General features: G+C 65.6%; 50 protein-coding genes and 1 tRNA gene (1 of these 51 running past the window's edge). 34 read left to right on the top strand and 17 right to left on the bottom strand.

Features of this window, described 5'->3' with window-relative positions:
• Nucleotides 1-106: 106 nt before the first annotated feature.
• On the top strand, nt 107-1,249 hold the full coding sequence (locus K5L94_RS17755) for a hypothetical protein (RefSeq protein ID WP_053450648.1): 1,143 nt from the start codon (nt 107-109) through the stop codon (nt 1,247-1,249).
• Nucleotides 1,250-1,341: 92 nt separating this feature from the next.
• Here the strand turns inward: K5L94_RS17755 and K5L94_RS17750 are convergent, their stop codons facing one another.
• Together K5L94_RS17750 and cysK are read right to left on the bottom strand one after the other, a co-directional pair.
• Nucleotides 1,342-1,941, bottom strand: coding sequence for an O-acetyl-ADP-ribose deacetylase (locus tag K5L94_RS17750; protein ID WP_053450647.1), 600 nt, complete (start codon nt 1,939-1,941; stop codon nt 1,342-1,344).
• A 211-nt stretch (nt 1,942-2,152) separates the two neighbouring features.
• Complete coding sequence (gene cysK / locus K5L94_RS17745; RefSeq protein ID WP_008266373.1) at nt 2,153-3,112, bottom strand: cysteine synthase A; 960 nt, start codon at nt 3,110-3,112, stop codon at nt 2,153-2,155.
• A gap of 208 nt (nt 3,113-3,320) precedes the next feature.
• Between cysK and K5L94_RS17740 the strand changes: the two genes are divergently transcribed.
• From K5L94_RS17740 to K5L94_RS17695, 10 genes are all read left to right on the top strand, one after another.
• Nucleotides 3,321-4,304, top strand: coding sequence for a LysR family transcriptional regulator (locus K5L94_RS17740; protein WP_006465618.1), 984 nt, complete (start codon nt 3,321-3,323; stop codon nt 4,302-4,304).
• A 674-nt stretch (nt 4,305-4,978) separates the two neighbouring features.
• Nucleotides 4,979-5,410: a DUF2946 domain-containing protein gene (locus tag K5L94_RS17735; protein WP_274511012.1), complete on the top strand. Its 432-nt coding sequence runs from the start codon at nt 4,979-4,981 to the stop codon at nt 5,408-5,410.
• A 72-nt stretch (nt 5,411-5,482) separates the two neighbouring features.
• Nucleotides 5,483-7,546 (top strand): TonB-dependent copper receptor, encoded by a 2,064-nt coding sequence (locus K5L94_RS17730; protein ID WP_274511011.1) that lies wholly within the window; start codon nt 5,483-5,485, stop codon nt 7,544-7,546.
• Nucleotides 7,547-7,761: 215 nt separating this feature from the next.
• A complete protein-coding gene (locus K5L94_RS17725; RefSeq protein ID WP_004154365.1) occupies nt 7,762-8,868 on the top strand; it encodes an efflux RND transporter periplasmic adaptor subunit in 1,107 nt (368 codons plus the stop codon).
• Nucleotides 8,865-11,990 (top strand): efflux RND transporter permease subunit, encoded by a 3,126-nt coding sequence (locus tag K5L94_RS17720; RefSeq protein ID WP_004154366.1) that lies wholly within the window; start codon nt 8,865-8,867, stop codon nt 11,988-11,990. Before K5L94_RS17725 ends, K5L94_RS17720 begins: the two co-directional genes overlap by 4 nt.
• Entirely contained in the window at nt 11,983-12,522 is a 540-nt protein-coding gene (locus K5L94_RS17715) for a GNAT family N-acetyltransferase (RefSeq protein ID WP_164086913.1), read from the top strand. The genes K5L94_RS17720 and K5L94_RS17715 overlap by 8 nt, the downstream gene beginning before the upstream one ends.
• A gap of 110 nt (nt 12,523-12,632) precedes the next feature.
• Nucleotides 12,633-14,144 carry an alanine/glycine:cation symporter family protein gene (locus K5L94_RS17710; protein WP_053450641.1) on the top strand — a complete coding sequence of 504 codons (1,512 nt, stop codon included), beginning with the start codon at nt 12,633-12,635 and terminating at the stop codon, nt 14,142-14,144.
• On the top strand, nt 14,145-14,981 hold the full coding sequence (locus tag K5L94_RS17705) for a TrmH family RNA methyltransferase (protein WP_274511009.1): 837 nt from the start codon (nt 14,145-14,147) through the stop codon (nt 14,979-14,981).
• Nucleotides 14,982-15,220: 239 nt separating this feature from the next.
• Nucleotides 15,221-16,213 (top strand): hypothetical protein, encoded by a 993-nt coding sequence (locus tag K5L94_RS17700; RefSeq protein ID WP_274511007.1) that lies wholly within the window; start codon nt 15,221-15,223, stop codon nt 16,211-16,213.
• A 10-nt stretch (nt 16,214-16,223) separates the two neighbouring features.
• Nucleotides 16,224-17,675 (top strand): alanine/glycine:cation symporter family protein, encoded by a 1,452-nt coding sequence (locus K5L94_RS17695; RefSeq protein WP_274511006.1) that lies wholly within the window; start codon nt 16,224-16,226, stop codon nt 17,673-17,675.
• Nucleotides 17,676-17,799: 124 nt separating this feature from the next.
• Here the strand turns inward: K5L94_RS17695 and K5L94_RS17690 are convergent, their stop codons facing one another.
• From K5L94_RS17690 to K5L94_RS17675, 4 genes are all read right to left on the bottom strand, one after another.
• Nucleotides 17,800-19,221, bottom strand: a complete 1,422-nt coding sequence (locus K5L94_RS17690) for a M28 family peptidase (RefSeq protein WP_004154383.1) — start codon at nt 19,219-19,221, stop codon at nt 17,800-17,802.
• 224 nt (nt 19,222-19,445) lie between these two features.
• Entirely contained in the window at nt 19,446-19,850 is a 405-nt protein-coding gene (gene mscL / locus K5L94_RS17685) for a large-conductance mechanosensitive channel protein MscL (protein WP_004154386.1), read from the bottom strand.
• 54 nt (nt 19,851-19,904) lie between these two features.
• Nucleotides 19,905-20,621, bottom strand: a complete 717-nt coding sequence (locus tag K5L94_RS17680) for a fumarylacetoacetate hydrolase family protein (protein ID WP_053450636.1) — start codon at nt 20,619-20,621, stop codon at nt 19,905-19,907.
• Nucleotides 20,622-20,696: 75 nt separating this feature from the next.
• Nucleotides 20,697-20,978: a hypothetical protein gene (locus tag K5L94_RS17675; RefSeq protein ID WP_049457686.1), complete on the bottom strand. Its 282-nt coding sequence runs from the start codon at nt 20,976-20,978 to the stop codon at nt 20,697-20,699.
• Between the two features lie 178 nt (nt 20,979-21,156).
• Here K5L94_RS17675 and K5L94_RS17670 point away from each other — a divergent pair, with 178 nt between their 5' ends.
• Entirely contained in the window at nt 21,157-21,492 is a 336-nt protein-coding gene (locus K5L94_RS17670) for a Rieske (2Fe-2S) protein (protein ID WP_004154391.1), read from the top strand.
• Between the two features lie 376 nt (nt 21,493-21,868).
• Here K5L94_RS17670 and K5L94_RS17665 read toward each other — a convergent pair whose 3' ends face one another.
• From K5L94_RS17665 to thiS, 4 genes are all read right to left on the bottom strand, one after another.
• Nucleotides 21,869-23,716 (bottom strand): SLC13 family permease, encoded by a 1,848-nt coding sequence (locus K5L94_RS17665; protein WP_053510704.1) that lies wholly within the window; start codon nt 23,714-23,716, stop codon nt 21,869-21,871.
• A 27-nt stretch (nt 23,717-23,743) separates the two neighbouring features.
• The gene (trmB, locus tag K5L94_RS17660; RefSeq protein ID WP_274511005.1) at nt 23,744-24,478 is read right to left on the bottom strand and encodes a tRNA (guanosine(46)-N7)-methyltransferase TrmB; all 735 of its coding nucleotides are present in this window, start codon (nt 24,476-24,478) and stop codon (nt 23,744-23,746) included.
• On the bottom strand, nt 24,478-25,272 hold the full coding sequence (locus K5L94_RS17655) for a thiazole synthase (RefSeq protein WP_053450634.1): 795 nt from the start codon (nt 25,270-25,272) through the stop codon (nt 24,478-24,480). The genes trmB and K5L94_RS17655 overlap by 1 nt, the downstream gene beginning before the upstream one ends.
• Before the next feature lie 132 nt (nt 25,273-25,404).
• The gene (gene thiS, locus K5L94_RS17650; protein WP_008265079.1) at nt 25,405-25,605 is read right to left on the bottom strand and encodes a sulfur carrier protein ThiS; all 201 of its coding nucleotides are present in this window, start codon (nt 25,603-25,605) and stop codon (nt 25,405-25,407) included.
• A 207-nt stretch (nt 25,606-25,812) separates the two neighbouring features.
• Between thiS and K5L94_RS17645 the strand changes: the two genes are divergently transcribed.
• The 3 genes from K5L94_RS17645 (at nt 25,813) to K5L94_RS17635 (ending at nt 28,950) form a co-directional block, all read left to right on the top strand.
• Nucleotides 25,813-27,648, top strand: a complete 1,836-nt coding sequence (locus K5L94_RS17645; protein ID WP_180879233.1) for an autotransporter outer membrane beta-barrel domain-containing protein — start codon at nt 25,813-25,815, stop codon at nt 27,646-27,648.
• 130 nt (nt 27,649-27,778) lie between these two features.
• Nucleotides 27,779-27,852 (top strand) — tRNA-Gly (locus K5L94_RS17640).
• Between the two features lie 147 nt (nt 27,853-27,999).
• Complete coding sequence (locus tag K5L94_RS17635) at nt 28,000-28,950, top strand: hypothetical protein (protein WP_274511004.1); 951 nt, start codon at nt 28,000-28,002, stop codon at nt 28,948-28,950.
• On the opposite strand, the gene K5L94_RS17630 is transcribed toward K5L94_RS17635, so the two are convergent.
• Nucleotides 28,937-29,302 (bottom strand): hypothetical protein, encoded by a 366-nt coding sequence (locus K5L94_RS17630; RefSeq protein WP_239510838.1) that lies wholly within the window; start codon nt 29,300-29,302, stop codon nt 28,937-28,939. The two genes, K5L94_RS17635 and K5L94_RS17630, sit on opposite strands and share 14 nt — an antisense overlap.
• Nucleotides 29,303-29,467: 165 nt before the next feature.
• Here K5L94_RS17630 and rimK point away from each other — a divergent pair, with 165 nt between their 5' ends.
• The 14 genes from rimK to K5L94_RS17560 all read left to right on the top strand — a co-directional run bounded on the left by rimK (nt 29,468) and on the right by K5L94_RS17560 (nt 43,922).
• Nucleotides 29,468-30,346, top strand: coding sequence for a 30S ribosomal protein S6--L-glutamate ligase (gene rimK / locus K5L94_RS17625; RefSeq protein WP_005410807.1), 879 nt, complete (start codon nt 29,468-29,470; stop codon nt 30,344-30,346).
• A gap of 246 nt (nt 30,347-30,592) precedes the next feature.
• Nucleotides 30,593-31,069 carry a hypothetical protein gene (locus tag K5L94_RS17620; protein ID WP_274511001.1) on the top strand — a complete coding sequence of 159 codons (477 nt, stop codon included), beginning with the start codon at nt 30,593-30,595 and terminating at the stop codon, nt 31,067-31,069.
• 89 nt (nt 31,070-31,158) lie between these two features.
• Nucleotides 31,159-31,632, top strand: coding sequence for a hypothetical protein (locus tag K5L94_RS17615; protein ID WP_053450628.1), 474 nt, complete (start codon nt 31,159-31,161; stop codon nt 31,630-31,632).
• A gap of 8 nt (nt 31,633-31,640) precedes the next feature.
• Nucleotides 31,641-32,318 (top strand): response regulator transcription factor, encoded by a 678-nt coding sequence (locus tag K5L94_RS17610; protein WP_005410804.1) that lies wholly within the window; start codon nt 31,641-31,643, stop codon nt 32,316-32,318.
• Nucleotides 32,281-33,651: a sensor histidine kinase gene (locus K5L94_RS17605; protein WP_053450627.1), complete on the top strand. Its 1,371-nt coding sequence runs from the start codon at nt 32,281-32,283 to the stop codon at nt 33,649-33,651. Before K5L94_RS17610 ends, K5L94_RS17605 begins: the two co-directional genes overlap by 38 nt.
• 264 nt (nt 33,652-33,915) lie before the next feature.
• Nucleotides 33,916-34,320: a hypothetical protein gene (locus K5L94_RS17600; protein ID WP_274510992.1), complete on the top strand. Its 405-nt coding sequence runs from the start codon at nt 33,916-33,918 to the stop codon at nt 34,318-34,320.
• Nucleotides 34,321-34,552: 232 nt separating this feature from the next.
• Entirely contained in the window at nt 34,553-37,162 is a 2,610-nt protein-coding gene (locus tag K5L94_RS17595) for a type VI secretion system Vgr family protein (protein WP_274510990.1), read from the top strand.
• A complete protein-coding gene (locus K5L94_RS17590; RefSeq protein ID WP_274510989.1) occupies nt 37,155-37,970 on the top strand; it encodes a DUF4123 domain-containing protein in 816 nt (271 codons plus the stop codon). Before K5L94_RS17595 ends, K5L94_RS17590 begins: the two co-directional genes overlap by 8 nt.
• Nucleotides 37,967-38,557: a DUF3304 domain-containing protein gene (locus tag K5L94_RS17585; protein WP_274510988.1), complete on the top strand. Its 591-nt coding sequence runs from the start codon at nt 37,967-37,969 to the stop codon at nt 38,555-38,557. The genes K5L94_RS17590 and K5L94_RS17585 overlap by 4 nt, the downstream gene beginning before the upstream one ends.
• Nucleotides 38,558-38,724: 167 nt before the next feature.
• Nucleotides 38,725-39,351 carry a DUF3304 domain-containing protein gene (locus K5L94_RS17580; RefSeq protein ID WP_180879221.1) on the top strand — a complete coding sequence of 209 codons (627 nt, stop codon included), beginning with the start codon at nt 38,725-38,727 and terminating at the stop codon, nt 39,349-39,351.
• A gap of 81 nt (nt 39,352-39,432) precedes the next feature.
• Nucleotides 39,433-40,056, top strand: a complete 624-nt coding sequence (locus K5L94_RS17575; RefSeq protein ID WP_274510986.1) for a DUF3304 domain-containing protein — start codon at nt 39,433-39,435, stop codon at nt 40,054-40,056.
• Nucleotides 40,057-40,330: 274 nt separating this feature from the next.
• Complete coding sequence (locus tag K5L94_RS17570) at nt 40,331-40,957, top strand: DUF3304 domain-containing protein (RefSeq protein WP_080374954.1); 627 nt, start codon at nt 40,331-40,333, stop codon at nt 40,955-40,957.
• Between the two features lie 176 nt (nt 40,958-41,133).
• Nucleotides 41,134-43,119 (top strand): T6SS phospholipase effector Tle1-like catalytic domain-containing protein, encoded by a 1,986-nt coding sequence (locus K5L94_RS17565; RefSeq protein WP_274510985.1) that lies wholly within the window; start codon nt 41,134-41,136, stop codon nt 43,117-43,119.
• 416 nt (nt 43,120-43,535) lie between these two features.
• Nucleotides 43,536-43,922 carry a hypothetical protein gene (locus K5L94_RS17560; protein WP_274510983.1) on the top strand — a complete coding sequence of 129 codons (387 nt, stop codon included), beginning with the start codon at nt 43,536-43,538 and terminating at the stop codon, nt 43,920-43,922.
• 195 nt (nt 43,923-44,117) lie between these two features.
• On the opposite strand, the gene K5L94_RS17555 is transcribed toward K5L94_RS17560, so the two are convergent.
• The 4 genes from K5L94_RS17555 to K5L94_RS17540 all read right to left on the bottom strand — a co-directional run bounded on the left by K5L94_RS17555 (nt 44,118) and on the right by K5L94_RS17540 (nt 47,648).
• Complete coding sequence (locus K5L94_RS17555) at nt 44,118-44,576, bottom strand: pentapeptide repeat-containing protein (protein ID WP_274510982.1); 459 nt, start codon at nt 44,574-44,576, stop codon at nt 44,118-44,120.
• 267 nt (nt 44,577-44,843) lie between these two features.
• Nucleotides 44,844-45,506 (bottom strand): dephospho-CoA kinase, encoded by a 663-nt coding sequence (gene coaE / locus K5L94_RS17550; RefSeq protein WP_274510981.1) that lies wholly within the window; start codon nt 45,504-45,506, stop codon nt 44,844-44,846.
• A gap of 11 nt (nt 45,507-45,517) precedes the next feature.
• Nucleotides 45,518-46,381 carry a prepilin peptidase gene (locus tag K5L94_RS17545; RefSeq protein ID WP_274510979.1) on the bottom strand — a complete coding sequence of 288 codons (864 nt, stop codon included), beginning with the start codon at nt 46,379-46,381 and terminating at the stop codon, nt 45,518-45,520.
• A 7-nt stretch (nt 46,382-46,388) separates the two neighbouring features.
• Complete coding sequence (locus tag K5L94_RS17540) at nt 46,389-47,648, bottom strand: type II secretion system F family protein (protein WP_274510978.1); 1,260 nt, start codon at nt 47,646-47,648, stop codon at nt 46,389-46,391.
• A 355-nt stretch (nt 47,649-48,003) separates the two neighbouring features.
• Between K5L94_RS17540 and K5L94_RS17535 the strand changes: the two genes are divergently transcribed.
• From K5L94_RS17535 to pilB, 3 genes are all read left to right on the top strand, one after another.
• Nucleotides 48,004-48,420 (top strand): pilin, encoded by a 417-nt coding sequence (locus tag K5L94_RS17535; RefSeq protein ID WP_053450612.1) that lies wholly within the window; start codon nt 48,004-48,006, stop codon nt 48,418-48,420.
• Nucleotides 48,421-48,521: 101 nt separating this feature from the next.
• Complete coding sequence (locus K5L94_RS17530) at nt 48,522-50,636, top strand: sulfatase-like hydrolase/transferase (protein ID WP_180879205.1); 2,115 nt, start codon at nt 48,522-48,524, stop codon at nt 50,634-50,636.
• Between the two features lie 64 nt (nt 50,637-50,700).
• The gene (gene pilB / locus K5L94_RS17525) at nt 50,701-52,431 is read left to right on the top strand and encodes a type IV-A pilus assembly ATPase PilB (RefSeq protein WP_274510977.1); all 1,731 of its coding nucleotides are present in this window, start codon (nt 50,701-50,703) and stop codon (nt 52,429-52,431) included.
• A 107-nt stretch (nt 52,432-52,538) separates the two neighbouring features.
• Here the strand turns inward: pilB and K5L94_RS17520 are convergent, their stop codons facing one another.
• A complete protein-coding gene (locus K5L94_RS17520; RefSeq protein WP_008265059.1) occupies nt 52,539-53,912 on the bottom strand; it encodes a sigma-54-dependent transcriptional regulator in 1,374 nt (457 codons plus the stop codon).
• A 60-nt stretch (nt 53,913-53,972) separates the two neighbouring features.
• The gene (locus K5L94_RS17515; protein WP_053450609.1) at nt 53,973-55,586 is read right to left on the bottom strand and encodes a sensor histidine kinase; all 1,614 of its coding nucleotides are present in this window, start codon (nt 55,584-55,586) and stop codon (nt 53,973-53,975) included.
• 405 nt (nt 55,587-55,991) lie between these two features.
• On the opposite strand from K5L94_RS17515, the gene sucC reads away from it, so the two are divergent.
• A complete protein-coding gene (sucC, locus tag K5L94_RS17510; protein WP_004154430.1) occupies nt 55,992-57,161 on the top strand; it encodes an ADP-forming succinate--CoA ligase subunit beta in 1,170 nt (389 codons plus the stop codon).
• Nucleotides 57,162-57,182: 21 nt separating this feature from the next.
• Nucleotides 57,183-57,671, top strand: the 5' portion of a protein-coding gene (gene sucD / locus K5L94_RS17505) for a succinate--CoA ligase subunit alpha (RefSeq protein ID WP_005410793.1). The gene runs 387 nt beyond the window's last position; the window shows 489 of its 876 coding nt (coding positions 1-489); its start codon is at nt 57,183-57,185; the stop codon falls past the right edge of the window.

Raw genomic sequence — 57,671 nt, 5'->3', positions numbered from 1 at the left:
AGGCAGCGCCGGCATCACGCCGGCGTTTGCTTTTGCGGGTATCTTTTCCGCCCCCGCGTACCCGGCCGGTACGTGGGAATGACATGGAAGGCCAAGGAGAAACAACATGCGTTTGGCAGCACTTACACTGGCCGTTGCCGCGGTCCTGGTCGCCGGCGGTTGCAACCGCATCGGTGCGGGCATGGATGCGGGCAAGGCCGCGTCGCTCGAATTCGACAAGCCGGTGTCCGGCGAGATCACCACGCGCAGCGGCATCAACTTCAACGACGGCAGCCATCACCAGCTTTACCAGATCAAGCTGGACGACAACGACCTGGTTGGCCTGAAGCTGACCGGCAGGCTCAGCGGTTCGATCGCCGTGTTCAACAACGGCAGCCTGGTATCCACCAGCAATACCGTCTACGAGCGCGAGGGCGACGTCTCGGTGGCATTCCGTGCCAATGGTGGCGGCACCTACCAGGTGGCGGTCAATGCCGATGGCCCGTCCGCCTTCGGTCCGTACCGCCTGCGTGCCGAGAAGCTGAAGCCGTACGACGGCAAGCCACTGGTGGGCGGTGGCGAGATCGTCGACATGCTGGGCGGCGACTCGCAGGACTACATCCTGCAGGTGGAGAAGGAAGGCCTGTACGAGATCCGGCTGGTGTCGGATGCCTTCGATCCGGTGCTGAAGGTGTCCGGCCAGGGCGTGGATGCCGAGAACGACGATAGCAGCGACAGCACCAACTCGCGCCTGAGCCTGTCGCTGAAGCCGGGCAAGTACACCCTGACCGCGCGCGGCCTCGGTGACGGCGTCACTGGCATGTTCACCCTGTCGGCGACCCGCATCGAACTGCCGGGCAATCTGGTCGAGCGCGATGGCACCGCACTGCCGAGCACGGGCAGCGTGTACACGATGCTCGACAACGAAGGTCGCCGCCGCTTCCTGCTGACCCTGGATCGTCCGGCCGACGTGCGCCTGGATGCGATCTCCAGCCAGGTCGACACCGTGCTGCGCGTGGTCGGCGCCAATGTCGAGCTGTCCGACGACGATGGTGGCAATGGCACCAACGCACGCCTGCAGGAAACGTTGCCGGCCGGCCACTACACCGTCGACGTGACCAGCGTGAACAACGGCGCGGGCCTGGTGGAAGTGCGCGTGCAGGTGGATGGGGCCAGCGCCGACGGCGCCGCTGCCTCGGCGGCACGTGCCGCGGCCGACGCAGCAGCCGTTGCCGACGATGACGCTGCGGTGGAAGCGGCGAGCCGTTGAGGCAGATCCACCCCCTGTGTGGATGACATCGACGATGCAACGGAAAAGGCCGGGCAATGCCCGGCCTTTTCTTTTCCGCGGAACAGTGCGGCTCAATGTGCGGCAGCGAAGCCTGTATCGCCCAGTGGCGGCAGCAGCGGGCTGCGCGACTCGCTCTCCATGCTCTGCCCGGCCGCTGCCAGCGCCTGCTGGTAGGCCTTGGCGGTGGCGGTATTGAACGCAACCAGCACGATGCGCATCGGCTGTGCATGGCTGCGCTGCCACGCCAGCGTTTCGGTTACAGCGATCTGCGCGGCCTGGTACAGCGGATAGCCGTACACGCCGCAGCTGATTGCCGGGAACGCGATCGACTGCACGCCCAGGGATTCCGCCAGCTGCAACGACTTCCAGTAGCAGTTGGCCAGCAGCGCCGGTTCGTCACGCTGGCCGTCGTGCCAGACCGGTCCCACCGTGTGCAGCACATGCCGCGCCGGCAATGCGTAGGCGCCGGTGGCGCGCACTTCGCCGGTCGGGCAACGCACGCCCGGGCGAAGCTCCGGCAACTGTTCGCATTCGGCCAGCAGTGCCGGGCCGGCGGCACGATGGATCGCACCGTCGACACCGCCGCCACCGAGCAATGTCTCATTGGCCGCGTTGACGATCGCATCCACCGCCAGGGTCGTGATGTCGCCCTGCCAAACTTCGATCTTCATGCGTCCGTCTCCTGCCTGTGAGGTGATCCGCGCAGCATCTGCGCCGGCTGTTCCCACGGTAGGGGACAGGGCATCGATACTGCGTCATGACCGTCTCACGCGCTGCGATCCGACGGCCTTCACGCACGATGGCGGGCGGCGCCTTCATGCAGGCTGAAGCAGGTGGGGTTTGTGACGGGCGGCAGCGCCGGGCCGTGCCCGGCGTTATGCGTCACGGCAGCCCGGCCAGCCAGTCGTCGTCAGACCCTTCGTTCACATCGGCGAACAGCGGCGTGGAGAAGTAGCGTTCACCGGTGTCTGGCAGCATCGCCAGGATCACCGAGCCCGGTTCGGCACGCGCGGCCACATCCAGCGCGCTGGCCACAGTCGCACCGGCAGAGATACCGACGAAGATGCCTTCCTCGGCGGCCAGGCGGCGCGCGGTGGCGATCGCGCGGTCATCTTCGACCGACACCAGTTCGTCCACCACATCGCGGTTGAGCACGTCGGGCACGAAGTCCGGCGTCCAGCCCTGGATCTTGTGCGGCTTCCAGTCATCGCCCTTGAGCAGTGCGGCGCCGGCCGGCTCGGTGGCAATGATGCGGGTCTGCGGGCGCGCGACCTTCAGTACTTCACCGACGCCGGTAAGCGTACCGCCGGTGCCCCAGCCGCTGACGAAATAGTCCAGCCGCTTGCCGGCGAAGTCGCGCAGGATCTCGGCGGCGGTGGTGTTGCGGTGATACGCCGGGTTGGCCGGATTGGCGAACTGGCTGGCCAGGAACCAGCCATGCTCTTCGGCCAGTTCGCGCGCCCTGCGTACCATGCCGCTGCCACGTTCGGCGGCCGGGGTCAGGATCACCTTGGCGCCATAGGCGCGCATCAGCTTGCGGCGTTCCACCGAGAAGGTCTCGACCATGGTGGCCACGAACTTGTAGCCGCGCGCGGCGGCGACCATCGCCAGCGCCACGCCGGTATTGCCGGAGGTCGCTTCGACGATCGTGTCGCCGGGCTTGAGCAGGCCACGTGCTTCGGCATCGAGGATGATCGCCAGCGCCAGGCGGTCCTTCACCGAGCCGCCCGGGTTGAACGACTCGACCTTGGCGTAGAGGCTGACCTGCGGTGGCGCCAGGCGCTGCAGCTTGACGATGGGGGTGTTGCCGACGGTATCGAGGATGGAGTCGTACAGGGCCATGGAAGCGCTCCGGAAACGGGGCCGCGCCGGGCTTCGGCGGGCGAAGGGGGAGGGCTGGCTGTTCAGGCCAGCGGCTGCCGGCTGACCGTAGCGCCGGCATATGACGCCCGGAAATGACCAGATGCCTTTCTTAAACAACCTTTGGTTATAAGCTGGTGACGGCAATAGACCCTAGAGTGGACCTCCGCCCCTTGCGCCCCCGCCTCCCATGACGCTGACCCAGCTGCGCTATCTGGTTGCCATCGCCGACGCCGAGCTGAACATCACGCTGGCCGCCTCGCGCGTGCACGCCACCCAGCCGGGCCTGTCCAAGCAGCTCAAGCAGCTGGAGGACGAGCTCGGCTTCCTGTTGTTCGTGCGCAAGGGGCGCAGCCTGGAATCGGTCACCCCGGCCGGGACCGAGGTCATCGCCCGCGCCCGCGCGGTGCTGGCCGAGGCCAACAACATCCGCACCTATGCCGCCAACCAGCGCCGCGAGAGCCAGGGCCAGCTGATCCTGACCACCACCCACACCCAGGCGCGCTTCGTGCTGCCGCCGGCGGTGGCGGCGATCAAGCAGGCGTATCCACAGGTCAGCGTGCACCTGCAGCAGGCCGGTGAAGCCGACGCGCTGGACCGCTTGAACCAGGGTGATGCCGATATCGCCATCATCAGCACGGCCGGTGGTGAGCCGACCGATGGCATCGCCGTGCCGTTGTTCCGCTGGCGGCGTCTGGTGGTGGTGCCCAAGGGCCACCCGCTGGATCGTGCCGGCCGCGCGCCGGACCTGGCGGCGCTGGCCCGGCAACCGCTGATCAGCTACGAATCCTCGACTCGGCCGAATTCCTCGCTGCAGCGAGCCTTTGCTGCCCACGGCCTGGTGCCGGACCTGGCGCTGACCGCGCTGGATGCCGACCTGATCAAGACCTACGTGCGTACCGGGCTGGGCGTGGGCCTGTTGGCCGAGATGGCGGTCAGTTCCAACGATGAGGACCTGCGCTCGTGGCCGGCCCCGGCGCCGATCACCGAGTGCATCGCGTGGGCGGTGCTGCCGCGCGACCGCGTGCTGCGCGATTACGCGCTGGAGCTGGTGCATGTGCTGGCCCCGCAGATCGATCCGCGCGACCTGCGGCGGGTGCTGGATGGCAACCAGGCTGCGGCGTGGCCGGTACCCCCGACCTGGGAGTCACTGACCCAGACCATCACGGTCTGAGGGTGGGTCGAGCAGGGCTGCGCCCTGCACCCGCAGAATCAACGGCAACGGCAACGGCAACGGCAACGGCAACAGCTTGCATTCCGTGGGATGGCGGGGCGTTGTCGGAGTGCGGGGACGCCGTAAACCCATCCATGGGGGCTTGGCAGCCGCTTGCTCGTGTGCGCGTTCCTGCGCACACGGCAAGACCGGGGTTGGGCGTCCTGCCCAACCCGCCCGAGGCATGCCTCGGGCCCATGCGGCTGACACCCCGCACTCCGACACCGCCCCACCTCTGACAGATTTCTACGGCTGTCGGTGGGTGTCGACCTTGGTCGACACGGTGGATCCACGCCATGCGTGGATGCTTTTCGATTCCAATTCGAAATATTCGATTCCGATGGAGATTCATCCACGCATGGCGTGGATCTACTGCAGATCGCGGGAAACTGTCGAAGGCGGGGTGGGTCCGGTTGCGGGAGTGTCCGCGGCATGGATGCCGCGGCCAAGCCCCCATGGATGGGTTTACGGCGTCTCCCGCAACCGGACCCACCCCGCCATCCCACGGACTGCCCGCTTTTGACGTTGATGTTGATGTGGATTCGGCGGGTGCAGGGCGCAGCCCTGCCGATAACCCCCCCTCCTGCGACGGTTCGTCGCACGGGCATCCCTGGACCCGGCTCTACACTAGCGGGGTGACCCGCCTGCCCCGCCCGCAGCGCCTCCTGCTCCAGCTCGCCGTCCTGGCGACGCTGCTGATGGTGCTTGCGCCACTGGTCAGCCGCGCGCTGCAGGCACAGCCGATGGATCATGCGGCAAGGGTGGGCATGGACCACGCCGCCATGGGCCATGACATGCACGACATGGCTATGGCCGGGCACGATCAGCACGGCACCGCGCCGGCATCGCCCAACCGTCCGGCCGACCCGCACGCCATGCATGGCGAAGCCTGCGAATACTGCGTGCTGGCCATGCGCCTGCTGCCGTGGCTGGCGGTGCTGGTGCTGCTGTTGCCGCTGCTGTGGCGGCCGCGGCTGGTGTTCCCGTGGTCGCAACGCGTGTTGCCCGCCGCGCGCTGGCCGGCACATGCCGCACGCGGGCCGCCGCGCGCTTCCATCGTCCGCTGATGTCCCTATCGAATCTGCCGCACGACACCTGACCGGGTGCCGTGCGCGCGTGCGTACCCTGGAGCTGTTCCGATGAAAATGACTTCCCGCCCCGCGGGCGCCTGTGCGCGCCTGCCGGTTGCCCTTGGCCTGGCCGTGACCGCGTCACTGGCCCACGCTGCGCCCGCCGACGAGGCGCGCACCCTCGACACGATGGTGGTGACCGCCGCCGCACCGTCTTCACCGCTGCACTGGGTGACCGATCCGCGCCTGCCGCGGCAGCCGGTACCGGCCAGCGACGGTGCCGATTACCTCAAGACCGTTCCCGGCTTCTCGGCCATCCGCAACGGTGGCACCAACGGCGACCCGGTGCTGCGCGGCATGTTCGGTTCGCGCCTGAACATCCTCAGCAACGACGGCAACCTGATCGGTGCCTGCCCGTCACGCATGGATAATCCGCTGTCCTACATCGCGCCGGAGAGCTTCGACCGGCTGACCATCATCAAGGGGCCGCAGAGCGTGCGCTGGGGCGCGGGGGCCTCGGCCGGCACTGTGCGCTTCGAACGCGATACGCCGCGTTTCGAGGAACCGGGCCTGCGCGCCGACGCCAGTGCGCTGGTCGGTTCGCGCAACCGCAACGACCAGGTGCTGGACCTGACCCTGGGCAACCCGACCGGTTACGTGCGCGCCAGCGGCAACCGTTCCGAGGCCGACGACTACAAGGATGGCCACGGTGATGTGGTGCCGTCGAAGTGGCGCAAGTGGAACGGCGACGTGGCCATCGGCTGGACGCCGGATGCAGACACGCTGCTGGAAATCTCCGCTGGTGCCGGTGATGCGATCGCGCGCTACGCCGGGCGTGGCATGGACGGCGCTGCCTTCGAACGCACCAGCTACGCCGCGCGCTTCGAGAAACGCAACCTGCCCGGCGCGTGGGACACGGTGCAGGCCAACGTGTACTACAACGAGGCCGACCACGTGATGGACAACTACACGCTGCGTACGCCGAATCCGCACAGCATGATGCCGATGCCGATGGCCTCCAATGTGGACCGCCGTACCCAGGGCGGCCGGGTCAGTTCCGAATGGCGCTGGCAGGACGTGCAGCTGGTGGCCGGTGTGGATGGCGAAGACAGCCGCCATCGCGGTCGCATGGGCATGGGCCGCAACACCTACCGCCAGGCTGCCTGGGAGACCGATGCCAACTTCCGTCGCTATGGCGCATTTACCGAGATGACCCTGGGCGCCGGCACCGACCAGCGCTGGATCACTGGCCTGCGCATCGATCGCGCCAGCGTGCGTGACGAGCGGCAGTCGATCCGCGGGATGATGGGCAACATGCCCAATCCGACCGCGGGCCAGCGTCGCAAGGAATGGCTGGGCAGCGGTTTCCTGCGCTACGAACAGGACCTGGCCGATGGCCTGACCTGGTACGCCGGCCTCGGCCGCAGTGAGCGCATGCCCGACTACTGGGAGCTGTTCTCGCCCGACCATGGCCCGGCTGGCGCGCTGAACGCGTTTGCAGGCATCCAGCCCGAGCGCACCACCCAGCTCGACGTCGGCCTGCAGTACAAGGGGCCGCGCGTGCAGGCCTGGGTCTCTGCGTATGCCGGGCAGATCCAGGACTACATCCTGTTCACCTACCACGGCAGCGGCATGATGGGCATGAGCCAGGCCAGCAACGTCGACGCGCGCATTGCCGGCGCCGAAGCGGGGCTGGAGGTGAGCGTGGCCGAACAATGGAAACTGGGTGGCACGCTGGCCTACGCCTGGGGCGAGAACCGCGACCAGCAGCGTCCGCTGCCACAGATGCCGCCACTGGAAGCGCGCCTGAGCGCGAACTGGGAAGGCCAGCGTTGGAGTGCCGGTGCGCTGCTGCGCGCGGTGACCCACCAGCACCGTGTCGCAGATGGCCAGGGCAACGTCGTCGCCCAGGACCTCGGACCAAGCGCCGGCTTCGCCACCTTCGCGCTCAATGCCGCCTACCGTTTCAGTTCGCAGCTGCAGCTCAGCGCGGGCGTCGACAATCTGTTCGACCGGGCCTACAGCGAGCACCTGAACCTGGCCGGCAGCGCCGACTTCGGCTTCCCGGCCGACCCGGTGCGCATCAACGAGCCGGGGCGAAGCGTGTGGATGAAGGTGAATTACCGGTATTGATCCCTTCGTGTCACCGGTAGCGCCGGGCAATCCCCGGCGCTGCAGGCGCGACTGGATACACCCCGACACACGCCGACACTGCCCACGGCAGCCTTGCACGGAACGGGTTCAAGGCGCTATCGCGGCCCTGGTTCCACGCCGGTAAACGCTTGGCACATACCGATTTTGCAGGCGCTTGCCTACACTCGGCGGCCGTGGATCAATCAGGACCGTTCATGTTGGCTCGTATCGCTTCGACCCTGGCCCTTGGCCTCAGCCTGGCCGTGCTGGCCGGGTGCGCAGGCAAGCAGGAGGCCGCCGCGCGTCGGCAGGGCGAAGCGGTGCCGGTGACCGCGCAGGTGGTGCAGCCCACGCAGTGGAACGACACCCTGCAGGCACTGGGCACGGCCAAGGCGCGCGAGTCGATCAGCGTCACCGCCAAGGTCAGCGAGATTGTCGAGAAGGTGCACTTCGAAAGCGGCCAGCACATCGCCGCCGGTGCGCCGATCGTGACCCTGCGCGGGCAGGCCCAGGAAGCGGCGCTGGTGCAGGCGCAGGCCACCTTCCATGAGGCCGACCAGCTGTACAAGCGCCAGCGCGAACTGGCCACCCAGCGCCTGGTGTCCAGCGCTACGCTGGATACGCAGAAGTCGATCCGCGATGCCGCCGAAGCGCGCGTGGCGCAGATGCAGTCGGACATCGGTGACCGTCGCGTGCGCGCGCCGTTCGCCGGCGTGCTCGGCATCCGCCAGGTCAGCCCGGGCACGCTGCTGACGCCGACCACGGTGATCGCCACGCTCGATGACATCGAACACATGCACATCGATTTCCAGGTGCCGGAAGTGGAACTGGCCGCACTGGGCGTGGGTGACAAGGTCAGCGCCACCAGCGTGGCCTGGCCGGGCCGTACCTTTGAGGGCGTGGTCAGCACCATCGATGCGCGCATCGACCCGGCCACCCGCGCGGTGACCGTGCGCGCTGATTTCGCCAACGGCGACCACGCACTGCGCCCGGGCATGCTGCTGGACGTGCGCCTGTTCCACCCCGAGCGCGAGGCGCTGGTGGTGCCGGAAATCGCCGTGGTGCAGGTCGGCCGCGATACCTTCGTCTACCGCATCAAGGCCGACGACAGCGTCGAACGCGTGGACGTGGTCACCGGCGCGCGCCGTGCCGGCGTGGTCGAGATCAAGCAGGGCCTGGAGGCCGGGCAGCGCATCGTGGTGGATGGCACCGGCAAGCTGCGCCCGGGCCTGAAGGTCGCCGCCAAGGACGCCGCACCGGCCAGTGGTGCCAAGCCGGCTGACGCGCCGGCGCCGGTCGCCGCCGAGGGCCACGGCGGATGAAGCTGTCCGACATCTCCATCCAGCGGCCGGTGTTCGCCGTGGTGATGAGCCTGTTGCTGCTGGTGCTGGGCGTGATGTCCTTCACTCGCCTGACCCTGCGCGAACTGCCGGCGATCGATCCGCCGATCGTGTCGGTGTCGGTGGACTACACCGGCGCTTCGGCGGCGGTCATCGAAAGCCGCATCACCCAGGTGCTGGAAGATGCGCTGGCCGGCATCGAAGGCATCGATACGATCAACGCGCGCAGCACCAACGGCCGCTCGCAGGTCAGCATCGAATTCACCTCCAACCGCGATATCGAAGCGGCGGCCAACGACGTGCGCGATGCAGTCAGCCGCGTCGCCGACCGCATGCCGGAGGAAGCGCGCCCGCCGGAGATCGCCAAGGTCGAGAGCGATGCCGACCCGATCATCTGGTTCAACATGGTCTCCTCGACCATGGACACGCTGGAACTGAGCGACTACGCCGATCGCTACGTGGTCGATCGCTTCTCCAGCCTGGATGGCGTGGCCCAGGTCCGCATCGGTGGCCGCCAGCGCTACGCGATGCGCATCTGGCTGGACCGCGACCAGCTGGCCGCGCGCGGCCTGACCACCGGTGACGTGGAAACCGCGCTGCGCAACGAGAACGTGGAACTGCCGGCCGGCCGCATCGAATCGACCGACCGTGATTTCACCCTGCGCGTGGAGCGCAACTACATCAAGCCGGAAGACTTCGCGACCATCCCGCTGGGCAAGGGCCGCGACGGTTATGTGGTGCGCATGGGCGACGTGGCGAAGATCGAGCTGGCCTCGGCCGAGCGCCGCGCGTACTACCGCAGCAACGGCGAGCCGGGCATCGGCCTGGGTATCGTCAAGACCTCCACCGCCAACTCGCTGGACGTGGCCCGCGTGGCGCGCGCGGAAGCCGAGCGGGTTGCGTTGACGCTGCCCAAGGGCACGCAGATCTTCGTCGCCTTCGACAACACCACCTTCATCGAAGCCGCAGTGGACCGCGTCTACGCCACGCTGGTCGAGGCGATGATCCTGGTGCTGGCGGTGATCTGGCTGTTCCTCGGCAGCTTCCGCGCCGCACTGATTCCTGCAGTGACGGTGCCGGTCTGCCTGGTGGCCGCGTTCATCGCGTTGTATGCGTTCGATTTCTCGATCAACCTGCTGACCCTGCTTGCCCTGGTGTTGTGCATCGGCCTGGTGGTGGACGATGCGATCGTGGTGGTGGAGAACGTGCAGCGCCGCATCGACCTGGGCGAGCCACCGCTGGTCGCCTCCAAGCGCGGTACCGCGCAGGTCGCCTTCGCGGTGATCGCCACGACCGCCGTGCTGGTGGCGGTGTTCCTGCCGGTGGGCTTCCTGGAAGGCAACACCGGGCGCCTGTTCCGTGAACTGGCGGTGGCGCTGGCGGCGGCGGTGGCGTTGTCCGCCTTCGTCGCGCTGACGCTGACGCCGATGATGGCCTCCAAGCTGCTCAAGCCGCACACCGGGCAGGCGCCGCGCGGCCTGCATGGCTTCGTCAACCGCAACCTGGAGCGCCTGGCCGGCGCCTATGGCCGCGTGCTGGACCACCACGTCGACCGCACCTGGATCTACCTGCTGGTGATGGTGGCCGCGCTGGCCGCCAGCTGGGGCCTGCTCAAGCTGCTGCCTTCGGAGCTGGCCCCGGCCGAAGACCGTGGTTCGTTCCAGATCATGATCGATGGCCCGGAAGGCGCCGGCTACGACTACACCGTGCAGCAGGTGCAGCAGGTGGAAGCGATGCTGGCCCCGCACGTGGGCGCGGACAAGCCGATCGTGCGCGCCAACCCGCGCGTGCCCGGTGGCTGGGGCGCCAGCGAGGAAATGCACACCGGCCGTGTCAGCATCTTCCTGCAGCCGTGGCGGCAGCGCAGTGAAGGCACGCCAGAGGTGGCCAACGAGCTGCAGAAGGAACTGGACACCATCCGCGGCGTGCGCGTGCGCACGCAGGTGGGCGGGGGCCTGGTGCGCAGTGGCGGGCAGCCGTTCCAGATCGTGCTGGGCGGGCCGGAATACGCCGAAATCGCCCAGTGGCGCGATCGCATCCTGCTGCGCATGGCCGACAATCCCGGCCTGGTCGGCCCGGACTCGGACTACAAGGAAACCCGGCCGCAGATGCGGGTGAACATCGACCGCCAGCGTGCGGCCGACCTCGGCGTGCCGGTCACCGCGATCGGTTCGGCGCTGGAAACCATGATGGGCTCGCGCCGCGTCACCACTTTCGTCGACAACGGCGAGGAGTACGACGTGCTGGTGCAGGCCGGCCGCGATGGACGCACCAGCCCGGCCGACCTGGCCGCGATCCGCGTGCGCGCCACCTCCGGCGAACTGGTGCCGCTGTCCAACCTGGTCACGCTGAGTGAAGTGGCCGAGGCCGGCACCCTGAACCGCTTCAACCGCCTGCGCTCGATCACAATCACCGCCGGCCTGGCGCCCGGTTATCCGCTGGGCGAGGCCATCGCCTGGGCGCAGAACGTGGCCCGCGAGGAACTGCCGCAGTACGCGCAGGTGAACTGGAAGGGCGAGTCGCGCGAGTACCAGAGCGCCGGTGGCGCGGTGCTGCTGACCTTCGCCATGGCGCTGCTGGTGGTGTACCTGGTGCTGGCCGCGCAGTTCGAGAGCTTCATCCACCCGCTGACCATCATGCTGACGGTGCCGCTGGGCGTGCTCGGCGCGCTGGTCGGGTTGTGGGTGAGTGGGGGTACGGTGAACCTGTTCAGCCAGATCGGCATCGTCATGCTGGTCGGCCTGGCCGCGAAGAACGGCATCCTCATCGTCGAGTTCGCCAACCAGCTGCGTGACGATGGGCGCACGGTACGCGAGGCGATCATCGAATCGGCGATGGTGCGCCTGCGCCCGATCCTGATGACCTCGATCGCCACCGTGGTCGGCGCGGTCCCGCTGGTGGTGGCCGGTGGCCCGGGTTCGGCCAGCCGTGGCACGATCGGCATCGTGATCATCTTCGGCGTGACCCTCTCGACGTTCCTGTCGCTGTTCGTGGTGCCGGCGTTCTACGCGCGATTGGCGCCCTATACGCGTTCGCCGGAAGCGGTGAAGCGCGAGCTGGAAAAGCAGGAAGCCGCGTCGCCGTCGGTGGGCGGCCATGCCTGACCCGGCGCAGCGCCTGTACGGCGACGGCTTCGTGTTGAGGCCGTGGTGCAGCGACGACCTGGAGTCGCTGCTGCACCACGCCAATGACGCCGAGGTCTCGCGTGGCCTGCGTGATCGCTTCCCGTTCCCGTACACCCGCGAGGATGGCGAGGCGTTCCTCGCCGGCCGGGTACTGGCGCCTGGAACGCTCAACCTGGCCATCGAGATCGACGGCCATGCCTGCGGCAGCATCGGTGCCCAGCAGGGTAGCGCCGAGCGCGCGCATATGGCCGAGCTGGGCTATTGGCTGGGGCAGGCCTACTGGGGCCAAGGGCTGATGACCCGCGTGGTCGGCCTGTTCGCACCGTGGGTGATGGACGAGCTGCGCCTGTTCAGGCTGCAGGCCGGGGTGGTCGATTTCAACCTCGGTTCGGTCCGGGTGCTGGAAAAGAACGGTTTCCAGGAAGAGGGCATTGACCGCTGTGCGGTCTACAAGCGTGGCGTCCTGCACGACCTGCGCCGGTTTGCCCGGGTACGCATGCAGCTGCCCTGAGCGGCGAATTCCTTCTGGCGCTACCGCAGCGGCCTTCGATCAGGGAGAATCGACCGGTCCCCTCCAGCCGACGGGACGTCCTTACAACCCGCCGACTGGAGAGAGCGCGCGTGGAAGCTACCGTACATTTCATCAACAGCATCATCTGGAGCAAGGCACTGATCTTCATGTGCCTGGCCGCCGGCCTGTTCTTCAGCCTGCGCACCCGCTTCATGCAGATCCGTGGTTTCGTCGAGATGTGCCGCCTGACCGTGTCGGGTGAGAAGTCCGACGCCGGCGTGTCCTCGTTCCAGGCGCTGGCCATGTCGATGGCCGGCCGCATGGGCATCGGCAACATCGCCGGCGTGGCCACCGCCATCGCCTTCGGCGGCCCGGGTGCCATCTTCTGGATGTGGGTGATGGGCTTCCTCGGCGCGTCCACCTCGTACGTGGAATGCACCCTGGCGCAGATCTACAAGACCAAGGATGCCGAAGGCCGCTACCGCGGCGGCCCCGCCTACTACATCGAAAAGGCCATGGGCCTGAAGTGGTACGCGCTGGCCTTCGCCATCGCCACGATCATCGCGGCCGGCTTCCTGATGCCGGGCGTGCAGGCCAACGCCATCGCCGACAGCATCATCAACGCCTGCCGTGGCACCGCGCTGTGCGGCCCGCTGGACGGCCAGGCCTTCGGCATGGAATCGGTGCAGGCGCTGAAGCTGGGCATCGGCATCGTGGTGGCACTGCTGCTGGGCGTGGTGATCTTCGGTGGCGTCAAGCGCATCGCCAATTTCGCCGAAGTGGTGGTGCCGTTCATGGCCGCCGGCTTCATCCTGATGGCCATCGTCATCATGATCATCAACTACGATCGCGTGCCGGAGATGTTCGGCATCATCTTCAAGAGTGCCTTCGGCACCCACGCCGCGTTCGGCGCGATGATGGGCCTGGCGGTGGAGTGGGGCATCAAGCGCGGCATCTATGCCAATGAAGCCGGGCAGGGCTCGGGTCCGCACGCGGCAGCCGCTTCGGAAGTCTCGCACCCGGCCAAGCAGGGTTACGTGCAGGCCTTCGCCATCTACTTCGACACCATGATGGTGTGCACCGCCACCGCGTTCCTGATCCTGGCCAGCGGCACCTACAACGTGTACTCGCCGGCAGGTGCCAGCGCCCCGCCGATCTTCCAGGGCCTGGCCGGCATTCCGGAAGGCGCGGGCTATGCGCAGGCCGGCGTGGAAGCGGTGCTGCCGGGCTGGGGCTCGGCGTTCGTGTCGATCGCCATCTTCTTCTTCGCCTTCACCACCATCATGGCGTACTACTACATGGCCGAGACCAACCTCAGCTATGTGAACCACAACAAGAAGCGCCCGCTGACCGTGCTGGTGCTGCGCCTGGGCATCATCGGCATGGTGGTGTTCGGTGCGTTCCACAATGCGACCCTGGCCTGGGCGCTGGGTGACATCGGCGTTGGCCTGATGGCCTGGCTGAACATCATCGCCATCCTCATCATCCAGAAGCCGGCGATGCTGGCCCTGCGTGACTACGAACGACAGAAGAAGCTGGGCCTGGATCCGGTGTTCGACCCTGATGCCCTGGGCATCAAGAACGCCGATTTCTGGCGCCAGCGCAAGCAGGAGAGTGTGTAAGTGAACAACCCTTGGAACAACCGCCGCCCGTCCGCCCGTCCGCCGCGCGCAACGCCGTTGCCGCGCCCGGAGGTGCCGGCCACGGGCGGTGGTGGGCGCGGCGGCAGCGACGAGCTGCGCCTGTACGGCCTGAACGCCGTGCTGGCCGCGTTCGACGCGCGGCCGCAGGCGCTGCGCAAGCTGTACCTGCTGGAGGCGCGCATTCCGCGCCTGCAGCCACTGCTGAAGTGGTGCGTGGCCAACCGCGTGGGCTATCGCGTGGTCGAGGACGGTGATCTGAACAAGCTCGCCGGTACCACCCATCACGAAGGCGTGGTGGCCGATGTGCTTCGCGCACCGGCACTGCCGTTGGCGCAGTGGCTGCAGCAGGTCGGTGACGGCCCGGCGCTGGCGCTGTGGCTGGACGGCGTGGGCAACCCGCACAACCTCGGCGCGATCCTGCGCTCGGCAGCGCACTTCGGCGCCAAGGCGCTGCTGCTGCCCGAAGGCAGCACGCTGGCGCTGTCCGGTGCCGCCGCACGCGTGGCGGAGGGCGGTGCCGAAGCGGTGCCGCTGGTGCAGCTGCCGGCCGCCGCGCAGGCGATGGCGCAGCTGCGGGACGCCGGTTTCGGCCTGGCCGCGACCCTGGTCGAGGGCGGTGACGATGTATTCCGTGCGGCGCTTCCGGCGCGGCTGGTGTATGTGATGGGTGCCGAGGGCGAAGGCATGGACCGTGCGCTGGCCAGCCAGTGCGATCAGCAGGTTTCCATCCCCGGCAGCGGCGCGGTGGAAAGCCTGAACGTGGCCTCGGCCACGGCAGTGTTGCTGGCGCAGTGGGCGAGCCGCCGCGACGGCTGATACTGCCGCGATACCGTCCCATCGATGACCTGGACCCGGCCCCTCTGGCCGGGTTTTCTTTTGCGCGGTGCGGAAACGGGCGTGCCGCGCTGCGCGGCTGGCGGGCCAATCACTTCACCGCGTGTCGCATCAAGCACGCTTGATCGAGGATCAGGTGTTTTTAGTAATTGTCTCATTGTCGAGCCATATCCCGCATCGCACGGTGGATCTCCATCCAACGTCGAACAGGAGTGGTTCCCATGCATCGAGTCAAACACCCCACGATGCGCGCATCCCTGCTGCTGGCCCTGTGTGCGCTCGCCGCACCGGCGGTGCACGCCGATGAGCGAAGCCTGGACGGCATCAACTTCACCGGACCGCTGATCACCCCGAATCCGGCCGGCCTGCCGCAGGGCAACTGGTACATCGAGCCCTATCTGGTGCGGGTCGACAGCCGCGACCACTATGACGACAACGGTGATCGTCGCCGCAGTGCCGAGCGCAGCGGCGCATGGGCAACCGTGGTGCCGATCATCTATGGCTTCAGCGACCGGGTGATGGGCCAGGTCAACCTCAGTGCCACACGTTCGGAATCCGGCAGTGCACGCAGCAGTGGTTTCCGCGCTGGCGACACCACCGCACGGTTGCAGTACCTCCTGCAGGCGCCGAACGCCGATGGCACCCGCCCGGCCATCTCGGTCGCGCTGGTACAGCGCTTCAGCACCGGCAGCCATGACCGCATCACCGGCAATCCGCTCGATGCGCAGGGCGACGGCGTGCAGCGCACCACCGCTGCGCTGGGCGTGCAGCAGGTGGTGTGGCTGGGCAACGACCGCCCGCTGCGGTGGCGGGCCCAGTTCAGCGCCGGCCCCGCTCCCTCGCGTACCGCCATTTCCGGCACCAGCGTCTACGGTACCGACGACAGCTTCCAGGGTCACATCGCGCGTGGCTCGGTGCTGGGGCTGTCGGTGGGCGCCGAGTACAGCTTCAATTCGCGCTGGGTGGGGGTGATGGAAATGTCCGCCAGCCGCGAGACCGGCCAGCGGCTGAGTGGCTTTGCCCGCAACGGCGCGGGGGAAATCGAGCGCATCGACGAACGCCGCCCGGCCAGCCGCAACGTCAGCCTGGCGCCTGCCGTGGAGTATCACTTCAGCCCTTCGCTGGGGCTGATCGTCGGCGTCGAATTCACCGTGGCCGGGCGCAACACCGGGCGTATCGTCAGCCCCCAGGTCGCCCTGGGCATGTTCTTCTGAGGGGCCGCCGATGAACATCGAATCCATCGTCAATGCGATCCTGGGCGTGGTCTGGAGCCCCTACCTGGTGGTGCTGTGCCTGCTCACCGGCCTGTACTTCAGCGTGCGTACCCGCTTCATCCAGCTGCGCGCGCTGCCGGACATGCTGCGCCTGGTGTTCCGCCACGAACGCTCCGAGTCCGGAGTGTCACCGTTCCAGGCACTGTCGATCTCGCTGTCCAGCCGGGTCGGCGTAGGCAACATCGCCGGCGTGGCCATGGCCATCGCCTTCGGCGGCCCGGGGGCGATCTTCTGGATGTGGGTGGTGGCCTTTCTCGGTGCCTCCAGTGCCTTCATCGAATCCACCCTGGCGCAGATCTACAAGGACCGTGATGCCAAGGGCCAGTACCGCGGCGGGCCGGCGTACTACATCGAGAAGGGCCTGGGCCAGCGCTGGTATGCAGTGCTGTTCGCGCTGGTGACCGTGCTCGCCGGCGCCATGCTGGCAGGGACCCAGTCCAATGCCATCACCAGTGCGGTGAACGAAGCCTGGGATGTGCCAGTGATGAGCACCACCGTGGTGCTGCTGGTGGTGCTGGGCATCATCCTGATCGGTGGTGTGCGGCGCATCGCGCGAGTGGCGGAATGGGTGGTGCCGCTGATGGCGGTGGCCTACCTGATGGTTGCCGCAGTGGTAATGGTGCTCAACGCGGAAAAAGTGCCCGGCGTGATCATGCTGGTGCTGAACAGCGCATTCGGCGTGGACGCGGCCTTCGGCGCGATGATCGGCACCGCCATCCAGTGGGGCGTTCGCCGCGGCGTGCTGTCCAACGAGGCCGGCATGGGCAGTGGCGCGCATGCGGCCGCTGCCGCCGAAGTCTCGCATCCGGTCAAGCAGGGACTGGTGCAGTCATTCTCGGTCTACATCGACACGATGGTGGTGTGCAGCGCAACCGCATTCCTGATCCTGTCCACCGGCCTGTACAACATCTACGACCCGGCGGTGAACGGCATTCCCGATGAGGCCCGCCTGCTGCTGGCCAATCTTCCGGGTGTCGAGGCCGGGCCGCGTTTTGTGCAGCACGCCGTGGAATCGGCGCTGCCGGGCTTCGGCCGTTCGTTCGTGGCGCTTGCGATCCTGCCATTCGCATTCACCACCATCCTGGCGCTGTACTACATGGCCGAAACCAACGTCAGTTACTTGTGCCGGGATCGTCCTTCGCGGTGGGCGATGGGGGCATTTCAGCTGCTGTTCCTGGCGGTTGCCGGCTACTCGGCGGTGAACAGCGCAACGGTGGCATGGTCGCTGGGCGACATCGGGGTGGGCCTGATGAGCTGGCTCAACATCATCGCCATCCTGCTGCTGCAGAAGCCGGCGTTGGCGGCATTGCGCGACTACGAACAGCATCGCCATGCCGGTACGGAACCATTGTTCAATCCACAGCGGCTGGGCGTGCGCAACACCCGTGTGTGGGAGGGCTGACAGGATCGGGGTCAGATCCCTCGCCAGGGCGAGGGCTCTGACCCACGCCATCGCCCTGTGGGTGCGAACCTCGGTTCGCACCGCTCTTCCCGCTGCGCTCGCCGGGCATGGCCCGGCGCCAGCGTCATTCGTTCGGCGGCGTGGTCGCCTTGGCCTCGCTGCCGAAACCACCGTCAGCTTCCGCGGCCAGGTACGCGAATACCGTGTAGGCAGCCACGTTCTGCGCCAGTGCCTTCGGGTCGATCTTGTCCAAAGTGTCGTCGGCGGTGTGATGCAGGTGGAAGTAGTCCGAGCCATCCTGCGCCAGCCACGCCCACGCACCGCCCTTGGCCGCCAGCGGACCGACATCCGGCCCCGGGCCGCCCTTGTCGGCCTGGTACTCGATGCCCAGCGGCTTCATCACTTCGGCGATCTGCCGGGTCGCTTCGCGCGAGCCTTCCGGGTTCGGCGAACCGGTGTTGAAGGCATAGATGCGGCCGGCACCGAAGTCGCTCTCGGCTGCCAGCTGATGCAGGGCCACGTCCTTGGCGTGCGCTTCGGCGTAGGCCTTGCCGCCGTACAGGCCCTGTTCCTCGTTGGCGAAGGCGATCACGCGAATGGTCCGCTTCGGCGCCTGCTTGAGCTGGCCGATCAGGTGCCCGGCCGCCATGGTGATGCCCACGCCCGCGCCGTCATCGACCGCGCCGGTGCCCAGGTCCCACGAATCCAGATGGCCGCCGATCACCACCACTTCCTTCGGCAGGCTGCGGCCGGTGATCTCGCCGATCACGTTGTACGAGGTGGCCGTGCCATCCCAGCCGCAATCCAGCGCCACCTTCACCGTGGTGCTGCCACGGGCCAGCAGGCGCGCCAGCTGATCGGCATCGGGCACCGACAGTGCTGCCGACGGCACCGGCGTCAGGCCTTCATCGAAGCGGGTGATACCGGTGTGCGGCACGCGATGCGAGTCGGTACCCGCCGAGCGCATCAGGAAGCCGACCGCGCCCTTGCGGATCGCCTCCGACGGGCCCTTGCTGCGGATCGCGCCGCCACGGCCGTAGTCGCGGCCATCGCGGAACGGCAGCATCTGGTAATCGACGAAAGCGATCTTGCCCTTCAGCGAGCCGGCCGGTGCGGCCTGCAATGCGGCCAGATCGGCAAAGCGCACCACCTCGGCTTCAACGGTGCCGCCCGGGCTGCCGCCCAGCGCGGTGATCTGCAGCGGCTGCGGATTCCTGCCGGTCACGGCGGCATGTTCGCTGCGGCGTTCCCACTTCGGGAACGTCACCGGTTCCTTCCATACCTTGTCGAAACCGAGTGCCTTGAACTTGGCTTCGGCCCAGGCCACGGCGCGGGCGTCGGCCTCGCTGCCGGCGATGCGCGGACCGATCTCGGTGGTGAGCGATTCGACCACCTTCCAGCCGGTGTCGTCAGCCAGTGCCTGGTCGCGCAGCTGTGCGGCGGTGGCCAGCGAGGCCGGGGGCAGGGTGGTGGTGCGCGGCGCCGCGAAGGCCGGGGCGGCCAGCAGGGCGAGGGAGGATGCGATGGCAAGCACACGGCGACGCATGGACAACTCCGGGAAGGGACCTAAGCCTTGGAGCTTAACAGTCGTTCAGGCGTGTGCATGGGCGGGAGGTCATGGCTGGCGCGAACGCTGTTTTCCGCCACGTCCGGCAAAGCGAAAGCCCCGCCGGAGCGGGGCTTTCGGTAGTCGCGGTAGTGCCGGCCGCTGGCCGGCACCCACATGTTCCGATGTTGCCGGCCAGCGGCCGGCACTACCGTTCTGCGACCTTACTTCTTCAGGCTGTCGCGGATCTCGCGCAGCAGCACCACTTCCTCGGCCGGTGCGGCCGGGGCGGCTTCCTGCTTGCGCGACAGGCGGTTGATCGTCTTTACCACCAGGAAGATGGCGAACGCCACGATCACGAACTGGATCAGCGTATTGATGAAGTCGCCATAGCCGATCACCACCGCCGGGATCTCCTTGCCGTCGGCACCGATGCTGGCCGGTGACAACGTCCAGGCCAGCTGCGAGAAGTCCACCTTGCCGATCAGCAGGCCCAGCGGCGGCATGATGATCTTCTCGACCAGCGCGGTCACGATCTTGCCGAAGGCCGCGCCGATCACCACGCCGACGGCGAGGTCGATGACGTTGCCGCGCATCGCGAATTCCTTGAACTCGGTGAGCATTCCCATTGTTGTTTTTCTCCGGGGGGGAAGTGGACAGCGCGCAGGGTAGCGCAGGTGATGTCAGCCGGCGATCACGCCGTGGCGCTCGGCCACGTTTTCCAGGCGGGCACTGAAGCGGTCGCCGGGCTTCAGCGCGGCCACCCCGGACGGGGTGCCCATGAATACCAGGTCGCCGGCGCGCAGCTGCCACAGCTTGGACAGCTCATGCAGGATCTCCGGCACGTTCCAGATCATCTGGTCGAGCAATGCCTGCTGGCGCACTTCGCCGTTGACCTCCAGCGACAGGTTCAGCGCGGCCAGGTCACCAACCTCGGCGGCATGTACGATCTCGCTGATCGGCGCGGAGGCATCGAAGCCCTTGGCGGCATCCCACGGGTGGCCCTTGTCCTTGGCGGCCGCCTGCAGATCGCGGCGGGTCAGGTCCAGGCCGACGGCATAGCCGTAGACCAGTGCATCGGCATCGGCCACGGCCAGCTCGCCGGCCGGCGCGTCACGGCCGATGGCCACCACCAGTTCCACTTCGTGGTGCAGGTTGGCGGTCGCCGGCGGATAGGGAATGGCATCGTCATGGCCGACCACGATCGCATCGGCGGGCTTGCTGAAGAACATCGGGCGGCCGCGGTCATCGGCGGCCGGCACCACCGCGCCCATTTCACGGGCATGGTCGGCGAAGTTGCGGCCCACGCAGTAGATGCGGTGCACGGGGAAACTGCCGCCGCCCACGACCGGCACACGCGGCAGGGCAACGGCAGGGATCACATCGGAGACATCGGACATGCGGGCATCCAGGAAGGGCGTGCCCGCAGTCTAGAACGCATGGCGCCCGCCGTCAGCGGGCGCGGAAGGCATGGATCAACGCGAGGCCGGCAGCACCGGCTTGCGCACCACGCGGTACTCGCCCTCGACCACGGTCGGATCGACCGGACGGGCGGTGCCCGGCTTGCGCGAGGCCAACAGCTTCCACGCCAGCCCGACCAGGATCATCGCCGCACCGACGAACACGCCGATGAACACCATCGCGGCCAGGATCGCCAGGCCGAGCAGGCCCACGGCAACGCGCACCAACGGATGACGCGGCTTGCGCGGCGCGAACAGGGTGCGGAACTGGGTGAAGGCGGATGCGCGATTGAACATGGCGGCTCGATAGGCTGGGATCAGCGAAAACAGAGTATCGGGACGCGCCACTGTCATTGAGTGAAAAACTCGTTAAATATAGCCTGTGCTTATTACGAATCAATGACTTGTGTTCATCTTGCAGCCAGTCACCTGAGCAGGCGTGCGACAATGCCGCTTTACTGTCCGAGCCTTCGCCATGACTGCCGCTGCTGCCCTGATCGCCCTTGATGCCATTGCCGATGGCGCGTTTGCCGAGGTCGAAGCGGTGGTCGATGGCGATGCCGAGTCGGTGCTGCTGTATCGCGACGGCGCGCAGGTGCGTGCCTTCCTGAACATCTGTCCGCATGCCGGCCGCCGCCTGGACTGGGCGCCGGGCCAGTTCCTGAAGAGCCGCGAGGGCCACCTGGTGTGCGCGGCACATGGCGCTTCGTTCGCGCTGGACAGCGGCGACTGCATCGCCGGCCCGTGCAAGGGCGACCGCCTGCGGGCCGTGCCAGTGGATGTGCGCGACGGGCAGGTCTATCTGGCCTGAGGCCAGCCAGGGGGCGGATCCGTTTTCCTCAGGAAAACGGCTCTGACCCCATCAAGCCAGGAGCAGTCGAGCGCGGCTCGACTCTACAAAAGCCGTGTTGACCAAGGTCGACAACTACCAGAGCGAGATCCGTGCCGACCAACGGTCGGCACCCACCACCAGCCGCGTGAAACTGTCGAAGGCGGGGCACTGTGGGTTTGCGGGGTGTGAGCGGCATGGATGCCGCGACCAAGCCCCCATGGATGGGTTTACGGCGTCCCCGCAAACCCACAGTGCCCCGCCATCCCACGGAATGCACGCTGTTGCTGTTGAGGTTGCCGGCCAGCGGCCGGCACTACCGGGGTGCAGGGCGCAGCCCTGCCAACAAACCCAACCCTCAGAACATCAGGTTGATCATCAACACCACCACGCAGGTGTAGATCAGCGACAGCGGGCCGCCGACCCGCCACATCTCGCGCGGGGTGTAGTTGGCCGGACCGGTGATCATCGAGATCACCGGATTGGAGGCCGTCATCAGGTTGTTGGACGCCGACAGCGCCACGATCAGCGCGAATGCGGTCGGGCTGCCGCCGGCCGCCAGCGCCAGGTTCACCGCGATGGGGACCATCACGATGGTCGCACCCACATGGCTGATCACCAGCGAGAACGCGGTGGTCAGCAACGCCAGCGCCACCTCCAGCACCCACAGCGGAATGCCGGTGGGCAGCTTGTCGATGGTATGGCCGGCCACCCACGCCGCCGCGCCACTGGAGTCCATTGCCCAGCCCAGCGGAATCAGCCCGGCCATCATGAACACCGTCTTCCAGTTGATCGAGGCATAGGCCTCGTCCATGCGCAGCACGCCGGTCAGCAGCATGCCGGCCACGCCGGTCATCAGGGTCAGCGCCACCGGTAGCTTGCTGGTCAGCGCGATCAGGATGGTCAGCGCGAAGATCGCCATCGCGATCTTGAACTTGTGCGGGCGCTGCTCGCCGGTCGGGTAATCGGTCACCACCACGAAGTCCCGGCTCCTGGCGGCCTGTGCCAGGTCGGTCCAGATGCTGTGGAAGACCAGCATGTCGCCCGCGCGCAGCTGCACGTCGCGCACGTCTTCGCGGATCACCTGCTTGTCGCGGTTGATCGCCAGCAGGCTGATGCCGCGCTCCTTGCGCAGGCGCAGGTCGGCCGCGCTCTTGCCGATCACGTTCGAGGTCGGCGGCACCACCGCCTCGGAAATACCGGCGCGGCTGGGATTGAACAGGTCGCCCAGGTGCTTCAGGCGCGAGGACATGCGCAGGAACTGGTTCTGCGCGAAGTCGCTGATCTGCTGGCGCGGGCCCATCGCACCCAGCACGCTGCCAACCCAGATGCGCATCTCCGCCGGCGGTGCCAGGCGGGTGTCGTTGCCGGTCTTCAGGGCCAGCAGCAGCGGTGCATCGTGCAGGTTCTCCGCCTCGCCCAGGGTCATGCCCACCAGCGGGCTCTCGGCACTGACCACCAGCTCGAACACATCACCTTCAATGCCGTAGGTCTTGGCGAAGTAGCTTTCGGTGCGCGCCGGGGTGACCCCGTCGTTGACCAGGTTCTCTTCCTCGATCAGCTTGCGGTCTCCGTAATAGCGGAAGTACAGCAGCGAGGCGACCAGCAGCGCCACGCCGATCGGCAGCGGCGCGAACATGCGCAGCGGCTCGATGGTGGCCAGGCCCGAGGGCAGGTTGTTGTTGGCCGAGGCCAGCAGGTCGTTCAGCAGGATCAGTGGCGAGTTGCCGACCATGGTCAGCGCGCCGCCCATCACGATCGCCGCCGAGATCGGCAGCAGCAGGCGCTGCAGGGTCAGCCCGGTGCGCGCGGCCAGCCGCGAGGCGACCGGCAGGTACAACGCCATCACCGACGGGTTCTGCATGAAGGACGAGTTCAGGCCGGCAATGGCCGTGGTCATCATCAGCAGCCGCTGCTCGACGCCGTGGCCGCGCCGCAGCAGCCAGGCGGCCAGTCGGTTCAGTGCCCCGGTGCGGTCCAGGCCCGCACCGAGGATGGTGGTGGCGATGATGCTCATCACCGCGTTACCGGAGAAACCGCCGAAGATCTCCTCCGGCGCGATCAGCCCGGTGACACCAAGCACCACCAGCACCACCAGCGCGACCACGTCGGCGCGGATGCGCTCGAACAGGAACATCGCCATCGTGAAGCCGACCAGCCCAAGCACGAGCTTCATGTCGTTGGTCAGCGTCAGCGCGGTATCCATGTGGGGCGCGGCGTCCTCAGGCGATCGTCAGGTGCGGTCGTACAACAGGTCCCAGACGCCATGGCCGAGCTTCTGGCCACGGGTCTCGAAGTGGGTCTGCGGGCGCCAGTCCGGGCGCGGCACGCTGCCACGCGGGCCGGCACGGTTGACCAGGCCGGCGGTGGCGTCGAGCACATCCCACATCTGCTCGGCGTAGTCCTCCCAGTCGGTCGCGCAGTGCAGGCGGCCACCCGGGCGCAGCTTGCACACCAGCAGGTCGGCGAACGCCGGCTGCAGCAGGCGGCGCTTGTTGTGGCGCTTCTTGTGCCACGGGTCCGGGAAGTAGATGCGCACTTCATCCAGCGCGCCGTCGGCGATCTCGTTCTGCAGCACTTCCACCGCATCGTGGTGGTACAGGCGCACGTGGTCGGCGTTGTCGTCGGCCAGCGCGTTCAGCAGCCGGCCCACGCCGGGCGCATGCACCTCGATGCCGATGTAATCACGCGACGGGTCGTGCTGGGCCGCGAAGCGCAGCGCGGCACCGTTGCCGAAGCCGATTTCCAGCACCTTGTGCGCCGGGCGGCCGAAGGTCGCGTCCAGATCGCGCGGCTGGCCGTTGTAGTCGATGCCGAAACGCGGCCAGCGTTCGTCAAACGCACGCTGCTGGGCGGGGGTGAATCGGCCCTGGCGCAGCACGAAGCTGCGTACTTCACGGCGGCCTTCGCTGACGGTGAAGGGCTTGGGCGGGGCCTTGGAGCCGGCGCTGTCGAAAGGATTGGTCATCAGCCGATCAGCCCATCCACCGGAGAGGAGGCGCTGGCGTAGCGCTTGCGCGGGATGCGCCCGGCCAGGAACGCCTCGCGGCCGGCTTCGACCGCCTTGCGCATCGCGCTGGCCATCAGCACCGGGCTGCGCGCGCCGGCGATGGCGGTGTTCATCAGCACGCCGTCGCAGCCCAGCTCCATCGCGATCGCTGCGTCCGAGGCGGTGCCGACGCCGGCGTCGACGATGATCGGCACCTTGGCGTCTTCGATGATCTGCAGCAGGTTGTACTTGTTCTGGATGCCCAGGCCCGAGCCGATCGGCGCGGCCAGCGGCATCACCGCGGCGCAGCCGATCTCTTCCAGGCGCTTGGCCAGGATCGGGTCGTCGGAGGTGTAGACCATCACCTCGAAGCCATCCTTGACCAGCTGTTCGGCGGCCTTGAGGGTCTGCACCACGTCCGGGTACAGCGACTTCTGGTCGCCCAGCACTTCCAGCTTGGTCAGGTTGTGGCCGTCCAGCAGCTCACGGGCCAGGCGGCAGGTGCGCACGGCGTCCTCGGCGGTGTAGCAGCCGGCGGTGTTGGGCAGGATGGTGTAACGGTCCGGCGGCAGTACGTCCAGCAGGTTCGGCTCGCCCGGGTTCTGGCCGATGTTGGTCCGGCGGATGGCCACGGTGACGATCTGGGCGCCTGCAGCCTCGGTGGCCAGGCGGGTTTCTTCCAGGTCCTTGAACTTGCCGGTGCCGGTCAGCAGCCGCGAGCCATAGGTCTTGCCGGCGATCACCAGCGAATCGGGGGAGACATGAACGTTCATGGCGCGATTATCGCTTATCCGCCTGAAGATGGGGTCACGCAACCAAAGGTAGTGCCGGCCGCTGGCCGGTAGATGTGAGGCGTCAGACAGCGTCGGATGGCCGGCCAGCGGCCGGCACTACCCGGAATGGCCTCAACCGCCGCCCAGCGCGTGCACGATCTCCACCACGTCGCCCTCGGCCAGGACATGCTCGCCATGGCGGCTGCGGCTGACGATCTCGCCGTTGACCTCCACCGCCACCCGGCGCTGCAACAGCTGCTCGGCCTCAAGCAGATCGTGAAGGGTCGCCGAAGCGGGCAGGGTACGGGGTTCGCCATTGAGCTGGATGTTCATCGGCGCATTGTCGCTGATAGCCCGCCGGGATCGGAACCGTTGCAATCTGCGCCAGATGCCACGTCCTGCACAGCACGTTGGCGCAGGGCCGGGCGACAATCCATGCGGCGGCGCAGCGTGAGCAAAAGGCGGCGCGGTGAAACCATTCACCGTGCGCCGGCGTACGTCCGCCGGGTCCTCAACGATTTCCCCACAGGAGTTCTTTACATGCTGCTCAGCAAACGCCCGATCCGCTCCCTGATGGCGGCCGCGATCGCGCTGGCCGCGGTTCCGGCCATGGCAGGCGAATCCCCGTATACCCACGCGGTGTTCTTCGGCGACAGCCTGACCGACGCCGGCTACTTCCGCCCGCTGCTGCCGCCCGGCGTGCAGCCGGTCACCGGCCAGTTCACCACCAACCCGGGCTGGGTGTGGTCGCAGCAGCTGGCCAATTACTACGGCCTCAACGGCGCAGCCAACGGCAACGGCCAGAACGGTGACAACTACGCCGTGGGCGGTGCCCGCGTGTCGGTGGAAGGCAGCGGCGCGCTGGGTCCGATTCCCTCGCTGAAGTCGCAGGCTGCTCGTTACCTCGCCGCAAATGGCGGCAAGGCTGACGCAAATGCCCTGTATACCGTGTGGGGCGGCGCCAACGACCTGTTCGCGGCGGCGGCAGCGCCGGCACAGGCGCAGGCCATCATCGGCGCGGCGGTCACCGACCAGATCGCCCTGGTCGGCGCGCTCAAGCAGGCGGGTGCGCAGTACGTGCTGGTGCCGAACCTGCCCAACGTCGGCCTGACCCCGGCCTTCCGTGGCCCGAACGCCGGTGCCGCCACCGCGCTGTCGGCCGGTTACAACAAGGCCCTGTACGGCGGCCTGAAGCAGGCCGGCATCGAGTTCATTCCGCTCGACACCTTCACCGTGCTGGGCGAAGTGGCCGCCAACCCGGCCATGTACGGCTTCACCAACGTCACCAGCACCGCCTGCAAGATCGATCCGACCAATCCGACGCAGAGCATCCTGACCTGCAACCCGACCAGCTATGTCAGCCCGGATGCGGCCAATACCTATCTGTTTGCCGATGGCGTGCATCCGACCACGGCCGGCCACCAGCTGCTGGGCCAGTACGCGGTCTCGGTGCTGGAAGGGCCGCGCCTGCAGCAGGTGCTGAGCCACTCGGCGCAGACCATCGGCCGCTCGCGCGCCGACCAGGTCAGCATGCACCTGGGTGGGCGTCCGGCCGACGGCCTGTCCTGGTGGGGCGGCGTGCGTGGTGACCTGCAGCGCTACGACCACGCCGACCTGTACGACGGCCTGGCGCCGGCCGGCCTGTTCGGTGTCGACTGGGCACGCGACGGCATGGTGTTCGGCGGCTTCGCCGGCTTCGGCCGCCTCAATGCCGACTTCGGCAACAGCCGCGGTGACTTCACCCAGAAGGACACCACCGCCGGTCTGTTCGCCGGCTGGTACCACGACCGCATCTGGGTCAACGGCCAGGTCAGCTACACCTGGCTGTCCTATGACGTGAACCGCAAGGTCCAGCTGGGCCCGGCCACCCGCGAGCACGGCGGTTCGCCGGACGGCAGCAACCTGACCGCAGCGCTGAACGCCGGTTACGAGTTCGGCACCGAGGGCGGTTTCCGCCACGGCCCGATCGCTTCGGTGATCTGGCAGAAGGTGAAGATCGACGGTTACACCGAAAGCGCCGCGACCGGCACGCTGGCCACCGCGCTGGGCTATGACCGCCAGAACGTCGATTCGACCGTCGGCCGCATCGGCTGGCAGGCCCGCTTCGACGGCGGTGCGGTCAAGCCGTACGCACAGCTGACCTACGACCACGAGTTCGAAGACACCAAGCAGGCCAGCGCCTGGCTGCAGACCCTGCCGGAACTGGGCAGCTATCGCGTGCCGGGCCTGAACTTCGACAAGAACTACGCCACCGTCGTACTGGGTGCCCGTACGGAGATGTTCGGCCTGCAGAGCAACTTCGGCCTGAGTGCTTCGGCCGGGCAGAAGCGTGCCCAGGACGCGACGCTGTTCGCCAACTTCAGCGGCAGCTTCTGATCCACGCGTCATCCCGGGCACCGCACGGTGCCCGGGATGCCTGACAACAGCGCCGGACCGTGTCCGGCGCATGCGGCGCGGCCAACCATTGCGCAACACCGGCCCCAGCGCATAGACTTTCCACCGCAACGCGGGCGTAGCTCAATGGTAGAGCTGTAGCTTCCCAAGCTACTGACGTGGGTTCGATTCCCATCGCCCGCTCCATCGCACCTCCTTCTTTTTGCACCGCAGATTCGGGCGCTCGATGCCCGCTTTCGTGTGCCTGTCGATCCAGCCTTGTGACCGACGTGCAGCATCACTAGAGTGAATGCCCCTTCACGCCGGATGATGACGTTGGGACAAGGAATGAGGATGCGGGCCAGCTCACGATGGAACGCCTTTCTGCTGGCTCCAGTGCTGGCACTGGCAACGACAGCGTGCACGGACAGCACGGCCCCTTCTGAAGCCGGACATGCAGCGCGCACCGCAAGCGCCACGGTCATCCCCGCCACAGGAGTCGCGAACTCCGGCATGGCGGCCACGGGAAATGCGCCCGCCGCCTATCAGAAGTACTACACCGCTCGAAACGTTCAGCCGTTGATGGCGGACCTTGAATTCCTGTCCAGGAGCGGCGACGCGAACGCGAGTTTTGTACTCAGCCGCATCCATGACGACTGTGCCGTCATTCCTGACTGGGGCTCGCTCGCGGGATTGGACATCGCACAGGAAAAGAAGGTCGCACTCCAGCGCAGCACGGCGTGGTTCAAGGCGCGATGCGAAGGAATGCCCGAGGACGTTGTGAGCGGCTTCCGCAATCTGAAGCGCTACCGGGAACTGGCGGTGAATCAGGGAAGCCTTGCTGCACAGATAGAACAGGCGGCGCCTGGCCTCCACCTCGCTGATCAGGATCTTTCGGTGGAGGACCACAAGACGTTTGTCGAAGCCGTGCTCATGCAGGACGACGGTGAAGCCTACATGGCACTTGCGGCAACCATGGGGGAAGCCGCCTCCCACCGCATCGAAGCGTTGAAGCCCTACAAGGCGGGCACAGCCGTCGAGGAAGCTGCATGGATGCTGGCGGGCTGCCGAAAGGGCGTACCGTGCGGCGCCGATTCCCCCATCCTCCAACGCATGTGCCGCGCCGGTGTGTGTGGTTACAACTCGCTTGAGGAGCTGTACAGCCATGGGATGCTTGCGCCCGAGCAGATGCAACAGGCGCGCGCACGCATGGAGGAAATCATCGCACTGTCGAAAGGTGTCTCCGGCGACGATGGCTCCATCGCCGGAGACGTTGCCGCGGGGCGGCCGGTCAGTCGGAATTGAATCCGGGCGCCAGCGGGCCGGGCAACGTGTGTTCCGGCCACGGCATCAACAAGGTGCAGGCGTCATACAGGCCGCAGAAATCCTGCCGCAGGTCGGCCGGTACCCAGCCTCCGTAGCTCACCTCGGTCGAGTCGCCGTTGCAGGCATAGGTGACATCGATCCAGCGGGTGTTGGTATGTGAGGCAGCCCCCTGGTGCTGGGTTCTGCCGGTGCAGTAGCGCAGGCTCTGGCCAATCAGCGTGTTGCTGGCGTCGAAATAGAGCCGGGAGACGGCATGGGTGGGCGCGGCATGCACTTCGGTGGCGCCCCCCACCAGGCCAAACAGCAACAACAGCGGAATTCCCATTCGCATCTGTGGTTCTCCTTGGGTTGTGTAAGCCGGCCGTGTTCCTGTCCTGTGGCCGGCGTGGCCATCTTGGCACAGCCTGTGCGGCGGTGCCGGCGTCATCGGGCGCGGCATCATCCGCCCGCCACACGCGCGCGCTATGCTGCGCGCCTGCCGCCCGATCCCGCCGCGATGAAGCTCGCCATCCTGTCCCGCAACAGCTCCCTGTATTCCACCCGCCGGCTGGTCGAGGCGGCGCGCGCGCGCGGCCACACCGTGCGTATCCTCGACCCGCTGCGCTGCTACATGCGCATCGCCGCCGATGGCTTCTCGATGCACTACAAGGGCCGGCCGATGACCGGCGTGGACATGGTCATCCCGCGCATCGGTGCCTCGATCACCCGCTATGGCACGGCCGTGCTGCGCCAGTTCGAACTGATGGGAGCCCGCACGCCCAACCCGTCCGATGCGATCCTGCGCTCGCGCGACAAGCTGCGCGCGCACCAGCTGCTGGCCGCCAAGGGCATCGACATGCCGGTCACCGTGTTCGGCGACAACCCCGACGACACCGTCGACCTGCTGTCCATGCTCGGCCCGCCGCCGCATGTGGTGAAGCTCAACGAAGGCACCCAGGGCCGCGGTGTGATCCTCACCGAGAAGGCCAGCGCCTCGCGTGGCATCGTCGAGGCGCTGCGCGGGCTGTACGCCAATTTCCTGATGCAGGAGTTCATCGGCGAGGCCAAGGGCGCGGACCTGCGCTGCTTCGTGGTCGGTGACCAGGTGGTGGCCTCGATGCAGCGGCAGGCACCGGAGGGCGACTTCCGCTCCAACCTGCATGCCGGTGGTACGGCGGTGGCGGCCAAGGCCAGCCGGGCCGAACAGCAGGTCGCGGTCCGTTCGGCCAAGGCGCTGGGCCTGTCGGTGTGCGGGGTGGACCTGATCCGTTCCGCGCGCGGCCCGCTGGTGCTGGAGGTCAACTCCACGCCGGGGCTGGAGGGCATCGAAGCGGCGTGCGGGGTGGACGTCGCCACGCGCATCATCGAGCACGTGGAGAAGCTTAAAAAACCCTGATTATTCAGTTGCTTATGAATCTCATGGGTTGATGAGGCGTGGTTTAACATGCCTTTAATCGGCCCGGGCGTAGCCTTCAGCGAACCGCAGCTCTGCCTCTCAGCAGGATCGGTATCGGGATACAACTTCAGACCCAGGCGGGGGCACCGCCTGGGTCTTTTTTATGGGCCAGGCGCGCCGCTTGTGGAGGCGCCGTGACGGCCGTAGAGTGGCCTCCATCGTTCCTGGATGGATCGGAGGCAAGCGATGTATCGCGTCACCATGATCGCGTTGTTGCTGGGGCTGGCAGGCACGGCTGTCGCCAAGCCGGAAAAAACCGTTGTACAGATGGACCGGCAGATGCCGGTGGCCGAACAGGTCCGGAAGGTCGAGAAGGCCCTGGACGACGGCGACTACAGTGAGATTTCCGCGGATGACCGCGCCCAGGTGCGACAGGCACTGGCGCGCATCACCCAGCGGATGGGGGACCGCCAGACGCTGCAGGAACTGCCGCCGCAGGTCCAGAACGACGTCTTCAACGACCAGGAACGGGTCAATACCCTGCTTGCCCGGGCCCATGATGACAGCCGGCAGGTCTGCCAATACACCCGCACCACCGGCAGCAACATGCCCAAAAGCCGCTGCATGACCGTGGCCGAACGGCGGCGCATCGAGGAGAAGGGCAAGGCCCTGCTCCATGACCAGCGCACCTTCACCGACCTCTCGCCTCCCGGCAACCGCTAGGCCGTCCGCCGCCCCTGCGCTTGGCACTTGCTGGCGTGAAGGCGGTGCGAATACAGTCAGCGATCCATTCAAACAAGGATTCGTTTGTCATGAAGTCCCTCCTGATGTCGGCGGTGCTGTTCTCGGGGCTGACCCTGGCCACCGTCGCCTCTGCGTCCAAAGAGTCCAGCGAAGTCTTCCTGCCCGGCAAGCCGCTGCAACAGCAGATCGAGCGCATCGAAATCCAGCTCAACGATGGCGAGACCTACAGCGAACTGAAGCAGAGCGATCGCAGCCGGGTACGTGAGGCGCTGGTGCGCATGCGCACGGCCGTCGAGCAGCATCCGAACCGCGATTCGATGCCTGAACAGGTGCGAACCGATATCTTCAACGACCAGCAGATCGTGAACACGGTTTTGACACAAGCGCGTGAGGATAGTCGTCTAATATGCCAGCGCGAGAAGGTGACGGGTTCGAACCGGTCCACGACGCAGTGCAGCACCGTTGCCGAGCGCGCCCGGCAGAAGGACAGGGCACAGCGTGACATGAGCCAGGCCCAGCGCACCGGCAAATTCGTCAATTAGAGGTGACAGTGAGAATTCTGGTAATCGAAGACAACAGCGACATTGCGGCCAACCTGGGTGATTACCTGGAGGACCGCGGGCACACGGTGGACTTCGCGGCTGACGGGGTCACCGGCCTGCATCTGGCCGTGGTGCACGAGTTCGACGCGATCGTGCTGGATCTCAACCTGCCCGGCATGGACGGTATCGAAGTCTGCCGGAAGCTGCGCAATGAAGCGCGCAAGCAGACCCCGGTGCTGATGCTGACCGCGCGCGATTCACTGGACAACAAGCTGGCCGGCTTCGATTCCGGTGCCGACGACTACCTGATCAAGCCGTTCGCGCTGCAGGAAGTGGAAGTACGTCTGAATGCCCTGTCGCGCCGTGGAAAGGGCGTGCAGACCCGCGTGCTGGAAACCGGCGATCTGGAATACAACCTGGATACGCTGGAAGTGCGTCGCCAGGGCAAGCTGCTGCAGCTCAACCCGACTGCACTGAAGATCCTGCAGGCGCTGATGGAAGCGGCCCCGGCCGTGGTGACCCGCCAGGAGCTGGAAACCCGGGTGTGGGGTGAGGAATTGCCCGACTCCGATTCGCTGCGCGTGCACATCCATGGCCTGCGTGCGGTGGTCGACAAGCCGTTTGAAGTGCCGCTGATCCAGACCCGCCATGGCATCGGATACCGCATCGCTACCCCGGAAGCCTGATTCGGTGGCAGCGAAAGGGGAGCGTCGGCGCACGCCTTATCGGCGGCGCCTGCGCAGCCGCATCATCGTCTCGTTCGTGTTGTTGGGCTTCTGCCTGACAACGCTGTTCGCGTTCGCCACCAACTGGGCCCGCATGCGGGTGGAAAACCAGTTGGTGGAAGACGTGATCAACCACAACATCGAAGAGTACGCGCGTCGCTTCTACGAGCACCCGGGGCGCAACCCGGCCGTGCCGGTGCAGCAGATCCGTGCTTACGCCTACTCGGCGGACAAATTCGACAAGGCGCGCGAGTCCTGGCCGCAATGGGCCGATCTGCAGACCGGCAACTACAACCTGAGCGGCACCGACGAACAGGGGCAGCCGTATGCCTACAAGCTGGCCGTGCGCAAGAGCGATGATGCCTGGTTCTTCCTTGCCTATGACATGACCGACAGCGTGCGCGGTGGCAAACAGCTCAACCGCGCGCTGGTGTTGTCGGTGCTGGTGTTCAGCGTGCTGTCGCTGGTGCTGGGCTGGTGGTCGGCGTCGAAGGTGATGAAGCCGGTCTCGGATCTGGCGGCGCGGCTGCGCGCGTACCGTGGCGGCACCAGTGATCCCGAACCGCTGGCGCCGCGCTTCCCCGACGATGAGGTGGGGCAGCTGGCACAGGCGCTGGATGATTACTCGTCGCGGTTGACCGAGGTGGTGCAGCGCGACCGCGAGTTCAATGCCGACGTCAGCCATGAACTGCGCACGCCGCTGGCGGTGATCCGCGGCGCCACCGAGCTGCTGCTGACCCGCCCCGGCCTGGATGAGAAGGTGCTGCAGCGCCTGCAGCGCATCCAGCGCGCCGAACAGCAGTGCAGCGACCTGATCGGCGCGCTGCTGCTGCTGTCGCGCAACGAGCGCGGGCAGGGCACCAGCAACGTCGCGCGCGTGGCCGAGCAGCTGCTGGATGCGCACCGCGCACAGCTGGGTGGCAAGCCGCTGGAGCTGGCGCTGGAAGGCGAACGCGATCTGGTGATCGACGCGCCGGAAGCCGCCTTGTCGGTGGCCTTGGGCAATCTGATCGGCAATGCCGTGAAGTACTCGCAGGATGGCGAGGTGCGCGTGCACGTGGGTGCCAACGCGGTCTCGGTGACCGACAGCGGCCCGGGCCTGAGTGAAGAAGATGCAGCCAAGCTGTTCCAGCGTGGCTATCGCGGCACCCATGCCGGCCATTCGCAGGGCGGCGGCATCGGCCTGTCGATCGTCAGCCGCCTGTGCGATCTGTACGGCTGGCAGGTGAGCGTGCGCCCGGGCGGCGAGCGCGGCGTAATCGCCACCCTCACGTTCTCGCCGAAGCCGTTGTAAGGGCCGCTGCTTTGGTAGGTGCCGACCTTGGTCGGCACGTGAGCCCCACGCAGGGCGTGAATCCACTGTCGTACGCAGCACGAATACGCCCGTCCGGGGCCGTCCGGTTCGCGATCCCCGCGGGCGTTGTGGCGCTGTTGCGTGTCATGGCTCACGGTTCGGCGATCTGATTGCGCTGTTGGCGCATTTGCCCCCTGACGGACCGACGAGCACAGAGTCAGATGCTTCTGCCGGGATCACCCACCGTCCGCCAGGAGCTGCGCCATGTCATACCGCACCCATTACCCGAACCTGTATCAACTGGTCGGCGAATCGATCAGGCAGCTGTCCGTCGAAATCGCCCAGCGCGTCGAGGACGTACTGTCCGGGCCCGATGGCCTGATGCCGATGCTGAAGGGGCAGATGGACATCGACGGTTCCACGCAGCGCACCGGGCTGAGTGCCCCGGAGGCTGACACGCTGGCGGGCATCCGGCACACCGTCGCAGGAATCACGAGCTTGACCCGGATGATGTATGCCGTGCATGTCGCGCGCACCCGGGGAGGCCCGTCGCAGGTCGTGCCCCCGGATGCGATGAATGGCCTGTTGCTGGCTGCGCGGGAGCTGACCAGCCACGCACAGCGGCAGTTGCGGGCCGAAAGGAATCGGGGTTCAGCGACGCTGCAATAGTCGCCGCGCGCGAGCCACCGCCCCACAGCCGTTGTCGTATTCCGCCTTACTGGTGGCTCGGCAACGGCTGCACGCCCCCGCGATGCATCGTGCAAGCGCTGTAATACCAAGCAGAAATTGATCTTCGACGCTTTTCAGAAACTTTTCGGATTGCGTCCCCGGCATTGATCCGCCAAGGCTTGAAGCATGGAAAGCGCGTTTCTTCGCGTGCTGTGTCTGTCAAGGAACTGCCATGGATCACCGATCATCGTTCGTTGCTGCCCACGAGGCGTCGTCGCGCGTCCATCGCTTCTGCGGCCCTACCGCGTTGCGGTTGATCGTGGAGCGCTGGCACGGCAGCGAATCGTTGTCCGAAGGCCTGCGCTGCCAGATCGATCTGCTGGGCGAGGCGTGCGAGCACAGCCTGGATGATTGGGTAACCCGTCCGGCAAGCATCACCACACGCCTGCCGGACGGTGCAGACGTTGTCCGGGTCGGACTGATCCGCAGTGTCGAGCGCCTGGCCTGCACAGGCCGTCTTGTGCGGTACCGCGTGCACCTGGCCGACTGGACCGCCTGGCTGCATGACAGCCGCCACAGTCGCGTGTTCCAGGATCAGGACGTGGCCAGCATCATCAGCACGGTGCTCTCGGTGCACGCGCCGCTGGCGCATTGGTCCTGGCACGTTGGAAGTACTGCTGCCATCGACCGCCGGTGCCGGGGCTATCGCGTGCAGTACCGCCAATCGGACATGGCGTTCCTGCAGCAGTTGATGGCCGATGAAGGCCTGGGCTGGTGCATCCGCACGCTGCCCGATGTACCGGGCGGGCATACGATGATGATCTTCGGCGACAGTACCCGATGCTCGCTGCTGTCACGGCCCCGACGCCTGCACCAGACCCAGCGCGTGCCCGATGACGCGGGCATCGCGCTGTTGCATGAGACCTGTCGCGTCGTGCCGACCCACATGACCCGGGTGGCGGATCTGGACGATCCGTTGCGTGTGGTTTCGGCCAGCCTGCCTGTGCGCACTGTGGCCAGTGGCCCATTGGAGGACTATTCGCCGGCACGCCACGCGGCGTGGGAGACCTCGCGCGAGGCCTTGGCCGAGGTGATGCGCGACACCGAGGCAGCGTTGTGTGAGCAGCGGCGCTGGACCGGCGAAGGCACCGAGCCGGACTTCCAGCCCGGCTACGCATTCGAGGTGTTGCCAGAGCCCGGCCAGCGAGCGGTACCCGCGTTGCTGCTTACAGCGGTGCAGCACGCAGCGGTCAACACGCTGCCTGAGGTTCTCGAACTGCAGCAGCACCTGCCGCTGCACGCACTGCCCGACACCGTGCCTGCCGACCGCGCGCAGAGGCTGGGCTATGCCAATCGCTTCGAGGCCATGCCGTACGACCGTCGATGGCGACGTTCTCCGGATGGCAGGGCAGGGCGGTCGGCGGCCCCCGGCCCACAACTGGCCACCGTGCTCGGCGGCGATGACGGTGCGCCGCTGTACATGGACAGCAACGGGCGCATCCGTGTGCAGTTCGGCTTTGCCACCGATAGCAGGGCTGACAGCGGCTGGCTGCGCGTCGCCCAGACCTTTGCCGGCCCCGGCGGGGGCAGCCAGCTCCTGCCCCGCGTCGGCCAGGAGGTGGTGGTGGACTTCATCAACGGCGACCTCTGCCGCCCCATCGTGATGGGTGCGCTCTACAACGGCCGGGGCGAGTCACGCGCTGAAGCGCTGGCGTTGTCCAGCGATGCTGGCAGCAGTGCCCAGAACAACCTGGCCGGTGGCAACGCCCCGCGCTGGCATGCCGCAGGCGCGGGCGAATCGGCCCAGCGCAATGCCGGCGCCGTATGGGGCATCAGCTCGCAGAGCTGGGACGGCCATGGCGGCAACAGTCTCGAGTTCGACGACAGCGACGACCAGCTGCAGGTGCGGCTTGGCACAACGCAATGCCACAGCGCGATCAGCTTGGGTCATCTGCATCACCTGCAGCACAACTTCCGCGGCAGCCTGCGCGGAAGTGGATTCGAGCTGCGCAGCGACGCGTGGGGCGCCGTGCGTGCCACGGCAGGCCTGTGGCTGGACAGCATACAGCGCTCTGCGTCCACCCCGGCCGGTCTGCGCGCTGCGCCGGTCGCGCTGTTGCGGCAGACGCTCGTGCTGGCGCACTCCTTTGATGAAGCGGCACGGCAGCAACGTACGGTGCGGCTGCGCGGCCACGCCGCCGAGGGCAACGGTGCCAGCGTGCTGCAGGCCCTGGCCGACAGCGTGGCGGCATCGCAGCGGCTGCAGGGCGCTGACGAAGACATCCCTGCAACCGGGTCTGCGGTGCTTGGCCTGTCCGCACCGGCAGGCATCTGCCAGGTGGCCGGGCAGGCGATCCAGCTGGGCGTGGGGCACAGTACGTTGCTGGCCAGTGGCGGCAGTTCGTCGGTGACCGTTGCCGGCCATGGGCGTTGGCAGTGCCGCCAGGCCATCGGCGTGCTGGCTGGCGCGACACGCACTCCGGGGAGTGCCGGGTTGAGCGTGGTGGCTGGCCAACAGGTGCTTGATATGCAGGCGCAGGCAGACGCCGTGCACCTGCAGGCGCGCGCTGGGCTGGTGGCGGCCAGCCAGCACGGGGAGGTGCAACTGGCGGCAGGCAACACGCTGCACATCGCAACTGCCGGCGGCGCTTCGATCACCCTGGCGGACGGGCACCTGCGGGTGAGCTGTCCAGGCACATTGACCTTCAAGGCCGGCAACCGGCACTTCACCGGTCCGGTGCAGGAGCTGTTTCCGCTGCCGCAGTTCGCACAGACGGTCTGCGTGGAGTGCCTGCTGAAGGCGATGCAGGCCGGCCTGCCATGGTCTGCGAAGAATGGCTGACGCCCCGTGGATTGATCCGTGGCGGCATTCCAGGTTGCCGTGGCAGACCCCTGACGACCAGCGTGTGGACGCGCAGCCCGCCTGTGCACTGCTGGACATGGCATTCGCGCCAGAGGCCTGGGTGCAGCTGCGCGCACTGGCCGCTGACGTGGTGCCGCTGTTTACGCATCGCTATACCGGCAAAGGGTTGGACCGGTTGTCGCCATGCCTGGTGGTCCTGCCGGACGAAGCCAGAGCACGCGAACGCTGCTGGCAGGCGCTGCTGGACCTGAGCAACGGCGCGCCGATGCTGTCGGTGCTACGCAGCACCGCCGACCCGCATGCATTGGCCGAACATCTACGGCGGATTTGGGAGGGCCGTTCCAGCACCGACCAGCCGTGGTTGCTGCGCTGGGCCGATGGGCGTGCCGCCGCCCGCCTGCTGGATGCGCTGGACGATGCACAGCGGACGCGCGTACTGGGCGGTCTACACGACTGGCACCTGCCCACCCGCATCGGAGATTGGATGTGCGTAACCGGCAAGGGGGGAGTGCCGCTCGATGCCGACGCCAGGCCGCTCACGTTCACCGCGGCGCAGGAGGCCACACTACGGAGCGGAAGCCAGGCCGATGCCATCACGCGCTTCATTCTGCAGCGGCCCGTACTGCGCCCGGACGGCATGCTGCCCTCGCAGGTGCATCGCTGCGCGGAACACGTGCTGGGACGTCTGGCACGCCGAGGCATCGACCATCCCGCGCTGGCGCATCGGATGACGATCAAGGTCGTTGCCGCGAGGAATGCGCCCCATGGCGATGATGAGACGCCATGAAGAGGTTTGTGACGAAGGTGATTCTGATCGGGCTGGCGCTGCTTGCTGTGGCAGGCCTGGTGCTGAAGTTCATGGACTTCAGGATTGGACCACTACCGCCCGGTCCTCCGAAGCCACGCATCATCGACTCTGCTTCTGGTCACGACATTACTGATGCACCGCCAGAAATGTCATTGACAATCGGCGTGGCCAACTACTCGGATGATGGATTGGGGACGGTCTTCATCAATGAGGCCTGGGCGGGTGGGATGGAGCCACGAGCCAGTGGGAACGCTGCGACCTGCTGCGTGACGTTGCCTCGTCTTTGGCATCCAGGGTTGAAGGTGACGGTGGTCTACCGCACCAGCAGCATGTTTCTCAAGGATCCCAGTAGCTATGTTGAGAGGGACATCTTTGTCGCGCCATACAGGCCGTTTCTTGATGGTTTCATCTATTTCATGTACTTCCCGGGCGATCAAGTTAGGGTCGTGGCAACGCCGTATTTCCCGGGATATCCAAAGTTTGCCTACGACATTAGTCATGCTGAGCTTGAGCGTGACCCTGAACGAATTTCTAGATTTCTCATTGAGTCGGATGGAGAGGAATAGAGATAATGAGAGTGAGTTCTTTGGCGCCGTTGGACAAGGAATCAATAAGTCTTAGCACGCGTAAGAAGGTTCGATGTGCGGGGTCATTTCCGGTGGATCTGGTGGATGGCGCGAACTGCGAGCAGATCATCTACGACGGCGTGTGCCGTGGCTAAGGGTGCGTTTGAATGAGCAACCCTGAGGGAATAGCTGTTGTAACGAAGGTGCTTGTCAGGGTTGCTCTGATCGGGCTAGCGCTGTTTGCCTTGACTGGCCTAGTGCTGAAGCTCATGGATTTCAGGATTGGTCCACCACCGCCCAGTCCTCCGAAGCCGCGCATTATTGAGCCTGACACTGGCCACGACATCACCGACGCGCCACCGGAAATGCATCTCACGATCGGTATTGCCAACTACTCTGATGACGGGCTGGGCATAGTCGTCATCAACGAAGCATGGGGAGGAGGCATGGAGCCTCGTACCAGCAGTAATGGGCGTGCATGCTGCGTGACGCTGCCTCGCCTCTGGTATCCAGGTTTGAAGGTCACGGTAGCCTACCGCACAAGCTCCATGTTCTTGAAGGATCCGAACAGCTACGTAGAGAAGGACGTTCTCGTGCCGCGCTATCAACCTTTCCTTGATGGATTTGTATTCTTCATGTATTTCCCGAACGATCAGGTAAGGCTGGTTGCCACGCCGTATTTTCCAGGTTATCCAAAGTTTGCTTACGACCTTGGGGCTGCTGGTTACGAGCGTGATGAACTTCGGATCTCGCGATTCCTCGCGGAGACCGCCTTGGATGAGGTGGCGAAATGAGAGTGACTACGTCTCGACCAGTGTCGGATTTGAGTCGGTGTTCGATGGCTACGACGTGAGCTATAACCGAAGGAGCATTGAATGAAACAGCCTGATCGATTGAAGGTTGTGACGAAGCTGCTGACACGATTTGCTCTGCTTGGTCTTGCGATGCTGGCCGTAGCAGGTGTCGTGCTCAAGTTCATGGATTTCAGGGTTGGGCCGCTGCCTCCAAGTCCCCCGAAACCACGCATCATTGAGCCTGATACCGGTCACGACATTACCGACGCTCCGCCGGAAATGCATTTGACAATTGGTATCGCCAATTACTCGGATGAGGGGCTGGGGACTGTCTTCATTAATGATGCTTGGGGGGGGGCGATGCGGGCTCGAGCCAGTAGCAACGGGCGTACATGCTGCGTGACGCTTCCTCGTCTCTGGCATCCAGGTCTGAAGGTCACCGTGGCTTACCGCACCAGCAGCATGTTTCTCAAAGATCCCCAAAGCTATGTTGAGAAGGACGTTCTTGTTGCGCCCTATGAGCCGTTTCTTGATGGGTTCATCTATTTCTTCTACTTTCCTGGTGATCAGGTGCGGATCGTGGCCACTCCCTACTCCCCAGGATATCCGGGCTTCGCTTACGACACTGACTTCGGTGATGGGCGCGGTGATCCAGCAAAGATTAAGAGATTTCTGGAAGCAACAGCGGGCAAGGAGGCGGAATAGTGAGGGTAAGGGTATCTACTCCGACGTCAGAGCAACCAACGCAGCTCAGTTCCAGTGAAGCGGGGCGATATGCGGCCTCATTGTCGGAAATCGGATCCGACTGCGGTGTGGATCTTTCAATGATCTGCTTCGCATTCCCGCCGATGTGCGTTGCTGTGTGCACATGGTGGCCGCGCATGAAGTACGCGGCTCGTTCCCGGTGGACTTGGTGGATGGCGCGAACTGCGAGCAGATCATCTACCCCAACCTGCGTCGTAGACGAGGGTGCGTTTGAATGAAGGGCGTTGAGCGAATGGCCGTGGTGAAAAAGGTGTTTGTCAGGATTGCACTGATCGGGCTTGTGCTGTTTGCCTTGGCGGGTCTGGTGCTGAAGTTCATGGATTTCAGGATGGGTCCACCACCGCCCAGTCCTCCGAAGCCACGCATCATTGACGCTGCGTCTGGCCACGATATCACCGACGCGCCGTCAGAAATGCATCTGATGATTGGAGTTGCGAACTACTCTGATGAGGGATTAGGAAAAGTCTTCATCAATGATGCGTGGGGTGGTGCGATGCGTGCCCGAGCCAGTAGCAATGGCCGAACCTGCTGCGTGACGCTTCCTCGGCTTTGGCATCCGGGCCTGAAAGTAACGGTTGCTTACCGTACGAGTAGCATGTTCCTTAAGGATCCGCATAGCTATATTGAGAAGGAGATTTTTGTGCCGCGCTACAAGCCCTTCTTGGATGGTTTCATCTTCTTTATGTATTTCCCTGGTGATGAGGTGAGGGTCATAGCTACGCCATATTTTCCGGGATTCCCTAAATTTGCTTACGATCTTGATTTTGCCGACAGCGAGCGTGATCCAGAAAAGATCAATGGATTTCTTGAGGTGACGGCAAGGGGCGGGGTGACAGAATGAGAGTAAATGTGGCGCCTCCGGTGTCAGATCCTTCGGCGCAACTCAGTTTGACTGAACTAGGGAGATACTCCTCTTCCCGTATGGGGACTGAAACGGATTGCGGAGTAGACGTGTCAATGGGCTGCTTCTTCGATGGGACTCGTAATCACAGGCTGGCATCGAAGAAGCGTAAGGACATGAGCGAGAGCAATGTGTCTCGACTCTTCGACGTCTATGATCTAGGGCGAGCCAAAGGAATTGGTCGTCGGCCAACCAATTTTGCGAGCTACATCCAAGGCGTCGGCACCGAGGCGCTGAGAGAAATTGGCGACACCGGCACCGGCTGGCATGCCCGTGCCGGCGCGGCGGCGGGCTGGGGCGGCGAGGGTCGGGTGAATTGGATGCTGATGAAGGTCCAGGACCACCTCTTGACCCATTTTGCAGAGACAACCGTCACGACCGCGATGGGCTTCGATTCCACCGTCCCCATCGCGCGCAAGATGAGTGCCGATCTCCGCTTGCACCTGCAGGACGTAGAGCGCTTGGCGCAGGCGGCGCGGATGTCGCTGTCCAACTACCTGGCGGTCAACCAAGGGCAGGAGGAAATCGATCTTCGCAACTCGCTCAGCGGCGGCTTCTGGAACATGGTGGGCGCGTTACAGCGCGTGCGTGGCACTCATCTCGCGCGCGCCGATCACATAGCGCGGCGGGCAGTCTTGCAGGAGCGACGCGCTTTTCTTGCGAAGAAGGTTGCGCCGTTCCAGAAGCAGAATCCCCGTGTAGACCGCATCCGTATATCGGTGTTTGGCTTCTCGCGCGGCGCTACCGAGGCGCGCGTGTTCTGCAACTGGCTCGGCGATGCGTGCGACCCAGGCCCCGGGCCCCTGCGCTTGTGTGGAATTCCGGTGCAGATCGATTTCGTCGGCTTGTTCGATACGGTCGCGTCGGTAGGTGCCGCGCAGAGCTTCTTTGAGTCGATGTTCGATGGCCACGGTGGTTGGGCGTCGGCCGAAGACCTGCGCATTCCAGCCGATGTACGCCGCTGTGTGCATATGGTGGCTGCGCATGAAGTACGCGGTTCGTTCCCGGTGGACCTGGTGGACGGCGCGAACTGCGAGCAGATCATCTACCCCGGGGTGCATTCGGATGTGGGCGGCGGCTACACGCCCGGTGAGCAGGGGCGTTCGCCGAAGGATGCCGACAAGCTTTCGCAGATTCCGCTATGCGACATGTACCGGCATGCGCTGGCAGCAGGGGTGCCGTTGCTGCCGATGGACGAAGCGGATAAGGAAACCGCCGCTCAGTTCGAGGTCTCCCCGAAACTACGCCAGCACTACAACGCGTACCTGCAGGCGATGGCGCCGTTCCTGCCGGCCAGCACCCCCGCCGCCAAGGCCAACCGCACCGCGGTGCTGATGTATGCCCATTATCGCCAGTACCTGCTGTGGCGTCGGCAGCATCTGGATGACTTCGATCGCCTGCCGGGCTACCTGCAGGCGCCTGCGCAGGACCGCGCGGACCTGGGCGGCGGCAATGCCGAGCTGGTGCAGGAGGCGCGGGCGATGCGCTACAACAACGCCACGGCCCGCCTGCGCACCGAAGAACCTTTCGCTGCCCACCACGGCATGGCCACGCCGCCTCGGTTCCAAGGAATTCCCGTGCAGGATTTTGTGCAGTCGAGGTTGCGGGGCAAGAAGGAACAGCAGTGGCTGGATGGCCAGATCCAAGCGATCTGGGACTCGCGGCAGGCCCCGCCGGTGCCCGTGGCAGCGTTTCTGGATGGCTACGTGCACGACTCGCGGGCATGGTTCAAGCCGTTCGGGCTGGACGATGACGAGTGGGTTCACGTGCAGCGGCGCGAGCGTGAGGCGTATCAGCAGCGGATGCGTGAGCTGGATGCGATTGAGCGGTCCCATCGGCAGGAGCGCGAGCGCATGCAACGCTCCGGGCAGATGTTCCAGCCGCGGGTGCCGTTGGGAATGTCGGTGCAGGAGCTGGAAGCGCTGACTGACTGGCGGCAGCGCCCCGACGACTTCGATGAAGCATTGCAGCTGACCGGGCGCGAGTACCACTGGCAGTGGGGCTATCTGCGCTGGCGCACCTGCTATCTCAATCCGCCCGGTGTGACAGTGGCCGAGGCATCTGCGCGCAGGTCGCAGCGTGCGGAGGAGGCGGCCGCCTAGTGCGCGCGCGAAGTGTCGTAACCGGCGTGCTCGGCGCTACTGGTGTGCCTCAGCGCCGAGGTGCATCGCGACACCCGTGTGATGCGTGCCGCGCGTCGGGCGTGCGTCGTTGCACGAATCCTTGCAGTGGCGATTTCCCCTACAGAAATGCGCTTCGTGAGGTGGCGTGATGGCTGGGCCGGGGCGGGTGCCCTGGCCGGGATTGGCGTCCTGAAATCAACTCCAAGATGGAAAGCTTCCGATGCCCTGCACGGCGTCGCGGACAATGCACCGCGTCTGTCTTATGGCGGACGGTGCGTGGGGATTCGTCAGGATCCGCCGGAGTTTTCATCCATCTGGGAGTTGTCCGGTACGCCAACCCGCACCGTCCGCCACCTTGCTTCTGCAGGTGGCTTGCCGTCTGCGAGGAACTCACCATGTCCGCACGCCCCGAATTTCCCCATCTATCCGCCCTGATTGGCGATGCCGTCAACCGGCTGCCTGCCAATGCGGCCGAGCGGCTCGAAGCCCTGCTCGATGACCCCGAAGACCTGTTGCCGGCCCTGCTGGCCCGCATGGATGGCCATGACGGCCCGGATGGCCGGCGGTGTGATGCGCAGGGTCTCAGCCCCGCGCAGGCCGTAACCCGGGCTGGGCTTGGCCGTACGTTGGCGGGCTTGGATGTGCTGGTCCAGGTGCTGCACGCCGCTGCAGCCGCACGCGAGCAGGGCGGTGCCCACCAGCAGCTCAGCCCGGATGTGGTTGATGGTTTGCTGTTGGGCGCCCGAGAGCTGGTCCGCCACGCGCGCCTGCAATTGGAATAGATCCGCGCGGTGCGCACCTGGATGAGGCATTGAGCCTGTTGAGATCATAACCAGCGCCGGACAAGGCGTTCTCGGCGCCGGTGTGGACCGGACCTGCGAATGTCAGTGGCGCTGCAGAGCGCGGCCTCTTGATGTTTTCGAGTTGCATTCGCTGCACATCAACGGGCTGCGACGGCTTCATCCTTCATGTCTCTTTCAACCCGATGATTTCAACAGCCCTCGTTCTTCCGGAAGGAATCCCGGGGGGAACAAGGTCTTGTCGTCATAGAGTGCCCCGGTGAGAATCGCGCCATCCAGCACGCTTGTGCTCAGGTCTGCACCTTCCAGTTGCGTGCTGCCGCCCAGATTGTCACGGCCCAGATTGGCCCCCGACAGGTTGGCGCCCCGCAGGATTGCGTCTTGCAGGTCTGCGCCACGCAGGTCGGCGTGCTGAAGGTTGGCATCTGTCAGGTCCGCCATGAAAAGTATCGCCCAGTACAGGTCGGCACCTATCAAGCTTGCGCCTGATAGGCATGTCTGCATGAGGATCGCACCTTCAAGTTCAGCGCCGTCCAGATTGGCGTTCGCCAACATGGCCGAGTCCAGGTCAAGAATTCCAGATGTGGGCGGGACTGTAAAAATGACGTTTCCGCTGAGGTCCTTTATCTCTTTCATGATCCGGCTCCGCTTGCGGCTCCCGCAAAGACATGAAGTAATGGTGAGTGGGCTTCTGTCTTCGCGCCAGGTGAGGGCTTTTTCAGAAGGCACTACTTTCACCCATGGTCCGTTGTACTTTCCATATGGCCTTCATGCGGGTGATTTCACCAGCTTTGTGCCCTCAGGAACAGTGCCATCCAGATTGGTTTTCTTCAGGGGCGCGCAGCCGATGCCTCCGACGCGTCTGCAGCAGAGCAGGGACGAGCCATGGGCAGATTGCGCCGTTTACGCCAAATCCCTTTGGAGACTGCCGAAACGTCCTGACTGAACTTCGCGCTGTTCCGCCGCTGCAGCTATATACCGCGCATGCAGCTGTTCTACCTGCACCTGCAGATCCTGCGGCTGCCCATCGTTGACCACCACGTCATCGGCCAGCGCCAACCGCTGCGCACGGCTGGCCTGCGCGGCAATCATCCGGTCGGCCAGTGCGGCGTCGATACCATCGCGCTGCATCAGCCGCGCGTGTTGCACGGCTTCGGGGGCATCCACCAGCAGTACCCGGTCCAGCCATGGGTAGGCCTGACGCCCGCCCACCTCGGTCAGCAGTGGAATGGCGGCAATCGCATAGGGGCTGGTGGCCTGCTCGCACTGCTGTTGCATCAGCAGGCGAATGGCCGGGTGGGTGATGGCTTCCAGCGCCACCCGTTCGGCCGGGTCGGCGAAGACGTGGGCACGCAGGCGCGCCCGGTCTAGGCTGCCGTCGGCCAGCAGCATGTCAGCGCCGAAGCGTTCGGCGATACGGCCCAGCGCCGGGCTGCCGGCGGCCACCACGGCGCGCGCGGCCAGATCGGCGTCGGCCACCACGATGCCCAGCGCCTCGAAGCGCCGGGTCACCTCGCTCTTGCCGGCGGCGATGCCGCCGGTCAGGCCAACCACATACCGGCTCATGGGGATTCCCCTCAGCGCAGCCCGCTCAGGACCAGATACTGCTCCACCAGTGGCTCGCCCCACATGAAGTACAGCCAGCCGGCGATGGCCAGGTAGGGCCCGAACGGGATGGGGGTAGCGCGATCACGGCCCCGGCTGTACAGCCAGATCGATCCGATGATGGCGCCCAGCACCGAGGACAGCAGGATGATCGGGAGGATGCCCTTCAGCCCGCACCATGCGCCGAGGGCCGCCAGCAGCTTGAAATCGCCATGGCCCATGCCCTCCTTGCCGGTCAGCTGCTTGAACAGCCACCAGACCGCCCAAAGCGACAGATAGCCCAGCGCTGCGCCGATCAGAGCAGGCTTGGCCGGCATGTACAGGTTGTCGATGCTGCCTATCAATCCCAGCCACATCAGGGGCAGGGTCAACTGGTCCGGCAACAGCTGGGTGCGCAGGTCGATGCCGGACAGGGCGATCAGGAAGCAGGTCAGCACGATGGCACCGAAGCCCTGCCAGCCGAAGCCGAACTGCCAGACACAGGCCAGCACCAGCAGCGAGGTCATGGCCTCCACCAGCGGGTACTGCAGCGAGATCGGCGCCTTGCAGTGGCGGCACTTGCCGCCCTGGATGATCCAGCTGAACAGGGGGATGTTCTCGTACCAGCTCAGCTTGTGCTTGCAGTGCGGGCAGTGCGAAGGCTCGACCACGATGCCTGGTGGGGGCGGCTCGTAGTAGTCCGGTTCCTCCAGGACCTCGCGCGCATCGCGCTTCCACTGCCACTCCAGCCGCTTGGGCAGGCGCAGGATGACGACGTTCAGGAAACTGCCCAGCAGCAGTCCCAGGGCGGCCGCGGCGGGGTAGCCGAGGCCGGGATGCTGGTCGAGAAAAGCCATGTATGTGTTATCCGACGACGGCGCCGAGTTTGAAGATGGGAAGGTACATGCCGATGACCATACCGCCAACGACCACGCCGATGAAGACCATGATCATTGGTTCGAGCAGGCTGCTCAGGGCGTCAACGGCGTTGTTGACCTCCTGCTCATAGTACTCGGCCACCTTGAACAGCATCGCATCCAGGGCGCCGGCCTCTTCGCCGATGCCGGTCATCTGGATGACCATGTGCGGGAACAGGTTGAGCTGCTTCATCGCCATGTTCACCGGGTAACCCACCGAGACGTCGTCTCGCATGCGCAGGACGGCCTCCTCGTAGATCTTGTTGCCTGTGGCCCCCGCGACGATACCCAGGGCCTCCACCAGCGGCACGCCGGCCTTGAAGGTGACGGCCGTGGTACGGGCGAAGCGGGCAATGGCGCTGTTGTTCATCACTTCGCCGATGACCGGAACCTTCAGAATCAGCCGGTCCATCGTGTGCTGCATCTTCAACGAGCGTTTGTAGCTCATGACGAGGGCAACGACTGCTCCGATCACTACCGCAGCAATGAGCCACCACCACGACACCATGAACCGGGACAGATTGACGATCATCTGCGTGAAGGCGGGCAGTTCCGCGCCGAAGCCGTGGAACACTTCCTCGAACTGGGGAACCACGAAGATCAGCATGATGGCGCTGACCAGCAGGGCGACGACGACCACCATGACCGGGTAGAAGAGCGCCTTCTTGATCTTGCCCTTCAGGGCTTCGATGTTCTCTTTGTAGGTTGCTACCGTGTCCAGCACCGTTTCCAGGACACCCGCACCTTCGCCCGCCTTGACCAGATTGCGGTAGAGCTCATCGAACTGCACCGGGTACTTGCTGACGGCTTCATGCAGGGATGAGCCACCTTCGATGTCAGTCCGGATGCCATCGACCATCTTCTTCATGCGCGGGTTCTTGTGCCCGCTGGCAATGATGTCCAGTGCCGAGACGATCGGTACGCCGGATTTCATCATGGTCGCCATCTGGCGGCTGAAGAAGGCGATGTCCTTGGCGTTCACCGCTTTGCCGGCCGAGCCGAACAGAGGTTTCGGCTTGGGCTTCACCTGGCCGGGGTTGATCCCCTGCCGCCTGAGCTCGGCGCGCAACAGGTTGGCGTTCTTCGCCAACTGCTCGCCTTTCATCTTTACGCCCCGCTTGTCGGTCCCCTCCCAGACAAACGGTTGCAGCTCCATGGTGCTACGCGCCACGGGCTCTTTCTTGATCGCACTGCGACTGACAGACATGTTGGCTCCCCAAGACCCGCCATCCCCAGGCGGGCATCTAGCCGTTGATGGTAGCGGGTTCATGCCCATCTGGGCAGTTGGCGGGCGGCCCAGCGTGCGATTTCGTGCCGGCGGCCGGCCAAAGGTGACGCACTGCGTCACATTGCCGCGTCCATCGCAGATTCGGATATGGGGGGTTCCCATCCGCAGAATTGCTGCCATCATGGGCGCGGGGAAATCCAGGGGGAGGCGTGCCGGGGTTGGCACGCAACCTGCGTTGATCCACCCGCAGGGGGCAGGACCCGCTCAACCGGCCGCTGGCCGGACCGAACCTGTCCGCTGAAATCAACCACCACTATCTTGGGGATGTACCACAATGAAGAACCAGAAGGGCTTCACCCTTATCGAACTGATGATCGTCGTCGCGATCATCGCCATCCTGGCCGCCATCGCTCTGCCGGCTTACCAGGACTACACCGTCCGTTCGCGCGTCTCGGAAGGCGCCGTGCTGGCTTCGGGTGCCAAGGCTACCGTCGGTGAGAACATCGCCAACGCCGGCGGCACGATCGATGACACCGCCTGCAATGGCGTTGCCACCTTCACCACCGCGACCAAGAACACCGCGAAGCTGGAATGTGCCAGTGGCGTCATCACTGTGACCGGCACCGCAGCCGCCAAGAATGTCGCGCTGCAGTTCGAGCCGAAGTCGGCCAGCGCCGGCATCACCTGGACCTGCACCTCGACCGCTGACAACAAGTACCTGCCGGCCGAGTGCCGCAAGGCTGCTCCGTAATCGGCCTGTTGGACTGATTGCCCAGGCATCCGTGCCTGAGGAGCCAGTAGAAGAGGGCCCTGCATGCGGGGCCCTTTTTTTTTCGAGAATGAGGTAGGGGGATGAAGGGGATCGCCGTCCGCCAGTACGTGGCGGCCGCTTTCATGGGGTTGATCCTGCTGGGGCAGCAGGTCCATCAGATCGCGGATCGTTTCGGCAACGAGGGCTTGCACGCCCGTACCGATCTCATGCAGCAGTTCGCGACTGAATTGCTGGAGGAGCGCGGGTTCGCTGCCAAAATCACCTTGTTCGTGCTTTTCGCGATAGGCAGCCATCTTCTGCTGACCGTTGGCGGTATGTGGGTCTATCGTCGGGCCTGCAGCCAGCTCCTGCCCAAACGGCGGGACGCATTCTGGCGCAGTCTGCTGTTTGTGAGCGTGGTCGTTCTGCTGGCGATGTTCGCCAATCGATGGCTGTATCCACAGTCGGCTTCCTTCGTGGATGCAGAGTTGCTGATGATCCAGTGGCTGTCGCCATTGCTTGTAGGTGCCTGCATCGCCGTGGTGGCGATCGCTGTACTGTCCGCGCTGTATTCCCTGTTGCGCAGCCGCCGCAACCTGTTCGCCGCCGGATCCCTGGTTGCCCTGGCTGTCTGCCTCGGGGCATGGGGTTGGAATGGCGGCGTTCGGGAGGGCATGGATGAGAACAGGCCGGATGTGATCATTCTGGGGGTGGACTCGCTTCGTCCGGACTATCTGGCTTCCTACGGTGAGTTTCCCGGCGGACTGGCTCCTGCCATCGAGCAGACGCTGGCCGGTTCGGTCGTCATGGATGATGTACGCACGCCACTGGCCCGGACGTTTGTCTCCTACAGCAGTACCTTGACCGGAATGAATCCGCTCAAGCACGGCGCGCGCTTCAATCTCTATCCTCGCTCGGAATTCTCGCGCGACCAGAATCTTGCCTGGGATCTGAAGCGGCACGGCTACTTCACCATGCTGGCCATGGATGAATCGCGCTTTGCCAATTTCGACCAGAGTTTTGGCTTCGATAGAACCGTCGTCCCCACGGTGGGAGGGCTTGATTTCGTCGTTGGCGGCAGCTTTGACTTCTTCGCAACCAATCTCCTGCTGGCTGCGCTGCCCGCTTCAGAGCCGCTGAGCGTGGTCCAAGGCAATCGCGCTGCCTACCGCAGCTATCGCACCGCGGACCACCCCGCCCGCCTGATCGGTGAATTGCGGGATGCGCCGGCTGACGCGCCACTGTTTCTTGTCAGCCACCTCTGCCTGCCGCATTGGCCCTATCTGCCAGGCGGGATCCGTGAGGACAGGTCTCTTGACTGGGTAGGCAAGGTCAAGGGGTATGAGGATTCACAGTCCCAGTATCTGAACGCGATCAGGGCAGTTGATGGTCAGTTTGAGGCGCTGATCGATGAGCTGCGCCGCCTGCGGCGTCTGGACAACGCGATCCTGGTTGTCATGTCGGACCACGGCGAAGACTTTGCAATGCGCCGTGACCAGTTCAATGACAACGACGCCAACCAAGCGGTGGGCGCATATGGCCATGGCAGCTTCGCGCTGTCGGACGTGCAGAACCACGTGGTGATGGCGATACAGCAATTCCGCAATGGCCAACCGGTCTGGACGCATCGGCGGGTTGCGGGACCTGGCTCAGTGATCGACGTTGCGCCCACGATCGCCGAACTGGTCGGCCTGAGGCGCGACCGCTACGAAGGGCTCTCGTGGTTGCCTGCGATACGCCAGAACGAGGATCTTCCAGGCAATCGTGTTCGTTTCATGGAGAACGGCCTGCGCTCCACGGGCGTTGAGCGAGCGCACATCAATGAAGGCCAGGTGGCACAGGAAATGTCCTACCTGTATCGCCTGACGGAAGATGGTCGTTTCGAGGTTCGCCCGGACCTGTTGCCGGAGAAGCTCCGCGAGAAGCAGCGCGGAGCGATTCTTGGGCGATGGGGCGTGATGACCGATCCGGCGTCTGGCAACGCTCCGGGGGCCCGGCACTGCTGGCGGGTGGTGGACTATGAGCGGCGAACCATCGCCTGCACGCCATACCCCGCGCCTGAGCCTGCCATTGCCGATCTGCAGCGTGAAGTGTGCGAATACTATCGTGAAGACGGGGACTTCCATGCGGCCTGGTGTGCCTCGGCGGCCCGTGCAGATGGCCGCCGGCCTGCGGGTCCGTCAGCAAGCGTGGAACGACAAACCGGTAACATGTAACCGGCTCTTTGCCATAGGCGCTGATGTGCAGCGCTGGAAGGGCTGAATGAATCAAGAGGGCACTATGAACACCGCTACCACCGCCAACCTCGTCGGCATCACCGGCCTGGCCCGCCGCCTGGTCCAGGATGGCGCCCTGGATGAAGCGGGCGCACGCGATGCGATGGCCAAGGCTGCCGGCGCACGCCAGCCCCTGCCAACCTGGTTCGCCCAGAACAGGGTGGTCGGTGCCGCGCAGCTGGCCGCGGCCAATGCGGTCGAGTTCGGCATGCCGCTGTTCGATGTCTCCACCTTCGACGCCAACCAGAACGCGATGAGCCTGGTCAGCGAGGAACTGCTGCGCAAGCACAACGTGCTGCCGCTGTTCAAACGTGGGGGCAAGCTGTTCGTCGGTACCAGCAACCCGACCCACTCGCTGGATGAGATCAAGTTCCACACCAATCTGGTGGTGGAACCGATCCTGGTGGATGAAGACCAGATCCGCCGTACGCTGGAGCAGTGGCATGCCAGCCACGACACGCTCGGTGACGCGCTGGGCGGTGACGACGAAGGCATGGGCAACCTGGAGGTCTCCGCGGGTGACGAGGACCTGGGCACCGGCGGTGATTCCGGCATCGATGCCAAGGGCGACGACACCCCGGTGGTGAAGTTCGTCAACAAGGTGCTGGTCGATGCCATCCGCAAGGGCGCCTCGGACATCCACTTCGAGCCCTATGAAGACGACTACCGGGTGCGCCTGCGCATCGACGGGTTGCTGAAGATGGTGGCGCGCGCGCCGGTGAAGCTCAATCAGCGCATCGCCGCGCGCCTGAAGGTGATGGCGCAGCTGGACATCGCCGAGAAGCGCGTGCCGCAGGACGGCCGCATCAAGCTCAACCTGTCCAAGACCAAGCAGATCGACTTCCGCGTGAGCACGCTGCCGACCCTGTTCGGCGAGAAGGTGGTGCTGCGTATCCTGGATGGCAGTGCGGCCAAGCTGGGCATCGACAAGCTGGGCTACGAGCCGGACCAGCAGAAGCTGTTCCAGGATGCCATCCACAAGCCCTACGGCATGGTGCTGGTGACCGGCCCGACTGGTTCGGGCAAGACCGTGTCGCTGTATACGGCGCTGGGCATCCTCAACGACGAGACGCGCAACATCTCCACCGCCGAAGACCCGGTGGAAATCCGCCTGCCCGGCGTCAACCAGGTGCAGCAGAACAACAAGCGCGGCATGACCTTCGCGGCGGCGCTGCGCTCGTTCCTGCGCCAGGACCCGGACATCATCATGGTCGGCGAAATCCGCGACCTGGAAACGGCGGAGATCGCGATCAAGGCGGCGCAGACCGGCCACATGGTGCTGTCCACGCTGCATACCAACGATGCGCCGCAGACCATCGCGCGCCTGATGAACATGGGCATCGCGCCGTACAACATCACCAGCTCGGTGACGCTGGTGATCGCCCAGCGCCTGGCGCGCCGCCTGTGTGGCAACTGCAAGCGCCTGGCCACGCTGCCCGAACATGCGCTGCTGGCCGAAGGCTTCACCCAGGCGCAGCTGGATGCAGGCATCCAGTTGTACGAGGCGGTCGGCTGCGACGAGTGCACCGAGGGCTACAAGGGCCGCACCGGCATCTACCAGGTGATGCCGATGACCGATGAGATCGCCACGATCGTGCTGGCCGGTGGCAACGCGCTGCAGATTGCCGAAGCGGCGCAGCAGATCGGCGTGAATGATCTGCGGCAGTCGGCATTGAAGAAGGCGGCTGCGGGCATTACCAGCCTAGCCGAGATCAATCGCGTCACCAAGGATTGAGGTAGATCCACGCCATGCGTGGATGCCGCGATGCATGAGGTTGCCGGCCAGCGGCCGGCACTACCGCTTGGGTCTGCGTTCGTGATCGGGATTGCGTGGTCCCGGCGCTACTCCATTCCCAGCTTCTTCAGCTTGTAGCGCAGCGCACGGAAGGTGATGCCCAGCTGCGCGGCGGTGCGGGTCTTGTTCCAGCGGTTCTCTTCCAGCGCGCGCTGGATGGCGCTGCGCTCGAGCTGCTCGATGTAGGAGGGCAGGGCGGCGCTGCCCGGCTGCAGGTCGGCCACCGCTTCGGCCGGGGCGGCACTGCCCGGCGCGCGCGGCGCGTGCTGCGGCAGGCGCAGGTCATCGGCACCGATGCAGTCTTCCTCGGCCAATGCCAGCGCACGTTCCAGGATGTTCTCCAGTTCGCGCACATTGCCGGGGAAGGCATACTGAGCCAGCGCCTCCAGTGCCGACGGCGCCAGCAGCGGGGTGGCGCGGCCATGGCTGCGGGCCAGCCGCGCCAGCACTGCCGCGGCCAGTTCCGGCAGGTCCTGGCGGCGCTCACGCAGCGGCGGCACCTTCAGTTCGATCACGTTGATGCGGTAGTACAGGTCGTGGCGGAAGCGCCCGTCTTCGACCAGTTCCGCCAGGTCGCGGTGGGTGGCCGAGAGAATCCGCACGTCCACCGGTTCCTCGTTGGGCGCACCGACCGCGCGCACCGATTTTTCCTGGATCGCGCGCAGCAGCTTCACCTGCATCTGCAGCGGCAGTTCGGCCACTTCGTCCAGGAACAGGGTGCCGCCATGGGCAGCCTGGAACAGGCCCGGCTTGTCGGCGTGTGCGCCGCTGAAGCTGCCCTTGCGATGGCCGAAGAATTCACTCTCCATCAGCTCGCCGGGGATGGCGCCGCAGTTGACCGGCACGAACGGGCCGGCCGCACGCGCGCCCTGGGCGTGGATGGTGCGCGCGACCAGCTCCTTGCCCACCCCGGACTCGCCCAGGATGTACACCGGCGCCTGGCTGCGCGCGACCTTGCCGATGGTGGTGCGCAGCACGTCCATGGCCGGCGAATCGCCAAGCAGGCGCGCACCCTGTTCGGCACTGGGGCCGGGCGCGGGGCGTTCGGTGTTGTTGAGTTCCAGTGCGTGCTTGACCAGGCCGCGCAGCACCGAGATGTCCACCGGCTTGCTGACGAAGTCGAAGGCCCCGGCCTTCAGCGCTTCCACCGCCAGATCCATGCTGCCGAAGGCAGTGATCATCGCCACCGGCGTGCGCGGATAGTGCTGGGCGATCTCGCTGACCAGTTCGATGCCGTTGCCATCCGGCAAGCGCATGTCGGTGATGCACAGGTCATACGGATTGCTGGCCAGCAGTTCACGTGCTTCGGCCAGGTTGGCGGCGGTACTGATGCGCAGCCCCATGCGGCCGAGGGTCAGCACCAGCAGTTCGCGGATGTCGCGTTCGTCGTCGACGACGAGGGCGCTGCGGGTTTCGTTCATGGGCGTGAAAGATAAACGAGGGGGCTGGATGCGACAAATGTTTGACGCACGGAATCGGAATCAGGTGGGCAACAGCGTGTGCGGACCGGGCAGCACCAGGCGGAAGCAGGAGCCACCGGCCGGCACCGGGATGTAGTCGAGCCGCGCCTGGTTGGCCCGGCACAGCTCGCGGGCGATATACAGGCCCAGGCCAGTGCCGTGCTCGGAGGTGGTGAAGAACGGGCGGAACAACTGCGCGGCCACGCTCTCGGGAATGCCCGGGCCACGGTCCATCACGTCGATCACCGCGCTGCGCTCGTGCTGGGCCACGCGCAGGCGCACCCGCGCCGGCTGCTGGCCGATGCGCCCGTACTTGAGCGCGTTGTGCACCAGCACGGTCAGCACCTGGTACAGGTGGCGGGTATCGACCTGGGCCATCACCGCGCTGTCATTGATGATCGGTTCGATGCTGTCCGTTTCCAGCGTCTGCCCCTGCTTGTACTCCAGCACGAAGCGGCGCACGAAGGCGGCCAGGTCCACGTTCTCGGGCGTGGCGCGCTCGCGCCGGGCCAGCCCCAGCACGCTTTCGACGATGCCGTTGGTGCGCTGGCATTGCTGGCGGATGATCTGCAGCAGGCGGCGGTCGCTTTCGTTGAAGCCGGTGCCTTCCTCGAGCAGCTGCACGGCGTAGTTGATGGCCGCCAGCGGGTTGCGGATCTCATGGGCGAGGCTGGCCGAGAAGCGGCCCATCGCTGACAGGGTGAGCGATTCGGCGCGGCGGGACACCACGCTGGAATCGTCCAGGAACACCAGCGCGAGGTCGCTGCCGGCCAGCAGGCGGGCGAAGCGCGGCTGCACTTCCGGCTGGTCGGGGTTGAGCTGCAGCGGCAGTTCGTCCTGTGCCCAGCCATTGCGCCAGCGCTGCAGGCGGCGAGTCAGTTCCGGCGCGGCGCTGGCCAGGTCCAGGCGCCCGCTCTCGCCGTTGCCGTCACTGTCGCCCAGCAGCATCGAGGCGGCCTCGTTGGCCAGGGTGATGCGGTTGTCGGCGTCCACCACCAGCACGCCGGTGCGCATGCGGCGGATGATCAGTTCGTTGATCTGGAACAGGTTGGCTACTTCGTCGCCGCGCTGGTTGGCCAGCTGCTGGTTGCGGCGGGCGCGGTTGCCGACCTGGTAGCTGATGAAGGCCAGGGCCAGGTAGCTGGTGGTGAACATCGCCAGCTCGGCCAGGGTGCGGGTGGGGTCGCCGCCTTCCAGCAGCTTCCAGGTGTATTCGACGCCGGTGGCGAGGCTGGCGGCCAGGGCCAGGCCCAGGCCCAGGCTGAGTGGCAGCAGGGTGGCGGCGGCGGCGATGTTGAACAGCAGCGACATCGAGATGCCAGCGCTTGCACCGGGCAGGGCATGCGACAGCAGGGTGGCGGCAACGATGTCCACCAGCACGCCGCTGACCACGATCGGCCGCAGCCAGCGTTCGTTGCGGCCGATCACCAGGGCCAGCAGCGACAACGCCAGATAGATGACCGCAACCACATCGGCCAGCCGCGGGTGATGGGCCTCGCCGACCAGGCCGGACAGAGGGCTGTAGAGCAGGGCGGCGATGACGGTTGCGATCAGCACCCGGTACAGCGCGAAGAAATACAGCTCACGCCGCGGGATCGATTCGATGCGGTCGATCAATGAAGCACTGGGTGACACGCCGGAACTCCCCTTCTGGCTGCCTGGGTCTGGAATCTGCGATGCACCGGTCCGGCGTCCCCTGAAGCCGGGCCGGCGCGTCGCTTCTATGTGGCCCGTGGTGGAAGCGGTCGAGCAGGCTCGACGCTGCACACCCTGGCTGACCAGTATAGGCCCCCGCAAAGCGTGCCGTGGGAGTGGCCCGGATCGCGCATTTGGCCGCCCGCGGACACCGGTAGCCAGCACGGGCCCGGGCGCAACTGCCTGAATGACGGTGGAAATCTGGCCGGGTCTGGCGTTTTGTACAGACTTCTTTGCGCCCCGGCGCTGGCTCGGCCACAATAGTGGGCCCGCCGCGGTCCATGCCGGCGCCCCGCCGGGGCCCTGAGGAATTGCGTGCGGTCGTTCCTATTCCCACGGTGACGCATGAATTTCCACGAATACCAGTCAAAACAACTGCTTGCCGAGTACGGCATCCCGGTCCCGGCCGGCAAGGTCGCTGCGACCCCGGACGAAGCGGTTGCCGCTGCCAACTCCCTGGGCCAGGGCCCCTGGATGGTCAAGGCGCAGATCCACGCTGGCGGCCGCGGTAAGGCTGGCGGCGTCAAGTTCTGCAAGACCACCGACGACGTGAAGGCCGCTGCGGCCAAGATGCTCGGCACCAAGATGGCCACCTACCAGACCGCCGGCGTTGAACTGCCGGTCAACCTGGTGCTGGTGACCACCGCCGGCGAGATCGTCAAGGAACTGTACCTGTCGGTGCTGGTCGACCGTGGCACCAAGACCATCACCTACATCGCCTCTTCGGAAGGCGGCGTGGAAATCGAGCAGGTTGCGGCTGAAACCCCGGAGCTGATCCACTCGCTGAACGTCGACTTCGTCGAAGGCGTGCAGGGTTACCACGGCCGTGATTTCGGCTTCAAGCTGGGCCTGACCGCCAAGCAGGCCGGCCAGTTCGCCAGCATCATGGTGAACCTGTACCGCCTGTTCAACGAAAAGGACCTGGCCCTGGTTGAAATCAACCCGCTGGCCATCCTGGACGACGGCAACCTGTACGCGCTGGACGGCAAGTTCGACAGCGACGACAACGCCGCGTTCCGCCAGAAGGCCCTGGTCGCCATGCGCGACAAGACCCAGGAAGATCCGACCGAAGTGATCGCTTCGGAGCTGGACATCAACTACGTCACCATGGACGGCAACATCGGCTGCATGGTGAACGGCGCCGGCCTGGCCATGGCCACCATGGACGTCATCAAGCTCAACGGCGGCGAGCCGGCGAACTTCCTGGACGTGGGCGGCGGTGCCAACAAGCAGCGCGTCATCGAAGCGTTCAAGCTGATCCTGTCCTCGGACAAGGTCGAAGGCATCTTCGTCAACATCTTCGGCGGCATCGTCCGCTGCGACATGATTGCCGAAGGCATCATTGCCGCCGTGAAGGAAGTGGGCGTCAAGGTTCCGGTCGTGGTGCGCCTGGAAGGCACCAACGTGGAAGAAGGCAAGCAGCTGCTGCGCGACAGCGGCATGGCCATCATCCCGGCTGACAACATCAACGATGGCGCCAAGAAGATCGTTGAAGCTGTCAAGAACGCCGCCTGATACCGACACCAAGGAATTCCAATGTCTGTTTTGATCAACAAGAACACCAAGGTGATCGTGCAGGGCTTCACCGGCCAGCAGGGCACCTTCCACGCCACTCAGATGATCGAGTACGGCACCCAGGTTGTGGGCGGCGTGACCCCGGGCAAGGGTGGCACCACCCATATCGACCTGCCGGTCTTCAACACCGTTGCCGACGCCGTGCAGAGCACCGGCGCCAACGCTTCGGTCATCTACGTGCCGCCGCCGTACGCTGCTGACGCGATCCTGGAAGCCGCTGCTGCCGGTATCAAGGTCATCGTCTGCATCACCGAAGGCATCCCGGTGCTGGACATGCTGCGCGTCAAGAACGTGCTGACCCGTTCGCATCCGGACACCGTGCTGATCGGGCCGAACTGCCCGGGCGTCATCACCCCGGGTGAGTGCAAGATCGGCATCATGCCGGGCCACATCCACCAGCCGGGCAAGATCGGCATCGTGTCGCGTTCGGGCACCCTGACCTATGAAGCG

It is taken from the genome of Stenotrophomonas forensis (genome assembly GCF_028752115.1).
GTDB classification, from domain to species: Bacteria; Pseudomonadota; Gammaproteobacteria; order Xanthomonadales; family Xanthomonadaceae; genus Stenotrophomonas; species Stenotrophomonas forensis.
The sequence above is the reverse complement of the archived record's forward strand: the minus strand, read 5'-3'. Positions and strand labels throughout refer to the sequence as shown.

Bases quoted from the DNA above. Each gene is read 5' to 3' on its own strand.
- K5L94_RS17565 (WP_274510985.1), top strand. From the start codon at position 41,134: ATGAGCGAGAGCAATGTGTCTCGACTCTTCGACGTCTATGATCTAGGG.
- K5L94_RS17580 (WP_180879221.1), top strand. From the start codon at position 38,725: ATGAGCAACCCTGAGGGAATAGCTGTTGTAACGAAGGTGCTTGTCAGG.
- trmB (WP_274511005.1), bottom strand. From the start codon at position 24,478: ATGACCAATCCTTTCGACAGCGCCGGCTCCAAGGCCCCGCCCAAGCCC.
- K5L94_RS17655 (WP_053450634.1), bottom strand. From the start codon at position 25,272: ATGAACGTTCATGTCTCCCCCGATTCGCTGGTGATCGCCGGCAAGACC.
- K5L94_RS17720 (WP_004154366.1), top strand. From the start codon at position 8,865: ATGAAGCTGTCCGACATCTCCATCCAGCGGCCGGTGTTCGCCGTGGTG.
- K5L94_RS17675 (WP_049457686.1), bottom strand. From the start codon at position 20,978: ATGTTCAATCGCGCATCCGCCTTCACCCAGTTCCGCACCCTGTTCGCG.
- K5L94_RS17725 (WP_004154365.1), top strand. From the start codon at position 7,762: ATGTTGGCTCGTATCGCTTCGACCCTGGCCCTTGGCCTCAGCCTGGCC.
- K5L94_RS17600 (WP_274510992.1), top strand. From the start codon at position 33,916: ATGTCATACCGCACCCATTACCCGAACCTGTATCAACTGGTCGGCGAA.
- K5L94_RS17530 (WP_180879205.1), top strand. From the start codon at position 48,522: ATGAAGGGGATCGCCGTCCGCCAGTACGTGGCGGCCGCTTTCATGGGG.
- K5L94_RS17665 (WP_053510704.1), bottom strand. From the start codon at position 23,716: ATGGATACCGCGCTGACGCTGACCAACGACATGAAGCTCGTGCTTGGG.
- K5L94_RS17740 (WP_006465618.1), top strand. From the start codon at position 3,321: ATGACGCTGACCCAGCTGCGCTATCTGGTTGCCATCGCCGACGCCGAG.
- K5L94_RS17545 (WP_274510979.1), bottom strand. From the start codon at position 46,381: ATGGCTTTTCTCGACCAGCATCCCGGCCTCGGCTACCCCGCCGCGGCC.
- sucC (WP_004154430.1), top strand. From the start codon at position 55,992: ATGAATTTCCACGAATACCAGTCAAAACAACTGCTTGCCGAGTACGGC.
- K5L94_RS17670 (WP_004154391.1), top strand. From the start codon at position 21,157: ATGACTGCCGCTGCTGCCCTGATCGCCCTTGATGCCATTGCCGATGGC.
- K5L94_RS17755 (WP_053450648.1), top strand. From the start codon at position 107: ATGCGTTTGGCAGCACTTACACTGGCCGTTGCCGCGGTCCTGGTCGCC.
- K5L94_RS17750 (WP_053450647.1), bottom strand. From the start codon at position 1,941: ATGAAGATCGAAGTTTGGCAGGGCGACATCACGACCCTGGCGGTGGAT.
- K5L94_RS17730 (WP_274511011.1), top strand. From the start codon at position 5,483: ATGAAAATGACTTCCCGCCCCGCGGGCGCCTGTGCGCGCCTGCCGGTT.
- mscL (WP_004154386.1), bottom strand. From the start codon at position 19,850: ATGGGAATGCTCACCGAGTTCAAGGAATTCGCGATGCGCGGCAACGTC.
- K5L94_RS17630 (WP_239510838.1), bottom strand. From the start codon at position 29,302: ATGCGAATGGGAATTCCGCTGTTGTTGCTGTTTGGCCTGGTGGGGGGC.
- K5L94_RS17700 (WP_274511007.1), top strand. From the start codon at position 15,221: ATGCATCGAGTCAAACACCCCACGATGCGCGCATCCCTGCTGCTGGCC.
- K5L94_RS17635 (WP_274511004.1), top strand. From the start codon at position 28,000: ATGCGGGCCAGCTCACGATGGAACGCCTTTCTGCTGGCTCCAGTGCTG.
- K5L94_RS17570 (WP_080374954.1), top strand. From the start codon at position 40,331: ATGAAGGGCGTTGAGCGAATGGCCGTGGTGAAAAAGGTGTTTGTCAGG.
- K5L94_RS17595 (WP_274510990.1), top strand. From the start codon at position 34,553: ATGGATCACCGATCATCGTTCGTTGCTGCCCACGAGGCGTCGTCGCGC.
- K5L94_RS17645 (WP_180879233.1), top strand. From the start codon at position 25,813: ATGCTGCTCAGCAAACGCCCGATCCGCTCCCTGATGGCGGCCGCGATC.
- K5L94_RS17520 (WP_008265059.1), bottom strand. From the start codon at position 53,912: ATGAACGAAACCCGCAGCGCCCTCGTCGTCGACGACGAACGCGACATC.
- K5L94_RS17680 (WP_053450636.1), bottom strand. From the start codon at position 20,621: ATGTCCGATGTCTCCGATGTGATCCCTGCCGTTGCCCTGCCGCGTGTG.
- cysK (WP_008266373.1), bottom strand. From the start codon at position 3,112: ATGGCCCTGTACGACTCCATCCTCGATACCGTCGGCAACACCCCCATC.
- coaE (WP_274510981.1), bottom strand. From the start codon at position 45,506: ATGAGCCGGTATGTGGTTGGCCTGACCGGCGGCATCGCCGCCGGCAAG.
- K5L94_RS17620 (WP_274511001.1), top strand. From the start codon at position 30,593: ATGTATCGCGTCACCATGATCGCGTTGTTGCTGGGGCTGGCAGGCACG.
- K5L94_RS17560 (WP_274510983.1), top strand. From the start codon at position 43,536: ATGTCCGCACGCCCCGAATTTCCCCATCTATCCGCCCTGATTGGCGAT.
- K5L94_RS17535 (WP_053450612.1), top strand. From the start codon at position 48,004: ATGAAGAACCAGAAGGGCTTCACCCTTATCGAACTGATGATCGTCGTC.
- K5L94_RS17540 (WP_274510978.1), bottom strand. From the start codon at position 47,648: ATGTCTGTCAGTCGCAGTGCGATCAAGAAAGAGCCCGTGGCGCGTAGC.
- pilB (WP_274510977.1), top strand. From the start codon at position 50,701: ATGAACACCGCTACCACCGCCAACCTCGTCGGCATCACCGGCCTGGCC.
- K5L94_RS17605 (WP_053450627.1), top strand. From the start codon at position 32,281: ATGGCATCGGATACCGCATCGCTACCCCGGAAGCCTGATTCGGTGGCA.
- K5L94_RS17690 (WP_004154383.1), bottom strand. From the start codon at position 19,221: ATGCGTCGCCGTGTGCTTGCCATCGCATCCTCCCTCGCCCTGCTGGCC.
- thiS (WP_008265079.1), bottom strand. From the start codon at position 25,605: ATGAACATCCAGCTCAATGGCGAACCCCGTACCCTGCCCGCTTCGGCG.
- K5L94_RS17695 (WP_274511006.1), top strand. From the start codon at position 16,224: ATGAACATCGAATCCATCGTCAATGCGATCCTGGGCGTGGTCTGGAGC.
- rimK (WP_005410807.1), top strand. From the start codon at position 29,468: ATGAAGCTCGCCATCCTGTCCCGCAACAGCTCCCTGTATTCCACCCGC.
- K5L94_RS17555 (WP_274510982.1), bottom strand. From the start codon at position 44,576: ATGAAAGAGATAAAGGACCTCAGCGGAAACGTCATTTTTACAGTCCCG.
- K5L94_RS17590 (WP_274510989.1), top strand. From the start codon at position 37,155: ATGGCTGACGCCCCGTGGATTGATCCGTGGCGGCATTCCAGGTTGCCG.
- K5L94_RS17575 (WP_274510986.1), top strand. From the start codon at position 39,433: ATGAAACAGCCTGATCGATTGAAGGTTGTGACGAAGCTGCTGACACGA.
- K5L94_RS17615 (WP_053450628.1), top strand. From the start codon at position 31,159: ATGAAGTCCCTCCTGATGTCGGCGGTGCTGTTCTCGGGGCTGACCCTG.
- K5L94_RS17585 (WP_274510988.1), top strand. From the start codon at position 37,967: ATGAAGAGGTTTGTGACGAAGGTGATTCTGATCGGGCTGGCGCTGCTT.
- K5L94_RS17715 (WP_164086913.1), top strand. From the start codon at position 11,983: ATGCCTGACCCGGCGCAGCGCCTGTACGGCGACGGCTTCGTGTTGAGG.